The 56466-nt window shown below is 72.5% G+C and carries 54 protein-coding genes; 27 read left to right on the top strand and 27 right to left on the bottom strand.

Annotation, left to right across the window (positions count from 1 at the left end; genetic code table 11):
• Window positions 1-156 precede the first annotated feature (156 nt).
• The 3 genes from AB0M46_RS18815 to AB0M46_RS18805 are packed head-to-tail and all read right to left on the bottom strand — an operon-like array spanning window position 157 to window position 2805.
• Complete coding sequence (locus AB0M46_RS18815) at window positions 157-600, bottom strand: YbhB/YbcL family Raf kinase inhibitor-like protein (protein WP_363337525.1); 444 nt, start codon at window positions 598-600, stop codon at window positions 157-159.
• Window positions 601-641: 41 nt separating this feature from the next.
• Window positions 642-1211 carry a dihydrofolate reductase family protein gene (locus AB0M46_RS18810; protein WP_363337523.1) on the bottom strand — a complete coding sequence of 190 codons (570 nt, stop codon included), beginning with the start codon at window positions 1209-1211 and terminating at the stop codon, window positions 642-644.
• Between the two features lie 43 nt (window positions 1212-1254).
• Window positions 1255-2805: an MFS transporter gene (locus tag AB0M46_RS18805; protein WP_363337522.1), complete on the bottom strand. Its 1551-nt coding sequence runs from the start codon at window positions 2803-2805 to the stop codon at window positions 1255-1257.
• A gap of 162 nt (window positions 2806-2967) precedes the next feature.
• Here AB0M46_RS18805 and AB0M46_RS18800 point away from each other — a divergent pair, with 162 nt between their 5' ends.
• The gene (locus tag AB0M46_RS18800) at window positions 2968-4239 is read left to right on the top strand and encodes a DUF6596 domain-containing protein (protein ID WP_363337520.1); all 1272 of its coding nucleotides are present in this window, start codon (window positions 2968-2970) and stop codon (window positions 4237-4239) included.
• On the opposite strand, the gene AB0M46_RS18795 is transcribed toward AB0M46_RS18800, so the two are convergent.
• Together AB0M46_RS18795 and AB0M46_RS18790 are read right to left on the bottom strand one after the other, a co-directional pair.
• Window positions 4179-5363, bottom strand: coding sequence for a ScyD/ScyE family protein (locus AB0M46_RS18795; protein ID WP_363337518.1), 1185 nt, complete (start codon window positions 5361-5363; stop codon window positions 4179-4181). The genes AB0M46_RS18800 and AB0M46_RS18795 overlap by 61 nt on opposite strands.
• 53 nt (window positions 5364-5416) lie before the next feature.
• Window positions 5417-6304, bottom strand: coding sequence for an SAM-dependent methyltransferase (locus AB0M46_RS18790; RefSeq protein ID WP_363337516.1), 888 nt, complete (start codon window positions 6302-6304; stop codon window positions 5417-5419).
• Between the two features lie 180 nt (window positions 6305-6484).
• Between AB0M46_RS18790 and AB0M46_RS18785 the strand changes: the two genes are divergently transcribed.
• From AB0M46_RS18785 to AB0M46_RS18770, 4 genes are all read left to right on the top strand, one after another.
• Window positions 6485-7033 carry a pyridoxamine 5'-phosphate oxidase gene (locus AB0M46_RS18785; protein WP_363337514.1) on the top strand — a complete coding sequence of 183 codons (549 nt, stop codon included), beginning with the start codon at window positions 6485-6487 and terminating at the stop codon, window positions 7031-7033.
• Window positions 7034-7111: 78 nt separating this feature from the next.
• Window positions 7112-7876, top strand: a complete 765-nt coding sequence (locus AB0M46_RS18780; protein WP_363337512.1) for a DUF2306 domain-containing protein — start codon at window positions 7112-7114, stop codon at window positions 7874-7876.
• Window positions 7876-9120 carry a cytochrome P450 gene (locus AB0M46_RS18775; RefSeq protein ID WP_363337510.1) on the top strand — a complete coding sequence of 415 codons (1245 nt, stop codon included), beginning with the start codon at window positions 7876-7878 and terminating at the stop codon, window positions 9118-9120. Before AB0M46_RS18780 ends, AB0M46_RS18775 begins: the two co-directional genes overlap by 1 nt.
• Entirely contained in the window at window positions 9117-9317 is a 201-nt protein-coding gene (locus AB0M46_RS18770) for a (4Fe-4S)-binding protein (protein WP_363337508.1), read from the top strand. Before AB0M46_RS18775 ends, AB0M46_RS18770 begins: the two co-directional genes overlap by 4 nt.
• Here the strand turns inward: AB0M46_RS18770 and AB0M46_RS18765 are convergent.
• Genes AB0M46_RS18765 through AB0M46_RS18745 form a run of 5 tightly spaced genes read right to left on the bottom strand, consistent with a single transcriptional unit; the run spans window position 9314 to window position 14059 of the window.
• On the bottom strand, window positions 9314-10378 hold the full coding sequence (locus AB0M46_RS18765) for a DNA polymerase IV (RefSeq protein ID WP_363337507.1): 1065 nt from the start codon (window positions 10376-10378) through the stop codon (window positions 9314-9316). The two genes, AB0M46_RS18770 and AB0M46_RS18765, sit on opposite strands and share 4 nt — an antisense overlap.
• A gap of 4 nt (window positions 10379-10382) precedes the next feature.
• Complete coding sequence (locus tag AB0M46_RS18760) at window positions 10383-10943, bottom strand: dTDP-4-dehydrorhamnose 3,5-epimerase family protein (protein WP_363337505.1); 561 nt, start codon at window positions 10941-10943, stop codon at window positions 10383-10385.
• Window positions 10943-11722, bottom strand: coding sequence for a class I SAM-dependent methyltransferase (locus tag AB0M46_RS18755; RefSeq protein WP_363337504.1), 780 nt, complete (start codon window positions 11720-11722; stop codon window positions 10943-10945). Before AB0M46_RS18755 ends, AB0M46_RS18760 begins: the two co-directional genes overlap by 1 nt.
• 31 nt (window positions 11723-11753) lie before the next feature.
• A complete protein-coding gene (locus tag AB0M46_RS18750) occupies window positions 11754-12752 on the bottom strand; it encodes an aldo/keto reductase (protein ID WP_363337502.1) in 999 nt (332 codons plus the stop codon).
• Entirely contained in the window at window positions 12749-14059 is a 1311-nt protein-coding gene (locus AB0M46_RS18745; protein WP_363337501.1) for an activator-dependent family glycosyltransferase, read from the bottom strand. The genes AB0M46_RS18750 and AB0M46_RS18745 overlap by 4 nt, the downstream gene beginning before the upstream one ends.
• Before the next feature lie 136 nt (window positions 14060-14195).
• Here AB0M46_RS18745 and AB0M46_RS18740 point away from each other — a divergent pair, with 136 nt between their 5' ends.
• Window positions 14196-15314, top strand: coding sequence for a nucleotide disphospho-sugar-binding domain-containing protein (locus AB0M46_RS18740; protein WP_363337499.1), 1119 nt, complete (start codon window positions 14196-14198; stop codon window positions 15312-15314).
• Between the two features lie 100 nt (window positions 15315-15414).
• Here AB0M46_RS18740 and AB0M46_RS18735 read toward each other — a convergent pair whose 3' ends face one another.
• The 4 genes from AB0M46_RS18735 to AB0M46_RS18720 are packed head-to-tail and all read right to left on the bottom strand — an operon-like array spanning window position 15415 to window position 18101.
• Entirely contained in the window at window positions 15415-15618 is a 204-nt protein-coding gene (locus AB0M46_RS18735) for an ATP-binding cassette domain-containing protein (protein WP_363337497.1), read from the bottom strand.
• Window positions 15563-16915, bottom strand: a complete 1353-nt coding sequence (locus AB0M46_RS18730) for an NDP-hexose 2,3-dehydratase family protein (protein ID WP_363337495.1) — start codon at window positions 16913-16915, stop codon at window positions 15563-15565. Before AB0M46_RS18730 ends, AB0M46_RS18735 begins: the two co-directional genes overlap by 56 nt.
• Window positions 16912-17037, bottom strand: coding sequence for a hypothetical protein (locus AB0M46_RS18725; protein WP_363337493.1), 126 nt, complete (start codon window positions 17035-17037; stop codon window positions 16912-16914). Before AB0M46_RS18725 ends, AB0M46_RS18730 begins: the two co-directional genes overlap by 4 nt.
• Window positions 17034-18101: a glucose-1-phosphate thymidylyltransferase gene (locus tag AB0M46_RS18720; protein WP_363337491.1), complete on the bottom strand. Its 1068-nt coding sequence runs from the start codon at window positions 18099-18101 to the stop codon at window positions 17034-17036. Before AB0M46_RS18720 ends, AB0M46_RS18725 begins: the two co-directional genes overlap by 4 nt.
• A 137-nt stretch (window positions 18102-18238) precedes the next feature.
• Between AB0M46_RS18720 and AB0M46_RS18715 the strand changes: the two genes are divergently transcribed.
• Window positions 18239-18610 carry a YciI family protein gene (locus AB0M46_RS18715; RefSeq protein ID WP_363337489.1) on the top strand — a complete coding sequence of 124 codons (372 nt, stop codon included), beginning with the start codon at window positions 18239-18241 and terminating at the stop codon, window positions 18608-18610.
• A 109-nt stretch (window positions 18611-18719) separates the two neighbouring features.
• Window positions 18720-20096, top strand: coding sequence for an FAD-binding monooxygenase (locus AB0M46_RS18710; protein ID WP_363337487.1), 1377 nt, complete (start codon window positions 18720-18722; stop codon window positions 20094-20096).
• Between the two features lie 49 nt (window positions 20097-20145).
• Here the strand turns inward: AB0M46_RS18710 and AB0M46_RS18705 are convergent, their stop codons facing one another.
• Window positions 20146-21810 (bottom strand): AMP-binding protein, encoded by a 1665-nt coding sequence (locus tag AB0M46_RS18705; RefSeq protein ID WP_363337485.1) that lies wholly within the window; start codon window positions 21808-21810, stop codon window positions 20146-20148.
• 244 nt (window positions 21811-22054) lie between these two features.
• Here AB0M46_RS18705 and AB0M46_RS18700 point away from each other — a divergent pair, with 244 nt between their 5' ends.
• The 8 genes from AB0M46_RS18700 to AB0M46_RS18665 all read left to right on the top strand — a co-directional run bounded on the left by AB0M46_RS18700 (window position 22055) and on the right by AB0M46_RS18665 (window position 33941).
• A complete protein-coding gene (locus AB0M46_RS18700; protein ID WP_363337483.1) occupies window positions 22055-27292 on the top strand; it encodes a type I polyketide synthase in 5238 nt (1745 codons plus the stop codon).
• Window positions 27293-27345: 53 nt separating this feature from the next.
• Complete coding sequence (locus tag AB0M46_RS18695; protein ID WP_363337481.1) at window positions 27346-27801, top strand: SgcJ/EcaC family oxidoreductase; 456 nt, start codon at window positions 27346-27348, stop codon at window positions 27799-27801.
• Window positions 27802-27956: 155 nt separating this feature from the next.
• A complete protein-coding gene (locus AB0M46_RS18690; RefSeq protein WP_363337479.1) occupies window positions 27957-28424 on the top strand; it encodes an SgcJ/EcaC family oxidoreductase in 468 nt (155 codons plus the stop codon).
• Window positions 28421-28891, top strand: coding sequence for an SgcJ/EcaC family oxidoreductase (locus tag AB0M46_RS18685; protein ID WP_363337477.1), 471 nt, complete (start codon window positions 28421-28423; stop codon window positions 28889-28891). The genes AB0M46_RS18690 and AB0M46_RS18685 overlap by 4 nt, the downstream gene beginning before the upstream one ends.
• 48 nt (window positions 28892-28939) lie before the next feature.
• Complete coding sequence (locus tag AB0M46_RS18680; RefSeq protein ID WP_363337475.1) at window positions 28940-30520, top strand: GMC family oxidoreductase N-terminal domain-containing protein; 1581 nt, start codon at window positions 28940-28942, stop codon at window positions 30518-30520.
• Window positions 30521-30555: 35 nt separating this feature from the next.
• Window positions 30556-31743, top strand: a complete 1188-nt coding sequence (locus tag AB0M46_RS18675; protein ID WP_363337473.1) for an acyl-CoA dehydrogenase family protein — start codon at window positions 30556-30558, stop codon at window positions 31741-31743.
• 76 nt (window positions 31744-31819) lie between these two features.
• Window positions 31820-31999 (top strand): hypothetical protein, encoded by a 180-nt coding sequence (locus tag AB0M46_RS18670; RefSeq protein WP_363337471.1) that lies wholly within the window; start codon window positions 31820-31822, stop codon window positions 31997-31999.
• A gap of 13 nt (window positions 32000-32012) precedes the next feature.
• Window positions 32013-33941, top strand: a complete 1929-nt coding sequence (locus AB0M46_RS18665; RefSeq protein ID WP_363337469.1) for an acyltransferase — start codon at window positions 32013-32015, stop codon at window positions 33939-33941.
• A 56-nt stretch (window positions 33942-33997) separates the two neighbouring features.
• Here the strand turns inward: AB0M46_RS18665 and tpx are convergent, their stop codons facing one another.
• The 3 genes from tpx to AB0M46_RS18650 form a co-directional block, all read right to left on the bottom strand.
• Window positions 33998-34522 (bottom strand): thiol peroxidase, encoded by a 525-nt coding sequence (gene tpx / locus AB0M46_RS18660; protein WP_363337467.1) that lies wholly within the window; start codon window positions 34520-34522, stop codon window positions 33998-34000.
• Between the two features lie 40 nt (window positions 34523-34562).
• The gene (gene rfbD / locus AB0M46_RS18655; RefSeq protein WP_363337465.1) at window positions 34563-35498 is read right to left on the bottom strand and encodes a dTDP-4-dehydrorhamnose reductase; all 936 of its coding nucleotides are present in this window, start codon (window positions 35496-35498) and stop codon (window positions 34563-34565) included.
• A 128-nt stretch (window positions 35499-35626) separates the two neighbouring features.
• Window positions 35627-36124 carry a MarR family transcriptional regulator gene (locus tag AB0M46_RS18650; protein ID WP_363337463.1) on the bottom strand — a complete coding sequence of 166 codons (498 nt, stop codon included), beginning with the start codon at window positions 36122-36124 and terminating at the stop codon, window positions 35627-35629.
• A gap of 168 nt (window positions 36125-36292) precedes the next feature.
• On the opposite strand from AB0M46_RS18650, the gene AB0M46_RS18645 reads away from it, so the two are divergent.
• Both AB0M46_RS18645 and AB0M46_RS18640 read left to right on the top strand, forming a co-directional pair.
• Window positions 36293-37522, top strand: coding sequence for an MFS transporter (locus AB0M46_RS18645; protein WP_363337461.1), 1230 nt, complete (start codon window positions 36293-36295; stop codon window positions 37520-37522).
• 379 nt (window positions 37523-37901) lie between these two features.
• Entirely contained in the window at window positions 37902-38705 is an 804-nt protein-coding gene (locus tag AB0M46_RS18640; RefSeq protein WP_363337460.1) for an SDR family oxidoreductase, read from the top strand.
• 48 nt (window positions 38706-38753) lie between these two features.
• On the opposite strand, the gene AB0M46_RS18635 is transcribed toward AB0M46_RS18640, so the two are convergent.
• Complete coding sequence (locus AB0M46_RS18635) at window positions 38754-39308, bottom strand: MarR family winged helix-turn-helix transcriptional regulator (RefSeq protein ID WP_363337458.1); 555 nt, start codon at window positions 39306-39308, stop codon at window positions 38754-38756.
• On the opposite strand from AB0M46_RS18635, the gene AB0M46_RS18630 reads away from it, so the two are divergent.
• Together AB0M46_RS18630 and AB0M46_RS18625 are read left to right on the top strand one after the other, a co-directional pair.
• Entirely contained in the window at window positions 39301-40089 is a 789-nt protein-coding gene (locus AB0M46_RS18630) for an SDR family oxidoreductase (RefSeq protein ID WP_363337456.1), read from the top strand. The two genes, AB0M46_RS18635 and AB0M46_RS18630, sit on opposite strands and share 8 nt — an antisense overlap.
• Before the next feature lie 85 nt (window positions 40090-40174).
• Window positions 40175-40669 carry a hypothetical protein gene (locus AB0M46_RS18625; RefSeq protein ID WP_363337454.1) on the top strand — a complete coding sequence of 165 codons (495 nt, stop codon included), beginning with the start codon at window positions 40175-40177 and terminating at the stop codon, window positions 40667-40669.
• Between the two features lie 235 nt (window positions 40670-40904).
• On the opposite strand, the gene AB0M46_RS18620 is transcribed toward AB0M46_RS18625, so the two are convergent.
• Window positions 40905-44441 (bottom strand): hypothetical protein, encoded by a 3537-nt coding sequence (locus tag AB0M46_RS18620; protein ID WP_363337452.1) that lies wholly within the window; start codon window positions 44439-44441, stop codon window positions 40905-40907.
• Window positions 44399-45343 (bottom strand): helix-turn-helix domain-containing protein, encoded by a 945-nt coding sequence (locus tag AB0M46_RS18615; protein WP_363337449.1) that lies wholly within the window; start codon window positions 45341-45343, stop codon window positions 44399-44401. The genes AB0M46_RS18620 and AB0M46_RS18615 overlap by 43 nt, the downstream gene beginning before the upstream one ends.
• A gap of 202 nt (window positions 45344-45545) precedes the next feature.
• Here AB0M46_RS18615 and AB0M46_RS18610 point away from each other — a divergent pair, with 202 nt between their 5' ends.
• Entirely contained in the window at window positions 45546-45746 is a 201-nt protein-coding gene (locus AB0M46_RS18610; protein WP_363337447.1) for a hypothetical protein, read from the top strand.
• A 237-nt stretch (window positions 45747-45983) separates the two neighbouring features.
• Entirely contained in the window at window positions 45984-46634 is a 651-nt protein-coding gene (locus AB0M46_RS18605) for a hypothetical protein (protein WP_363337446.1), read from the top strand.
• A gap of 136 nt (window positions 46635-46770) precedes the next feature.
• Here AB0M46_RS18605 and AB0M46_RS18600 read toward each other — a convergent pair whose 3' ends face one another.
• The 4 genes from AB0M46_RS18600 to AB0M46_RS18585 are packed head-to-tail and all read right to left on the bottom strand — an operon-like array spanning window position 46771 to window position 50397.
• Window positions 46771-47961 carry an FtsX-like permease family protein gene (locus AB0M46_RS18600; protein ID WP_363337445.1) on the bottom strand — a complete coding sequence of 397 codons (1191 nt, stop codon included), beginning with the start codon at window positions 47959-47961 and terminating at the stop codon, window positions 46771-46773.
• Complete coding sequence (locus AB0M46_RS18595; RefSeq protein ID WP_363337443.1) at window positions 47958-48638, bottom strand: ABC transporter ATP-binding protein; 681 nt, start codon at window positions 48636-48638, stop codon at window positions 47958-47960. Before AB0M46_RS18595 ends, AB0M46_RS18600 begins: the two co-directional genes overlap by 4 nt.
• A complete protein-coding gene (locus AB0M46_RS18590; protein WP_363337441.1) occupies window positions 48635-49702 on the bottom strand; it encodes a peptidoglycan-binding protein in 1068 nt (355 codons plus the stop codon). Before AB0M46_RS18590 ends, AB0M46_RS18595 begins: the two co-directional genes overlap by 4 nt.
• Window positions 49699-50397: a hypothetical protein gene (locus AB0M46_RS18585; protein ID WP_363337440.1), complete on the bottom strand. Its 699-nt coding sequence runs from the start codon at window positions 50395-50397 to the stop codon at window positions 49699-49701. The genes AB0M46_RS18590 and AB0M46_RS18585 overlap by 4 nt, the downstream gene beginning before the upstream one ends.
• A gap of 88 nt (window positions 50398-50485) precedes the next feature.
• Here AB0M46_RS18585 and AB0M46_RS18580 point away from each other — a divergent pair, with 88 nt between their 5' ends.
• On the top strand, window positions 50486-51133 hold the full coding sequence (locus AB0M46_RS18580) for a response regulator transcription factor (RefSeq protein ID WP_363337439.1): 648 nt from the start codon (window positions 50486-50488) through the stop codon (window positions 51131-51133).
• Complete coding sequence (locus AB0M46_RS18575; RefSeq protein WP_363337581.1) at window positions 51133-52350, top strand: HAMP domain-containing sensor histidine kinase; 1218 nt, start codon at window positions 51133-51135, stop codon at window positions 52348-52350. The genes AB0M46_RS18580 and AB0M46_RS18575 overlap by 1 nt, the downstream gene beginning before the upstream one ends.
• 78 nt (window positions 52351-52428) lie before the next feature.
• Here the strand turns inward: AB0M46_RS18575 and AB0M46_RS18570 are convergent, their stop codons facing one another.
• Together AB0M46_RS18570 and AB0M46_RS18565 are read right to left on the bottom strand one after the other, a co-directional pair.
• Window positions 52429-53331, bottom strand: a complete 903-nt coding sequence (locus AB0M46_RS18570) for an undecaprenyl-diphosphate phosphatase (RefSeq protein WP_363337438.1) — start codon at window positions 53329-53331, stop codon at window positions 52429-52431.
• A gap of 24 nt (window positions 53332-53355) precedes the next feature.
• Window positions 53356-53922, bottom strand: a complete 567-nt coding sequence (locus AB0M46_RS18565) for a VTT domain-containing protein (protein WP_363337580.1) — start codon at window positions 53920-53922, stop codon at window positions 53356-53358.
• Window positions 53923-54094: 172 nt separating this feature from the next.
• Here AB0M46_RS18565 and AB0M46_RS18560 point away from each other — a divergent pair, with 172 nt between their 5' ends.
• From AB0M46_RS18560 to AB0M46_RS18550, 3 genes are all read left to right on the top strand, one after another.
• Window positions 54095-54781 (top strand): response regulator transcription factor, encoded by a 687-nt coding sequence (locus AB0M46_RS18560; protein ID WP_363337436.1) that lies wholly within the window; start codon window positions 54095-54097, stop codon window positions 54779-54781.
• Window positions 54774-55565, top strand: a complete 792-nt coding sequence (locus AB0M46_RS18555; protein WP_363337435.1) for a phosphatase PAP2 family protein — start codon at window positions 54774-54776, stop codon at window positions 55563-55565. Before AB0M46_RS18560 ends, AB0M46_RS18555 begins: the two co-directional genes overlap by 8 nt.
• Window positions 55456-56466: glycosyltransferase (locus AB0M46_RS18550; RefSeq protein ID WP_363337433.1), on the top strand; the 1011-nt coding region annotated here is incomplete at its 3' end. The genes AB0M46_RS18555 and AB0M46_RS18550, both read left to right, overlap by 110 nt.

Below are 56466 nucleotides of genomic sequence, written 5' to 3'. Positions count from 1 at the left end.
CGAACATGCCTGCATTCCGTCTGGGTGGACGGATGCCTCCGTACGTTCGGCCAGAATCTGCGTCGTGCTGACGTGCATGAATGCCGTGCTAGCCCGGGCAAACGGAAACCCCGGCCCGAAACGGGGGATCGGGCCGGGGTCGTTTCCGGGTGGAAGCTACTTCTTGATCTTGGTGTACTTCCCGGTCAGCGTGATCTTGCCGATCGCCTGCGGCTCGACGGTCTCGACGAACTTGTCGAGCGTGGTCTTGCCGGACAGCCCGGCGGTCTCCGAGCCGAGCGCATACAGCGTGACCTCGTAGTCGTGCGTGCCGCCGGGCGGGTTGGGACCCACGTACGGCTTCAGCTCCTTGGTGCCCGCGGGCATCGAGGAGCCGGACGCGGCCTCGTCCAGCGAGGTCGCGTCGGCCGGGATGTCCACGACCATCCAGTGCACGAACTTGCGGGCGACCGGGTGCAGGTCGACCACCGAAAGCGCGAACGACTTGGTGCCGGCCGGCGGGTTTTCCCAGGACAACGGGAAGTTGATGTTCTCGGCCGGCTTGGCGTACTTGGCCGGCATGGTCTCCTGGTCCTCAAACGCCGGCGACGTGAGCTTCATGAACGCCGGACCCCCTTCTCTCTCGTAGCGTGCGTGATAGTTCAGGCCTGCCGGGCAGCGTAATGCAGGAGCACATTGCCGGAGTCGAAGCTGTGCGTTCCGATGAGCTTCATCTTCTGCTCCTTGACGCCCTCGAACATGAGCTTCGGGTCGTCCAGCACCACCGGCGTCACGGCGAGCAGGTATTCGTCGACCAGGTCGGCGTTGGCGAGCTGCCGGACGATCTCACCGCTGCCGAAGATCACGATGTCGCCGCCCGTGCCCTCCTTGAGCTTGCCAACCGTCGCCTCGACGTCACCGTGGTAGAGCTCGGTGTTGACCCACTCGACGTCGGTGAGGGTGCGGGAGAAGACGACCTTGGTCATCTCGTTGAGCTCCTCGCCCATCTTGCGCATGCCGGCCGGCATGTTCGGGTCGGCGGCGACCGCGGGCCAGACGTTCTCGAAGACCTGGTAGGTCAGCCGGCCGAACACCACCGTGTCCGGCGACATCAGCTCGTGGGCCTTACGGTCCACCGACGGGTCCGGGATGGACCAGTTGACGACCGTCTCGTCGCCACGCGCATACGCGCCGTTGAGGGACACGCGGGTGAAGACCACCAGTTTGCGCAATGTCTTTCCTTTCTCGCGGTGATGAACTGTGTTCTCGAGGGGCTTATCGGTCGGTGCCGTCGGCCGGCGCCGGCACCGCGGGGACCTCGTCCACGTCCGCCTCGGCGACGGCGTTGCGCGGCTCGGGTCCGACATTGTTGAGCAGCAGCACGACGGCGATCGCGGCGACCACGACGATGCCCGCGGCGATCCGCAGCGACAGGGCGTAGCCGTCGGCGGCCGCGGCGGCCCGGCCGGCACCCTGGTGCACCTGGTCGGCGGCGTGCCGCAGCGCGAACGTGATCAGCGCGGCGAGGCCGAGCGCCTGACCGGTCTGCTGGAGGGTCTGCTGGACACCGGAGGCGAGACCGGCGTCCTGGCCGGTCACTCCGTGCAGCGAGGCGTTGGTGATCGCCGGTGTGATCATGCCCGAGGCGATGCCGAAGATGATCATGCCAGGCAGGACGCCGCTGGCATACGAGCTGTTCTCGTCGATCATGCTGGTCAGGAACAGGCCGACGGCCGCCAGCAGGTAGCCGGCCACCGCGATGGCCTTGACCCCCACCTTCTGCATCAGCCCGGCACCCAGGCCGATGCCGACCCCCATGGACAGGCCGAACGGCAGGTAGGACAGGCCGCCGTGCAGCGGCGAGAACTCGAGGACCTCCTGCAGATACAGCGTGAGCAGGAAGATGTAGGACATGAAACAGGCGGTGAACAGCAGGCCGGCGATGTTGGCCGTGACCCGGGTGCGGTTCTGGAAGAACGACAGCGGGATCAGCGGGGCCGAGGACCTGCTCTCGATCAGTGCGGCGGCGAGCAGCAACAGCACGCCGGCGCCGAGCGGCAGCAGCACGTTGGTCGACCCCCACGCGTGCTCGGCGGCCTGGAGCAGGCCGTAGACGATCGCCACCAGGCCGGCCGTCGCGGTCACCGCGCCGAACAGGTCGACCCGGCCGCGGGTGCGGGCCATCCGGCTCTCCGACACCAGGCGCGGCACGGCGAGCAGCGCGATCACCGCGATCGGGATGTTGATGTAGAAGATCCAGCGCCAGGAGGCAAGGTCGGTGAGCAGGCCGGAGATCACCACGCCGGAGACGCCGGCCAGGCCGGCGACGCCGCCCCAGATGCCGAGGGCCTTGTTGCGCTCGGTCTTGTCGGTGAACAGCAGCGCGATCAGGCCCAGTGCGGCCGGCGCCGCGAGCGCCTCGCCCAGACCCTGCACGAAGCGGCTGGCGACCAGCATCTCGGCCGAATTCGCGGCGCCGCAGGTGGCCGAGGCAACCGCGAAGATCGCCACGCCGATCATGAACAGCCGGCGCCGGCCGAAGAGGTCGGCGAGCCGGCCGCCGAGCAGCAGGAAGCCGCCCGCGATCAGCACATAGGCGTTGACGACCCAGGCCAGGCCGGTCTGCGAGAAGCTCAGATCGTGCTGGATGCGCGGCAACGCGACGTTGACCACCGTCACGTCCACCACCTGGACGAAGCTGACCAGGGCGAGAACGATCAGTGCCTTCCACCGCCGAGGGTCACCACGGACGGCATCGGCGTCGGCCGCTGCGGACCGCTCCGTGCTCGTGCCGGCGCTCGCGGCCGTGTCTGTCTTCCTGGACATGTAGAGTTCCTTCACAAGGTCGTTCGTTCGCCCGGCGGGCGTCCCTCCGACTGGTTGTCGAAGTTGGCCGGCGTTTCTCGACAGTCCGGCGGGAGAAAGTACGCCGATCGGGTGACCGGAACTCGGTCTGAGTCGTTGCTGGTAGATGTGAGGATCTTTCACGTGGGTGAGGGCACGGTCGAGGACCTGCTCCGTGAGCACGCGCCGCACGTGCTGGCCGCGCTGGCCCGCCGGCACGGGAGCTTCGACATCTGCGAGGACGCGGTCCAGGAGGCGCTCTACGCGGCCGCCGTGCAGTGGCCGGTCGAGGGTGTGCCGGACAACCCGCGGGGCTGGCTCACGACGGTCTCGTCCCGGCGCTGGACCGAGCTGTGGCGCAGCGAGAACGCCCGCCGCCGGCGGGAGCAGGCGGCCGCCGCGCTCGACCCGGTCGACCCGCCCGAGATCTGCGTCGCCGACGACTCGCTGACCCTGCTGCTGCTGTGCTGCCACCCGTCGCTGGCCCGCAACGCGCAGGTCGCGCTCACCCTGCGGGCGGTCGGCGGGCTCACCACGGCCGAGATCGCCCGGGCCTTCCTGGCGCCGGAGGCGACCGTGGCGCAGCGGATCAGCCGGGCGAAGCAGAAGATCAGAGCGAGCGGCGCAGAATTCGCGCTGCCACCGCCGCAGGAGCGCCAGGAGCGGATCACGGCGGTCATGGAGGTCCTCTACCTGATCTTCAACGAGGGCTACACCGCCAGTTCGGGCCCGCACCTGCACCGGGTGGAGCTGACCACCGAGGCGATCCGGCTCACCCGGCAGCTGTACCAGCTGCTGCCCGACGACGGCGAGGTGGCCGGCCTGCTCGCGCTCATGCTGCTCACCGACGCCCGGCGGCCCGCGCGCACCGGCCCGGACGGCGCCCTGATCCCCCTCGCCGAGCAGGACCGCGGCCGGTGGGAGCAGAAGGCGATCTCCGAGGGCGTCGAGCTGATCACCAAGACTCTCGCCAGCGCGCCGCTCGGTCCGTATCAGCTGCAGGCGGCGATCGCCGCGGTGCACGACGAGGCCGCGTGGGCCGGAGACACCGACTGGCAGGAGATCCTCGGCCTCTACGACCTGCTGCGCACGTTCGCGCCGGGCCCGATGGTCACCCTGGGCCGGATCGTGGCGATCGCCATGGTCCGCGGCCCAGAGGAGGCGATGGCCGAGCTGCGGGAGGCCGAGCAGGAGCCCGCGCTGGCCGGGCATCACCGGCTGCACGCGGTCTGGGCGCACCTGCTCGACCTGTCCGGCGACCGCGCGGCGGCCCGTGATCGCTACGAGCTCGCCGCGCGGCACACCCTGAGCCTCCCGGAGCAGCGCTACCTCAACGCCCGGGCGGCCGCTCCCGATTACGCGGTGATCCGCAGGATCTCGCCGCCGCCCGCCGTCACCGAGTTGTTCGCGACGTAGATCGCGCCGTCGGGCCCGACCGCGAGGCCGCCGGGCGCGGTGAGGCGGCCGGCCGCGAGCTCGGTCCGGGTGCCGTCGGCCTCGACCCGGGTAAGCGAGCCGACCGGCAGCGTGCCGGGCGCGGTGCTGGTCAGCCCATCCCTGGCGTAGGACAGCACCAGCAGCCGGCCCCGCTTGTCGAAGGCCACGTCCATCACGTTGGTGAAGCCGCTCGCGTACGTCGTGAGCCGGCCGGACTCGGTGACCCGCAGCACCTTGGCCCCGCCCTTCGGGAAGGGGTAGCCGGTGAACTGGCCGAAGTAGAACGCGCCGTCGGGGCCGCGCACCACGCCGGTCGGCACCGACTGGCTCGGGATCGTCGTGCCGGGCGGCAGGCCCAGCCCCGGCGGCGCCGCGACCTGCTGCACCGGGGCCACCGCCACCAGGCTGACCTGGCCGGAGGCGGAGATGGACAGCACGTCGTTGGCGGCCGCGTCGGTGGCCAGGGTGCGGCCGTCACCGAGGCTGACCAGGCCCCACGGGTTGCTGTCGACGACGCCGCCGGACGGCGCGTCCGGGTTGTTGGCGACCTCGAACGCGAGCAGGTCGGCGTGGACCCGCGAGTGCGTGCCGGGCCGGACCTCCAGCACGTGCGCGAGCCGGGACCCGTCGGCGCCGAGCGCGCCGCGCATGGTGTCGTTGCCGCCCAGCCCGGTGGTGACGAAGAGCCGGCCGCCGGACAGGGCCAGCCGCTCCGGGCCCAGCGCCGACGAGCCGTCCGAGCCGGCCAGCGAGGGCAGGCCGGTGCTCACCCGGTACCGGCGCCACAACGACGACCGGTCGGCCTTCGCGGTGCCGTAGGACAGCACGCCGGGCGGGACCACCGCACTGACCGCGCCCGAGTCACCGAAGCAGACCTGCAGCGTCGGCTGGCTGGGTGCGGGCACGCACGGCCCGGCGCCGCCGCGGCCGGCCTCGGCCACCAGCAGGACCCCGCCGGGTCCGACGAGGATGCCGCGGGCGTTGTCGAAGCCGGAGGCGACGACCGTCACCGAACCGCCGGCGACGGCCGGGCCGGCGACGCCCACCAGGCCCAGCGCGGCGACCAGCGGCACCGTGCCCAGCCGGAAGATTGCTCGTCTCATGGTCTCCACTCTCGATCGGGGTCAGCCTGGAGGAATCTCCACGCCGGGTTCGGTCAGCGGCGGCCGGTGATGAGCATGGTCTTGGCCGCCGGCTCGCTCATCACGCCGAGGATCGGCCGGTCGTAGCGCTTGCCGATCTCGGCGATCGTGGACACCGTGATGTCCCAGCCGCCGGCCTCGAGCACGTCCACCGGCTCCGGCCGCAGCTCGGTCTGCCACAGCCCGGGCGCGACCGCGAACGGGGTCTGGTCGGCGGCGGTGGCGAACCGCGAGGTCAGCACCCGGTCGCGCTCGTTGCCGGGCACGCACTCCAGCCCGATCCGGCTGCCGGCCGGCGACATCGCCCGTATCTCAGCGAACAGCCGGGCCTCGGCGTCGGCCGGAAGATACGAGAGCAGGCCCTCGACCAGCCAGGCGGTGGGCCGGGTCGGGTCCAGGCCGGCCGCGCGCAGCTCGCCCGGCCAGTCGGCGCGCAGGTCGGCGTGCACCAGGCGGCGGTCGCAGCGCGGCTTCGCGCCGTGCTCGGCGAGCACCTCGTCCTTGAAGGCCAGCACGCCCCCCTGGTCCAGCTCCAGCACCAGGGTGCCGGGCTGCCAGTCCAGCCGGAACGCGCGGGTGTCCAGGCCGGCCGCGATCAGCACGACCTGGTCGATGCCGGCCGCGATCACCTCGGCGAAGTAGTCGTCGAAGAACCGGGTGCGGACCCCCATATAGGTCGGCATCGACGCCCACAGCGGGTCGAGTCCGGCCGGGTCGGCGTCGACGGCCGGCAGCAGCTCACCGGCCGGTCCGGCGCGGCGCCCGGCGTCGACGAAGCACTCCGCCCACTGGTCGCGGGCCACCGCGTCGGGGCGGCGCGCCTCCATGGCGCGGCACAGCGCCACGGCGAGGGCGGTGATGCCCGCGCCGGACGCGATGGTCCATTGATCTAGGTCGCTCATCCGTGTTCCTCCCGGGGGCGTTCGAGCTGCCGGACCAGTGTGCGAGCGGGGTGTGCTGGCCGGCATCTTCCTCGCTGCGCAGTCTTGGCCGGCCCCGCAGCACGTTGGGAGGTGATCGGTGGACCGGCACCGCCCTAGCCTGACCACATCCACGGTTGACGATCAGCCCGAGGAGGCGACGTGGCACTGACCGAGGACACGGCACTGAGCGAGATCGACGCGGAGACCGTCGCGAGCCTGCCGCAGGGTGACGTGCGGCTGCTGCTGCACCCGGTCGCCCAGAGGCTGCTGGTGTCCCGCGAGCTCGCCCGGGTCGCGTACGTGGGCCTAGACGGTGCGCCGCGGGTGCTTCCGATCATGTTCCACTGGAACGGCACGGAGGTGATCCTGGCGTCCTTCTGGAACGCCGCGAAGATCCGCGCGCTGCGGGTGCGGCCGGAGGTGGCGCTGACCATCGACAGCTCGGTGCACCCGCCGGAGATCCTGCTGATCCGCGGCCGCGCGGTGGTGACCGACGTGGACGGGGTGGCCCCCGAGTTCATCGAGGCCAACCTGCGCTACGGCGGCCCCGAGTTCGGCGCCTCCCGGATCAGGGAGGTCGATCACCCCGGCGTGCGCATGCACCGCATCGCGATCAAGCCGGAGTGGGTCGGCGTGCTCGACTTCAAGACCCGCTTCTCCGGCCAGCGCACGGCCGCGAAGTTCAGCCAGCGTGGCCGTACCGGCTGAGCATTCTCGAAGAACTACGGGGATGGCACCGCGACTAGTTTCGGGGCATCGTCACGCCCCGAGACTGGAGTCACAGCCATGACCCTTTCCGTCGACGGACAGTCCGGAGTGGGCGACACCCGGTCGCCCGCCCGTCCGAGCCGCCGCCCGACCGAGCCCGAACGGCCCAAGCGCGCCTGGTGGATGGGCGTGCTGTGGTTCCTGGTCGGGTCCTTCCTGCTGGTCTTCGTCCTGCCGGTCTATCTCACCCTCGACCCGTCCAAGGCGCACATCAAGCTCGACCCGACGGTGCCCGTGCACTACCCGCTGCTGTTGCTGCACGTGGCCACCGGCACGATCTCGATGGTCACCGGTGCGCTGCAGATGTGGCCGTGGCTGCGGGTCAAACATCCCGCCTGGCACCGGTGGAGCGGGCGGGTCTACGTCTACGCGGTGTTCCTCGGCGCGCCCTCGCTGGCCGCGCTGGTCGTGATCCGGGCCCGGGTGGCCGGCGTCGAGGACAGCCAGAACATCCTCGGTTTCGGCCTGGCCGGCATCGTCTGGCTGTGGACCACCGCGGCCGGCCTGAAGACCGGCCGCGAGCGCCGCTGGGTGGAACACCGCCGCATGATGATCTACAGCTACGCGATCGCGTTCTCGATCACCGGGAGCCGGTTCTTCTTCGTGATCGCCTGGGGCATCCCCGGGTTCGACAGCCGCTGGATCAACGACAACGCCGGCTGGTTCTTCTGGGTGGTCAACCTGCTGATCGCCCAGTGGTGGCTGAACCGGACGCAGAAGCGGCCGCTGCAGATCGCCCGCTCGTCCCGCCCGGCCGCCAAGGCCCTTGAGGAGGTCCCCTGATGACCCAGGACATCGCCGACACCGCGGCCGGTGAGCTCGCCGATCCGCCCGAGTTCCCGATGCGCCGCGACGGCGGTTGCCCGTTCGACCCGCCGTCGCGGTACAAGCAGCTGCGCGACGAGGGCCGGGTGATCCAGGTCCGGGTGCCGACCGGGCAGACCGCGTGGCTGGTCACCCGCTACGACGACGTCCGCCGGCTGCTCACCGACCCGCTGGTGAGCGCCGACCGGCGGCACCCGAACATGCCGCTCACCGAGGAGGTGACGCCGCAGACCCGGGCCAACATCGCCGAGTTCGGCCGGTCCCTGATCGGCCTGGACCAGCCCGAGCACGGGCCGCGCCGGCGGATGCTGATCCCCGAGTTCACGGTCCGCCGGATCCAGGCGCTGCGGCCGCACATCCAGCACACCGTCGACGGCCTGATCGACGACATGCTGGCCGGCCCGAAACCGGCCGACCTGGCCACCGTCCTGTCCACGCCGGTGCCCGCCCGCACGCTGTGCGAGCTGCTCGGCATGCCGTACGAGGACCGGGAGCTGATCGAGCGGACCGCGGCCGCGCAGCTGCGGCGCAGCATCTCGCCGCAGGAGCGGCAGCAGGTCAGCGCGGAGATGTACCGCTACGTCGACCAGCTGATCACCGCCAAGGAGAAGGAACCCACCGACGACCTGCTCGGCCGGCTGGTGCTGCGCAACCGGGAGACCGGGCTGTACGACCACCGGCTGCTGGTTGGCCTGGCCATGCTGCTGCTGGTGGCCGGCTTCGAGACCACCAACAGCATGATCTCGCTCGGCGTGATCGGCCTGCTGCAGCACCCCGAGCAGGCCGAGCTGATCCGCAAGGACCCGGCCGCGGTCGGTCCCGCCGTGGACGAACTGCTGCGCTACTTCACCGTGGTCGACGCGCTGCCCCGGGTGCTGCTCGGCGACGTGCAGGTCGGCGACGTCACGATGCGGGCCGGCGACGGGCTGCTCATCTCGTTCGCGGGGGCGGACTGGGACGACCGGTTCTTCGCCGAGCCGGAGCAGCTGGACATCACCCGCACCTCGCGGCATCACGTGGCCTTCGGCTACGGCATCCATCAGTGCATCGGGCAGAACCTCGCCCGGGCCGAGCTGGAGATCGTGCTGCGGACGCTGTTCACCCGGGTGCCGACGCTGCGGCTGGCGGAACCGATGGAGGCGCTGCCGTTCCGTGACGACACCAACATCTTCGGTGTCGACCGGGTGCCGGTGACGTGGTGACCGGCGCGCCGCGGCTGGTGGTGAACGAGGACCTATGCGTCGGGGCGGGGCAGTGCGTGCTGTCCCACCCCGAGCTGTTCGACCAGGACGACACCGGGCAGGTCGTGGTATTCCCGGGTGGTCCGGTCGGCCCCGAGGTGGCACCTGTGGTGGCGGACCTGTGCCCGTCCGGCGCCCTGTCGCTCGCCCGGGATTAGTCCTCTGCGGATTCTGCGGACTCTTCGGACTCCAGGTCGGCGCGGACGCCGAGCAGGCGCACCGGGCGGCGCATCTCCACCTTGGCCAGGGCCGTCATCGCGGTGCTGACCATGACGTCGAGGTCGGTCGTCGGGCCCTGCCGGATCTTCGTCTCACGGATCACCGTGTAGAACGAGGACGTCCGCGCCTTCACGGCGACCTTGACGACCCGGCGGCCGGCCGCGACCACCTCGGCGCCGAGCTCCCGGGTCAGCCGCTCCACCTCCCGCTCGATGTCGGCCGGATCGGACAGGTCGGCGGCGAAGGTCTCCTCCTTGCTGCGCGAGCGGGCGATCCACGGCTCGGTGACGATCTCGGTGTCCCCGCCGCCCGCGGCGATGACCAGCAGCCACTGGGCGGCGCGGACCGGGAAGCGTTCCTGGAGCCGGACCAGATCGGTCGCGGCCAGTTCGGCGATCGTGGGGATGCCCAGCTCGTCGAGCTTCGCGACGGTGCGCGGGCCGACGCCCCACAGGTCGCCGACCGGCCGGGCGCCCATGGTGGGCAGCCAGGTCTCGGTGGTGAGCGTGGCGATGCCGCCCGGGTCGCGTTTCGCGAACCGGGCGGCGATCTTCGCCTGGTGCTTGTTGCGGCCGATGCCAATCGCGCAGGTGAGCCCGACCCGCTCCAGGATCGCGGCGCGCAGCCGGCCGGCCAGCTCCTGCGGCTCGTCGATGTCGCCGCCGAGGAACGCCTCGTCCAGGCCCTGCACCTGGACCAGCAGCGGGAACGAGCGCAGTGCGTCCATCACCTCGCCGGAGACCCGGCGGTATTCGGGCATGTCGGTGGGCAGGAACACCGCGTCCGGGCACTTGCGCAGGGCCAGCCGCATCGGCATGCCGGAGTGCACGCCGAACTCGCGGGCCTCTCGCGACGCGGTGGCGACCACCGTCCGCGGCCGGGTCGGATCGCCGTTGCCGCCGACCACGACCGGTCTGCCGCGCAGCTCCGGGCGGCGCAGCACCTCCACCGAGGCGAAGAACTGGTCGAGGTCGACGTGCAGCACCACGGTCTCGGACACCGGGTCAGTATCGCCCTTGGGCCGGCGTTACGGGGGACGGACGCGGGATCGGCGGCGCGCCGGCGTCGGTGGCCGAACGGATCGGCTGCAGGCCGAGGTCCGGCCACGGCAGCCCGAGGTCCGGGTCGAGCGCATCGAACGACAGCATGGTGCCGGGCACGTACTCCTGCGAACACAGGTAGCTCATGCAGGTGTCGTCGGCCAGCGCGAGGAAGCCGTGCGCCAGCCCGTCCGGCAGCAGCACCGCGGTACCGGCGGCGGCATCGAGCATCGTGGCGGTGTGCTGCCCGTAGGTCGCGGAGCCGGACCGGATGTCCACCGCGACGTCCAGCACGGCGCCGCGCACGCAGGTGACGAGCTTGACCTCGCCCGGCGTGGCGTGCAGGCCGCGCAGCACGCCACGGGCGGACACGGAGAAGTTCACCTGGCGGACGGTCAGCTCGATCCCGGCCCGCTCGCGCAGCACGCTGTGCCGGACCGACTCGTAGAAGACGCCACGCGGGTCGCTCAGCGGCTCCGGATCGATCCGGTACGCCCCGGCGAGCTCGAGCGCGGTGAGTAGCATCAGTCGTTCCAGCGCAGGTAGACGACCGGCGGCTCGCGGCCCGGCAGCTGGTGCAGGCGGACCTGGGACAGGTCGAGCACATCACGCAGCGCGGCCGTCTCACCGGGCCACTTCGGGTGGTTGAGCTCGTCGAACGCCAGGATGCTGCCCTTGGACAGGTACGGCAGGACCAGCTTCAGCGTCTCCCTGGTGGAGTCGTAGAGGTCGAGGTCGAAGTACGCCATCGCGATCACGGTCTCCGGGTTGTCGGCCAGATACCGCGGCAGCGTCTCGCGCACGTCGCCCTCCATGACGAGGGTGCGCTGGATGTGGCCCATCGGTTCGCCGAGCTCGTGCGCGGCCAGCACGTCACGCAGGTGCTGCGGAAAGTCCGTCTCGGTGGCGAAGCGGCCCACCACGGCGCTCGCGCTGACCTGGTCGACCGGGCTGATGTCCGGGAAGCCGGTGAACGTGTCGAAGCCGATGATCCGGCGCACCGAGTTGTAGGGCTCGTAGATGCCGCGCAGCGCGGTGAGCGTCGCGAGGTGTCGCCCGTGCAGCACGCCGAACTCCATGAACACCCCCGGCACGGGCATCGCCACCTGGTAGAGCCGGTCCATCGCCAGCAGGTCGCTGAGCTGCTGGCGGCGCAGGTAGACCGGCAGGTTGTCGATCAGGTAGTGGTTCGGCACCGGGGTCTCGGCCAGCAGCTGCGCCAGCCGCTCCCGGGACTCCCGCTCGGTCACCGACTCGTGCGGCACGATCCGTGGATCGGTGAAGCCGTCCTGCCGTGTGGTCATCCCCATGCCTCCGGTGGGTCGTATGGGCTGGTCAGGTCAGCCAGGCGTCGGGTGCGCCGCCGCCCCGGCCGACCGGTGGGAACATCTCGTCCAGCTGCGCGGTCTCGGCCGGCGACAGCGGCGTGTCCAGGGCCCGCAGCGCGGCGTCCACGTGCGCGGGCGTGCGCGGGCCGGTGACCACCGCGGTGACCCCGGGCCGGCCGAGCACCCAGGCCAGCCCGGCCTCGGCCGGGTCGCGGCCGATCTTGTCGCACCAGCGTTCGTATTCCTCGATCCGGTCGCCGGCGGCGGCGAGCGCCTCGGCGGAGCGGCCCTGCGCCGACTTGACCGCGGTGCCGTCCCGGGTCCGGCGCAGGCCGCCGGCGAGCGCGCCGCCGTGCAGCGGCGACCAGACCAGCACGCCCACGCCGTAGGCCCGGGCGGCCGGGATCACCTCGAGCTCGGGCTGGCGGACCAGCAGGTTGTACAGGCACTGCTCGCTGGCCAGGCCGAGGGTCTGCCGCCGCCGGGCCGTCTCCTGCGCCGCGGCGATGTCCCAGCCGGCCGCGTTGGACGACCCGACGTAGCGCACCTTGCCCTGCGCGACCAGTTGCTCCATCGCCTGCCACACCTCGTCCCAGCCGACCCGGCGGTCCATCTGGTGCAGCTGGTACAGGTCGATCCAGTCGGTGCGCAGCCGGCGCAGCGACGCCTCGCAGGCCGCGATCACGTGCCGGGCGGACAGGCCGCGGTCGTTCGGGTCGTCGCTCATCGGGCCGCCGACCTTGGTGGCCAGCACCACCCGGTCGCGCCGGCCGCCGCCGGTGGCGAACCAGTCGCCGAGCACCTGCTCGGTGTGTCCCTTGTGGACCCGCCAGCCGTAGATGTCGGCCGTGTCGAACAGGTTGAGGCCCCGGTCGAGCGCGTGGTCGAGCAGGGCGGTCGCGTCCGCGCCGTCCACCCGGCCGCCCAGGTTCACGGTGCCCAGCGCGAGCCGGCCGACCACCAGGCCGGTGCGGCCCAGCGTGGCCCGCCGGTGCTCGTCGCTCACCGCGGGCCGGTCCCGGACCGGCGCGTCGCGACCAGCCGTTCGAGGGCGTGCACCGTGTCTGCCGGTGCGGGCTGGGCCAGCGCCTCGTCGCGCAGCCGGCGGGCGCCCTCGGCGAATGCCGGGTCGTCCAGCAGCCGCAGCAGGGCGTCGCGCACCCCGGCGCCGGTGACGTCGTCCGGGATGATGGACAGCCCGGCCCGCAGCTCGGTGAGCCGACGGCCCTTGATCGGCGCGTCCAGTGCCTGGCTGAGCATCAGCTGCGGCACCCCGTAGGCGATCGAGGTGCCGAACGAGCCGGTGCCGCCGTGGTGCACGACCGCGGCGCAGGTCGGCAGGATCGCGGCCATCGGCACGTATTCGACCAGGCGGGTGTTCGCCGGTGCGCGCAACCGGTCCTGCAGCGGGCCGGGGATCGTCAGCACCAGCTCGATGTCGAGGTCGGCGACGTGGTCGAGGATGTCCTGCACCCGATCCAGCGGCACCACCCGCAACTCGGGCCAGTCGGTGACGGACAGCCCCGAGGTCATCAGGACCCGCCGGCGCGGCGGCGGCGCGGACAGCCAGTCCGGGATCACGGCCGGCCCGTTGAACGGCACGAACCGGGTGGACAGTGTCGGCAGCGCGCTCGGCAGCCGGAACGACGGCGGCAGCTGGTCGATCGTGACGTGCCCGTCGACCAGGTCCTCGGAGAACGGCACGCCGTGCCGGGCGGCGGCCGCGGTGACCCAGTCCCGGAAGTGATCGACACGCTCCTGCGGCGGTTGTTCCGCCTGTACGCGCAGATAGTCGTCGCGGATCCGGGTGTAGAGGTCGACGGAGTACAGCACCCGGGCGTGCGCGGCGCCGACGGCCTCGGCCGCGATCGGTGCGGCGAAGGTGACCGCGTTCCACACCACCAGGTCGGGCCGCCAGGACCGGCAGTAGGCGACCAGGCCGTCCAGCATCGGCGTGTTGGACAGCTCGGCCCGCGGCACCACGAGGGTGTCGTAGAGCCGGTTCAGTTCCTTCCAGTCCAGCCGCCGCCGGTCGGGGCCGAGCTCGAACAGCTCGACCGGCTCGCCCATCGGCGGCGCCAGGTCGGGGGTGGGCAGCATGCCTTCGCGCCAGGCCCGGCGCATCCGATCGCCCATCGTCTCGGTGCCCGGGCCGACCGGGACCGCGGTGAGCCCGCAGCCGACGATCGCATCGGTCATCTCCGGTTCGGAGGCCACCCGAACCTCGTGGCCGGCGGCGCGCAGCGCCCAGGCCAGCGGGACGAGGGTGAACAGGTGGGTCCGCCAGGGGAAGGACACAATCAGCACACGCATCGGCCCATCGTTGTTCCGCGCGGTCGCGGCGGCATCTCACAACGTGCGGAGATCAGCGCAACGACGGAGATGCCTCGCGCGCGTGTGCGGGTGCACGATCGCTGCGAGATCGTCCGCCCACAGAGGGAGCTCGCCCATGAGAATCGTCTTCCTGCCGATCCCCGGTATCGGTCACGCGTTCCCGCTGGTGCCGACCGCGTGGGCGCTGGCCGCGGCCGGTCACGACGTGATCTTCCTGGCCACGAACGACGCGCTCGAGGTACGCAACGCAGGCATCCACGTCGTCGACCCGATGCCGGGTGGGTCGATGGACGAGGGCATGGCGGCCTTCCTCGAGGACGCGCCGAACATGTTCGCCGACATGGCGAGCTGGAGCGTCGAACAGATCCTCGGGATCAAGCCGATGGTGCTCCAGCCATGGGACCGCTACGTCGACCCGTACGTCGAGGTGGCCCGCCGGCTGGAGCCGGACCTGGTGTTCTTCGACCCGATCTTCGCCGCCGGCCTGATCGTCGCGTCGCTGCTGGACAAGCCGGCCGTCGGGCAGGCCTCCAACCTGGTGCGCTTCACCCCGGAGTTCCTGTTCGAGCACGCCAACGCGCCGTTCGCCCGGCACGGCGCGGAGCTGCCGAAGAAGCGCGCGCTGATCGACGTCGGCCCCTCCACGCTGCTGGAGCCCGGCCCGTCCACCTGGCAGATGCGCTGCGTGCCGTACAACGGCGGCACGGTGCTGCCGGACTGGCTGCTCGAGCCGCCGTCCCGGCCGCGGATCGCGATCACCCTGGGCACCACGCTGCCGCGTACCTCGGGCACCGACCGGCTGCGCGGACTGCTGGCCTCCGCCGCCGAGGTGGACGCCGAGTTCGCGGTCACGATCAGCGAGGCGGCGGCGGCGAAGCTGGGCACGCTGCCGGACAACGTGCGGGCGACCGGCTGGGTGCCGTTGCACCGGCTGGCCACCACCTGCACCGCGATCATCCACCACGGCGGCAGCGGCACCACGCTCGCGTCCTGCGCGGCCGGCATCCCGCAGCTGATCCTGCCGGAGGGCGCGGACACCGACTACAACGCCCGGGTCGTCGAGTCGCTCGGCGCCGGCGTGCTGCACCGCGGCGAGGTGGACGCCGCGGTGATCAACCGGCTGGCGACCGACCCGGTCCTCGCCGCCGGCGCGGCGGCGCTGCGCGCGGAGAACGAGCGGCTGCGCACGCCCTGGGAGCTGGTCAGCGACATCGAGGCATTGGTCCGGGACTGACCGCGCCCGGGTCGTCGAGGGCGCCGCCCTGCGGCGGTGCCCTCGACGGCGGGCGGTCAGTGGTTGCCGCTGGAGCCGAGCAGGCCGCGGATCGCGGTGGCTAGCCGGTCGAAGCGGGGGTCGGCTCGTCCATGAGCAGGGCCGGCGGCCGGTGCAGCAGGGCCCGGCACAGCGCGACGCGTTGCTGACCGGGACCGCCGACCTGCCGCGGGGGCACTGTGGCAGGTCGGCGGTGGTCACCGGAGGAACTACGGTGTGACGGCGCCGACCTGCAGGGCGGCGAGCAGGGTCCGCGCCTCCACATTGATGTACCGGCTGTGCGCGACCAGCGACGTCAGCTGGCCGGGGGTGACCCAGCGGAAGCCGTCCGGCGCGGCCGCCGGCGTGCTGTCCTCGTCGGTCTCCACCACCAGGTAGCGGCTCACCGCGTTGCTGAACCGGCCGCCCTCCTCGGACAGTTCCGCGGCGTAGCGCACCCGGTCCGCGGGCGGGTCGGTGAAGATGTCGTGGAACAGCGGCCGCTGGTCGTGGCCGGCCTGCACGGTCGGGCCCAGCTCGGCGACGTCCAGCAGCCCGCTCTCGACGCGGGCCCGGACCAGCACGTGCGGCACGCCGCCGAAGCGGCGCAGGGCGAAGGCGATCAACCCGCGCCCGATCGGCTCGACCAGCGGCTGGGTCCACGACGGGACCTCGCGCCCGGCGGCGTCGACGGCGACCGCCATCACCCGGAAGTACCGGCCGTCCAGCGGCCGCACCTCGTCCGCCTCGCGCCGCCAGCCGGGCACGTCGATCAGCGGGATCCGGCGGGCCCGGATCTCGTGCCGGGCGCGTTCACCGGTGAACCAGGCGAGCACCTCGGCGTCCGGGGACAGCGCGTCCGGCTCGTCGTGGGCGACCGGCAGGCAGGCCAGCACGCTGCGGCTGTCCATGTGCACGACGTGGTCCTGCCGCAGCAGCACCGCGAGCTGGCCCAGGGTCAGCCAGCAGAAGTCGGGATGGTCGGGGATCGGCTCGCGGACCTCGACGATCATGTTGCGGTTGCGCTTGTGCAGGAAGTAGCCGCCGTGTTCGGACTGCAGCACGTCGGCGAGCACCCGGGCCCGGCCGGGCTCGGTGAAGTACGCGAGGTTGCGCACCGGCAGGCCGCGGTGCACCCGGCCGTAGTTGCTGCGGGTGGCCTGCACGGTGGGGGAGAGCTGGACCAGATTCGGGTTGCCGGGTTCCATCTTGGCCTGCATGAGCAGGTGCAGCACGCCGTCGAACTCGCGGGCCACGATGCCCAGGATGCCGATCTCCGGCTGCACCATGATGGGTTGCTGCCACTGCCGGCCGGGCCGCTGCACGTCCAGGCCCTCGATCGTGAAGAACCGCTTGCTGCGGTGGCCGAGGTTGCCGGTGTGCGGATCGAACGACCAGCCATCCAGCTCGGCGAACGGGATCGGCCGGACCCGGGCGCTTCCGGCGTGGCGGCGTTCGGTGAGCCAGCCCGGCACGTCCGCGGTGCGCGGGCCGATGCCCTCGGTCGCGGCGAGGGACCGGGCCAGCTGCTCGTTGGGGTCGGTCCCGCCGCGCGGCCGCAGCCGGACGGCACCGACGGTCACGGCCGGTCCCCGGGCTGCTCGCCGGGCAGGCATGTCTTCAGCATCCGGGTGCCCTTCACGTCGCGTCGGACGCGGTGCGGGCCGGTGCGGCCCGCCGCGCAGGTGACCAGCTGCCGTCTCATGTCGCGATCTCGATCCGGGCGCGGTCGCCGACTACCAGCCGGTGCCCGTCGATGCCCGATTCGCTGCTCCCGACCGTCGCGCAGCGGCCGATCAGTGAGTCCGCGAGCCCCCGCACGTCCGAGACCGACGCGCCGTCCAGCAGCATGGAGCCGCTGAGCCGGCTGCGGGTCACCCGGCAGTCGGCGCCGATCGACACGTACGGGCCGAGCTCGCTGTCGAGGATCTGGGTGCCGGCGCCGATGACGGCCGGGCCGACGATGCGGGAGCGGCGGATGTCCGCGCCCGGCTCGATCACCACCGGGCCGACCACCTCGCTGGTCCGGTCGAGCCTGCCGGCGGTTCGGGCGGTGAGCTGGTCGAGCATCCGGCGGTTGCACTCCAGCAGGTCGTCGACCTCGCCGACGTCCTGCCAGTAGCCGTCGTAGCGGGTGGCCCGGACCGGGGCGCCGGCGTCGATCAACCACTGGATCGCGTCGGTCAGCTCCAGCTCGCCGCGGCGGCCGGGCCGGATCGCGCGGACCGCCGGGTGGATCGCGGCGGTGAAGAAGTAGACGCCGATCAGCGCGAGGTCGCTGCGCGGCTCGGCCGGCTTCTCGACCAGCCGGCGCACGGTGTCGTCGGGGGACAGCTCGGCCACCCCGAACCTGCGCGGGTCCACGACCTTCTGTACCAGCAGGTGCGCGGCCGGCCGGTCGGCGCCGAACCGGCGGCCCGCGTCGAGGATCCCGTCGGGCAGCACGTTGTCACCCAGATAGAGGACGAAGTCGTCGCCGGCGAGGAAGTCCCGCGCCAGCAGTACCGCGTGGGCGAGGCCGAGCGGCTGGTCCTGGCGGATGTAGGTGAGGCGCAGGCCGTGCGCGGCGCCGTCACCGAGGGCGTCGGCGATCTCCGGGCCGCGGTCGCCGACGACCACCCCCACGTCGGTGACGCCGAGAGCACGGACGTTGTCGAGCACGTGGGCCAGGACCGGGCGGTTGGCGACCGGGAGGAGCTGCTTGGGGATGGCATAGCTCAGCGGGCGCATGCGGGTGCCCGAGCCGCCGGAGAGGATCAGGGCTTTCACGAGGGGTCCTCCGACTCGTCGGGTGTTCTGACCACGAGATCGAAGCTAGCCATCCCGGCCGCGACGGCTCCCCTTCGAGAATGCGCAGCCGCCCGCTGCGCCATACTGGGCATCTGCCGGATTGAGGGGGACAGCGCGTGAAGTACCTGATCCTGATCTACCACAACCCGAAGGTGCGCGAGGCGTGGGAAGGCATGAGCGCCGAGCAGCGGGCCGAGGGCATGCAGGCCTACAGCTCCTTCATGGACGACCTCACCGACTCCGGTGAGCTGGTGGTCGCCGAGGCCCTTGCGGACCCGACCCGGGCCAAGCGGGTCAGCACCGGCGGCGGGCGCACGTCCACAACGGACGGACCGTTCCCCGAGATCAAGGAATACCTGGCCGGGTTCTACCTGGTGGACGTGGCGGACGAGCAGCGGGCGGTCGAGCTCGCGGCCCGGATCCCCGAGTCGCGCTTCGGCGTGATCGAGGTGCGGCCGGTGCTGAGCCTGGCCAGCGCCGACATCTGATCGGCGCCTGCGCACGCAGGAAGAAGCCGGGCCTGGCTGCGCACGCAGGAAGTCGGGCATCGGCACGCAGGGAGAAGGTCGGTCTGCGCGCCGGTGATTGCATCGGCGCATGGCTTCTCGAGGTGAACTGGCCGTCGTCGTGGGCGGCAGCGTGGCCGGGACGCTCGCGGCCCGGGTGCTGTGCGAGTGGTACCGCCAGGTCGTGGTGGTGGACCGGGACAAGATCCTCGGCGTCGACGCCCCGCGGCGCGGTGTGTCGCACGCCGTGCACGCGCACGGCCTGCACGCCCGCGGCTACCTGATTCTGGCCGAGCTGTTCCCGGGGCTGCTGGAGGAGGCCGGGCAACTGCCCGGCCTCACCGTGCGGGACTTCGGCGGCATGCGGTGGTATTTCGACGGCCGCCCGGTCCGGCCCGCCGACACCGGCCTGCGCTCGATCGCGGGCTCCCGCCCGGTGCTGGAGAACTACCTGCGCTCCCGGGTGGCCGCGATCGCCAACGTCACGTATCGGGAGTCCGTGGAGCTCGAGTCGCTGTGCTGGAGCGCGGACGGGGACCGGGTCAGCGGGGTGCGGCTGCGCCGGCGCGCCGACGGCGGGATCGAGGAGCTGGACGCGGACCTGGTGGTGGACGCCACCGGGCGCGGCTCGCGGCTGCCGACCTGGCTGTCCGAGCACGGGTATCCGCGCCCGGACGCGGAGCGGATGCCGGTGGGGCTCGCGTACACCACCAAGTCGTTCCGCCGGCGGCCGGGCACGTTCGGCAAGCCGCAGGCGATCAACCCGGTCGCCTCGCCCCGGCACCCGCGCGGCGCGTTCTTCGGCCAGGCGGTGACCGGGGACTGCCGGGTGTCGCTGACGGGCATCAACGGCGACCACCCGCCGACCGACCCGGAGGCGTTCCTGGAGTACACCCGGACGCTGCCGGCCCCGGAGATCTACGACGCGATCCGGGACGCGGACCCGCTCGGTGAGGCGGTGTCGTTCACGTTCCCGGCGAGCGTCTGGCGGCACTACGAGCGGCTGCCGGTGTTCCCGGCCGGGCTGCTCGTGATCGGCGACGCGATCGCCAGCTTCAACCCGGTCTACGGTCAGGGCATGACGGTCGCCGCGATGGAGGCCGAGGTGCTGCGCCGGGAACTGCGCCGGGGCGCGCCGCAGCCGCTGCGGGTGCTGCGCGGCTTCGCCCGCGCCATCCGCGACCCGTGGCGGATCTCGACCAGCGGCGACCTGGACTTCCCGGCGGTGCCGGGGCAGCGGTCCTGGCGGGTGCGGCTGTTCAACGCCTACGTGCGCCGGGTGCAGTACGCCGCGACCCTGGACCCGGTGGCGACGACCGCGCTGATGCGGGTGAACGGCCTGGTGGACCGGCCGGCCGCGCTGTGGCGCCCGGGTCTGCTGCTGCGGGTGCTGCGGCTGTCCCGCGGCCGCGGTCGCACCGCAACGGCGGCGAGTCCCGCACCAGTGCCGGACCACGTCACCGGTTGAGCGCACGGCGGGAGGCCGGCCGGTGATCCGGCCGGCCTCGAGGTGTTCGCTACCGCTGCTGGTCGAGGCGGCGCGCGATGTCCGCCCGCAGCGCCTTCTTGTCGATCTTGCCGACGCCGGTGGCCGGCAGCTCGCGGACCAGCACGACGCGCTCGGGCAGCTTGAACTTCGCCACGCCGGCGGCGTTCATCACCGCGCACACCTCGTCGACGGTCACGGCCCGGTCGGCGATGACGTACAGGCAGATCCGCTCGCCGACCTCGGCGTCGGGCATCGCCACCGCGGCGCACAACCGGACCCCGGGCACTTGGTAGGCGTAGTTCTCCACCTCCTCGGCGGAGATCTTCTCGCCGGCCCGCACGATCAGGTCCTTGTCCCTGCCCTCGATGACGAGGTTGCCGTCGGGGCGGCGGCGCACGATGTCGCCGGTGCGGTACCAGCCGTCCGCGAAGGACCTGGCGTTGAGCTCCGGGCTCGCGCCGTAGTAGCCGCGGGCGGTGTAGGGGCCTCGGGTGAGCAGGATGCCCGGTTCCCCGTCCGGCACGTCACGGCCGTCCTCGTCGACCACACGCAGCTCGTCGTCCGGGCAGATCGGCCGGCCCTGCGAGTGGAAGACCACTTCGTCCGGGTCGTCCGGTCGGGTGAAGCACAGCAGGCCCTCGCTCATGCCGTACACCTGCTGCAGGGAACAGCCGAGCACCGCGGGGATCCGCTCCGCCACGTGATCGGCCAGCCGGGAGGCGGCGCACTGCAGCAGGCGCAGCGAGCTCAGGTCGGCGGACGCGTCGCGCTCGCGGTGCTCCAGCCAGCGCTGCGCGGCGGCCGGCACCAGCGACGTGACCGTCACCCGTTCCCGCTCGATGAGGGCGAACGCGCGCTCCGGGGCGGGCGACGCGGCGATCACCACCCGGCCGCCGCGCACCAGCGCGCCCAGCCAGCCCGGGCCGGCCATCGGATAGCCGTACCCCAGCGGCAGCACGGCGAGGTAGACCGTGTCGCGGTCGAAGCCGCACAGGTGCGCGGAGCGGGTCACCATGTACGCGTAGTCGTCGTGGGTGCGGGCGATCAGCTTCGGCATCCCGGTGGTGCCGCCGGACAGCAGGAACAGCGCGATCGAGCTGCTGTCCGGCGCGATCGCGTCCAGCTCGGCGCGGGCGGCCGCCGGGTCGTCGGCCGGCGCGCACAGCGCCCGCGCGTCGACGTTGCCGTCCCGGGCCGCGCCGAGCACCAGCACGTGGTCCAGGCCCGCGATGCCGGCGGCGATGTCCGTGGCCATCGCCTGGTGGTCGAAGTCGCGCAGCACGTCCGGCACGATCAGCGCCCGGGCGTCCGCGGCGGCCACCACAGCGGCGATCTCCTGCCGCCGGTGGGCCGGCACCGCGAGCGCCGGCACGACGCCCAGCCGCAGGCAGGCCAGCAGCAGCACGACCTGCTCCCAGCAGTTCGGCAGCTGCAGCACGATCCGGTCGCCGGGCGCCAGGCCGAGGGCGCGCATCCGCTGTGCGGCGCCGTCGACCCGGGCGATCAGCTCCGCGTGGGTCAGACGCACGCCGGTGTCGATGACCGCGGGGGCGCCAGGGTCGGCGTCGGCGCCGGCGGTCAGCCAGTCGCCCAGCGGGCGGCCGGCCCAGTAGCCGAGGTCGCGGTAGCGCGCGGCGGCCTCGGCCGGCCAGGCGACGAACCCGGCCTCGAGGTCGCGAACCGATACGGACACGGCAGTCCCTCCTCGTCTCGAATGGTCGGAACGCTACGGACGGCCCCGTCACGGTGCGTCTCGGAAATTGCGCCGATGAGGGCCGCGGCGCCGGTCCCGGCCGCGAGCGCACAACGAGAGATGCCAGGCCGATCACGCGCTGGACACCATGTGGCTTGGTCGATGCCGTAAGTACACAGGGAGTGACGTGTGGACCTCTGCCTGACCAGCCACCGATCCGATGAGCCCGGAAAGGAGTGGGGCCGTGAGTGAGGACTCGACACGCGTCGAGGCGATCGCCGTCGTCGGTATGAGCTGTCGTTTCGCCCCGGACCTCGATTCGCTCGAAAAGTTTTGGCAGTTCCTGGCAGGCGGGCACAGCACCGTCACCGAGATGCCCGACAAACGCTGGGACCCGTACGCGGCGACCAGCCCGCAGGCCACCTCGGTGCTGCGCGGCACAACGCGCAAGGGGTCGTTCCTGACCGACATCGAGGGATTCGACGCCGACTTCTTCGGCATCACCCCGAAGGAGGCCGGTTTCCTCGACCCGCAGCAGCGCATCGTGCTGGAGCTGGCGTGGGAGGCGCTGGAGCAGGCCGGGATCCCGCCGCTGTCGCTGCGGGGCACCGACACCGGTGTGTTCGTCGCGGCCAACTCCAACGACTACGGCCGCCGGCTGCTGGAGGACATCACCCGCACCGGCGCGTGGGCGGTCAACGGCACCACGTACTACGGGATCGCCAACCGGGTCTCGTACTTCATGGACCTGCGCGGCCCGAGCATGGCCGTCGACACCGCCTGCGCCGGCTCGCTGACCGCGCTGCACCTGGCCGCCCAGAGCCTGCGTTGCGGGGAGAGCCCGGTGGCGATCGTGGCCGGTGTCAACGTGATGGCCACCCCGGCGCTGTTCGTGGCGCTGGACGCGGCCGGTGCCACCGCTCCGGACGGGCGCAGCAAGGCGTTCGACAAGGCCGCCGACGGCTACGGCCGTGGCGAGGGCGCCGGTGTCGTGGTGCTGAAGCGGCTGCGGGACGCGGTGAGCGACGGCGACGAGGTCCTCGCCCTGGTGCTCGGCAGCGGCGTCCACCAGGACGGCCGGTCGGACGGGATGATGGCGCCCAGCGGCGAGGGGCAGGAGCACCTGCTGCGCGAGACGTACCGCCGGGCCGGCATCGATCCGTCCACTGTGGACTACGTCGAGGCGCACGGCACCGGCACCCCGGTCGGCGACCGCGAGGAGGCGCACGCGCTGGCCAAGGTCTTCGGCCCGGGCCGCTCCGCGGAGCGCCCGCTGCTGATCGGCTCGGTCAAGCCGAACATCGGGCACACCGAGGCGGGCTCCGGCATCGCCGGCATGATCAAGACGGTGCTGGCGCTGCGGCACGGCACCATCCCGCCCAGCGTGCACACCGAGCCCAACCCCGAGTTCGACTGGGCCGCGTCCGGGCTGCGCCTCGCCGACGGTCAACTGCCGTGGGCGAGCAACGGCCACCCGCGGCGGGCCGGCGTGTCCAGCTACGGCGTCGGCGGCACCACCGCGCACGTCATCCTGCAGGACGCCCCGGCGACCGGCCCGGACCCGGCGGCGGAACCGACCCCGGCCGCGGCGGCGGCCACGGTCTACCCGCTGTCGGCGATGTCTGAGGCGGGCGCCCGCGCCCTCGCCGGCCGGGTCGCCGACTGGCTCGGCGAGCACCCCGAAGCGTCTGCCGCGTCGGTCGGGCACACCCTCGCCCACCGCCGCTCGCACCTGTCCCAGCGGGTGGCGGTGGCCGCCCGGTCGACCGCGGAACTCGCCACCCGGCTGCGGGCCGTCGCCGACGGGCAGAACCCGCCCGGGACGGCGATCGCGCGGACCGCCTCGGGCGCCGCCACCGGCGTCGTGTGGGTGTTCTCCGGGCACGGCGCCCAGTGGTCCGGCATGGGCCGGGAGCTGCTGGAGACCGAGCCGGCCTTCGCCGAGACCATCGACGCGCTGGAGGAGACCTTCCGCACCGAGATCGGCTTCGGCCCGCGTCAGGCGTTGCAGGACGGCGGCCCGTGGACCGCGTCGCAGTCGCAGGCGCTCACGTTCGCCATGCAGGTCGGTCTCGCCGCGGTGTGGCGCCGGTACGGCGTGACGCCGGCCGCCGTGATCGGCCACTCGGTCGGCGAGATCGCCGCGGCGGTGGCGGCCGGCGTGCTGGACCTGCAGGACGCGGCCCGGTTCGCGTGCCGCCGCGCGGTCGCCCTGCGCCGGTTGGAAGGCCGTGGCGGGATGGCGCTGGCCACCGTCTCGTTCGCCGAGGCCGAGCGGCGGCTGGCCGGTCGTACCGACGTGGTCGCCGCGATCACGGCGAGCCCGACCTCCGCGGTGATCTCCGGTGACCGGGCCGCGGTTGAGGAGCTCACCAAGCAGTGGCGGGCCGAAGGCGTGCCGGTCTGGCGGGTGGACACCGACATCGCGTTCCACAGCCCGCACGTGGACGCCTCGGTCGACGACGTCCGCGCCGCCGCGGACCTGCTGACCCCGCGGCCGGCCGCGATCCCGCTGTACAGCACGGCGCTCGTCGACCCACGCTCCGACGCCTTGCGCGACGGCCGCTACTGGGCCGGCAACGTCCGCGAGCCGGTCCGCTTCACCGGCGCGGTCCAGGCCGCGATCGAGGACGGGCACCGGATCTTCCTGGAGATCGCGGCGCACCCGGTGGTCAAGCACTCGATCGAGGAGACGCTGTCCGGGCAGGGCATCGACGAGGCGGTGGTCGTGCAGAGCAGCCGGCGCGGCACCTCCGAGGTCGACACGCTGCTGGCCTCGCTGGCCGAGCTGTTCTGCAACGGAGCCGCGGTGGACTGGGACGTCGTGCACCCCACCGGCCGGCTGCTGGAGCTGCCGACCATGTCGTGGCAGCACCGGCCGTACTGGATCTTCCCGGAGGACGGCACGGACGCCGCCACCGGCGGCGGTCACGACCCCGAGCAGCACACCCTGCTCGGCGGCCGGATGACGGTGGCCGACACGCCCGCCCGGCAGGTGTGGCAGACCCACCTCGACCTGACCTGCCGGCCGTATCCGCAGAGCCACGAGGTGGTGGGCGCGGAGATCACCCCGGCGGCGGCCATCATCAACACCTTCGTCACGGCGGCGGAGCAGGACGGCCGCCGGCCGGCGCTGGCCGACATCGTGCTGCGCACCCCGCTCGCCGTGGTGCCGCCCCGGGTGGTGCAGATCGTGCTCGCCGAGAACAGCATGCGGCTGGCCACCCGGATCATCGGCGGGGACGCCGGCGACGAGAACGAGTGGATCACCCACTCCACCGCGACCGTCGAGCCCGGCTGGACCGGCCCGCGCGGCCGGATGGACGTCGCCGGCATCCGGGCCCGCTGTACCGACGAGCGGTCCTGGGAGCAGATCGACGGCATGTTCCGCACCATGGGCGTCGGCGGTTACGCGTTCCCGTGGGACCTGGACGAGTTCCGGCGCAACGATGCCGAGCAGTTCGCGGTACAGCGGCTGGTCCCGGAGCCGGCCACGCTGTCCTCCAGCTGGGCGCACGTGATCGACGGCGCGCTGACGATCAGCGCGGTGCTGGTCACCCCGGAGGACGCCCGCAAACTGTGGATGTCCTCGCACATCGACGCGGTGGGCTTCACCGGCGAGCCGCCGGCCCGCATCCACGTGCACTCGCGCCGCAACCCGCAGTCGCCGCACGACACCGTGGACGTCAGCATCGCCACCGACGACGGGACGATCGTCGGCGAGGTGACCGGGCTGCGGTTCGCGCCGCTGCAGGACGAGTTCGGCGCCGCGGCCGCCCCGCGCGACCTGGTGCACGAGATCGTCTGGCGGCCGCTGCCGCTGGACGGCGCCGGCACGGCGGTCCGCACGGCCGTCGTGGTCGGCGACCCGGCCGGCACGATCGCGGCCGCGCTCGACGCCGCCGGGGTGCGCTGCCGGTCGGTCGCCGACGCCGACGAGCTGGCGGAGGCCCCCGTCGACACGGACGTGGTCGTGGTCGCGCCGAAGGCGCTGCTGCCCGGCGAGGCGCCGGAGCGGGCCGCGGAACGCTGCGCGTGGACCCTGGTCCGCACCGCGCAGGTGCTGGCCGCGGCCGGGTCGGCGACCCCGCCCAAGCTCTGGGTGATCACCGACGGGGTACGCGCCGCGACCGCCGAGGACGCGCTCGGGCACGCCCCGCTGTGGGGCACCGCCCGGATCGTCGCTGGCGAGCACTCGGAGCTGTGGGGCGGCACCGTCGACCTGAACGGCTCCGCGGACCGGCTCGCCGAGGTGATGCGGGCCGCCGCCGGCACCGAGGACGTCATCTCGATCTGGCCGGACGGGGTGACCACGGCCCGGCTCAGCCCGATCGAGCGGCCGTCGGACGACACCGCCCTGCAGTGCCGGCCGAACGGCACCTACCTGATCACCGGTGGCCTCGGTGCGCTCGGCCTGCAGGTGGCGCGCTGGCTGGTCGACCGGGGCGCCACCCGGATCATGCTGGCCGGCCGCAACGGCCTGCCGCCCCGCGACACCTGGGCGCAGGAGCGCGACGCCGCGCAGCGGGCGCAGATCGACGGGGTGCTGGCGCTGGAGGCGCTCGGCGTCACCGTCCGGGTGCTCGCCGTGGACATCGCCGACGAGCAGGCGGTCGCCGCCGCGCTCGACCCGGCCACGCACGGCCTGCCGCCGGTGCGCGGCATCGTGCACGCGGCCGGCGTGACCCGCGACGCGATGGTCGCCAACGTCGACCGGCAGGGCCTGCACGAGGTGCTGCGGCCCAAGGCGGACGGCGCGATGGTGCTGCACCGGCTGTTCCCGCCCGGCTCGCTGGACTTCTTCGTGCTGTTCTCCTCCTGCGGACAGTTCGCCCGGCTCACCGGTCAGGCCAGCTACGCGGCCGCCAACTCGTTCCTGGACACCCTCGCGGCGCACCGGCGGGCCGGCGGGCACACCGGTACCACCAGCATGGGCTGGACGTCGTGGCTGGGCAGCGGCATGGCGGCGAGCATCGCGAACACGATGCTGGAGGCCAACGCCCGCGGCCTCGAGGCGGTCACCACGGCGGAGGCCCTGCGGGCCTGGGCGTTCGCCGACCGGTTCGGCACGCCGTACAAGGCCGTGCTGCGGGTGCTGGCGACGCCGTCGACCGCCACCCGGCTGCCGATGTTCCGCGAGCTGACGGCGACCAGCACGGAAACGGCCACCGACCAGGACATGTTCGTCGTGGACTGGGACGGCCTGGCCGAGGCCGACCTGCGCGAGCTGATCCTCGGTGACGTCCGGGACCAGGTCGCGGCCGAGCTCAACCTCGCCGTCGAGGACGTCGAGCTGCGCCGGCCGCTGATCGATTTCGGCGTGGACTCGGTGATGACGGTGTCCCTGCGGGTGCGGCTGCAGCGTCGGTACGGCCTGGAGCTGCCGCCCACGATCCTGTGGAACAAACCCACGGTGGCGGCGCTGGCCGGGCACATCGTGGACAGTTTCCGGCCGGCCGAAGCCGAATCCGACACGCAATGAAACGCACGGCGGACGGACCCGTCCGCCGCCATTGAAACGACGAGGAGGAAACCGTGACCGAAAAGGCCTCATCGCTGGTGGCCGGCGCGAAACAATGGGCATCACTCTACGGCGACTACCCGAACGGTGACGAGGGCGCGGTGCTCACCGCGGCGCTGCGCGCCCGGGCCGCGTGGGACGCCAACGACGCCGACACGTTCGCCGGGATGTTCGTCGACAACGGCAGCATGCTGATCGGCGACACCCAGCTGATGAGCAGCGAGGAGATCCGCACGTACCTGGCGGAGGCCTTCGCGGCCGGCTGGAAGGGCACCACCATGCAGGAGCAGCCGCGCGAGATTCGCCTGCTCACGCCGTCCGTGGCGATCGCGATCATGGAGGGCGGCGTGGTCCAGGCGGGCACCGGGGCGCTGGACCCCGGCAACGCCGAGCGGGCCATGTGGGTGCTGGTCAAGCGGGACGGCGACTGGCGTGTCGTCTCCCGGCAGACCTGCCCGATCAAGAACTGACGACCCACCTCCGCGCCCGGCCGGACCGCCCCCCTGGTCCGGCCGGGCGCGCGTCTGTGCCCGCGTGCGCCGCAGCGCAACCACAGAGATGCGGGGCTACGCAATGAACGCCGACGATGGCTGCAGGTCGTCGGCGAAAGAAGAGGAGAATCATCATGTCGACTTCGACCGTGGCCGATAAGGCGCGGCTGGACGCCTATTACGGCGAATTCAAGAGTGATCGGGAAAAGGAGGTTCTGAGCGTTCCGCTGCGGCTGGTCGCCGCGTGGGCCCGCAACGACGCCGCCGGCGTCGCGGAGGTGTTCACCGAGGACGGCATCCTGATCCTGCCGGGCGATGTGTACAAGCGCGGGCGGGACGAGATCCGCTCGTTCATGGCCGCCGCGTACGCCGGGCCGTTCAAGGGCACCGGCGTCACCGGTCGCCCGGTGGACCTGCGGTTCGTGTCCGACGACGTCGCGCTGATCCGCACCCACGGCGGCATCCTGGCGGCCGGGGAGACCGAGATCGACCCGGAGCTCGCGGTCCGCTCCACCTGGGTGTCGGTGAAGCGGGACGGCACCTGGTACCTGGCCGGGTACCAGAACAGCCCGCGTGGCGCCGGCGCCACGCTGCGCTGGTGACCGGCTGGGGCGACGCGTCCGCGTTGCTCGCCGACGCCGGCGTCACCGAGGACCCCGGCTACTACAAGCGGTTCACCGAGCCGGACGAGAAGGCGGCGCTCACCGTCGCGATGCGCATCCAGGCGGCGTGGGCGGCGAACGACCCCGACGCGTTCGCCGACGTGTTCACCGCCGACGGCAGCCTGCTGATGCGGGACGACCAGCTGGTCAGCAGCGACGAGATCCGCTCCTACATGGGCCGGTTGTTCACTACCACGCACAAGGGCGCCCGGGTGAAGGGCTGGCCGATCTCGGTCCAGTTCCTCAGCGACGGCGTCGCCATGGTGATCACCGAGGGCGGGGTGATCATGCCGGGCGCCGATGAGATCGCTCCGGAGAACCTGATCCGCGCCACCTGGGTGATCGCCCGGCAGCCCGACGGCCGGCCCCGGCTGGTCTCGCACCAGAGCAGCCCGATCAAGGGCTGATCCCGGCACCGTCAGCGGCCGGACCGCCCCCGATTGAGGAGGAAGAAGTTGCACGACTACGTGATCGTCGGCGCCGGGTCTGCGGGTTGCGTGCTCGCCGCGCGGCTCAGCGAGGACCCCGACGTGAAGGTGTGCCTCATCGAGGCCGGTCCGGCCGATCGGGCCGACAACATTCACGTGCCGATCGCGTTCGGCAAGCTGTTCCGCACCGAGCTCGATTGGGACTACTCGACCCACGAGGAGCCCCGGCTCGACCGGCGGCGGGTGTACCTGCCGCGCGGCCGGGTGCTGGGCGGCACCAGCTCGATCAACACGATGATCTACATCCGGGGCAACCGGATCGACTTCGACGGCTGGGGCCAGCCCGGCTGGTCCTACGCCGACCTGCTGCCGTACTTCAAGCGGTCGGAGGACAACGAGCGCGGCGCGTCGGACTTCCACGCCACCGGCGGCCCGCTGCGGGTCAGCGACGGGCGGGCCAACAACCCGATGTCCAGCGCCTTCGTCGAGGCCGCCGAGCAGGCCGGGCACGCCCGCAACGACGACTTCAACGGCGCCGCGCAGGACGGGTTCGGCTTCTTCCAGCTCACCCAGCGCGACGGCCGGCGCGACAGCGCCGCCACCGCGTTCCTGCACCCGGTGCTGGACCGGCCGAACCTGACCGTCGAGACGAACCTGCAGGTGCACCGGGTCCTGATCGAGAACGGCCGGGCGGTCGGCGTGACCGGCCGCCGGCTCGAGGAGACCGTCGAGGTGCGCGCCGCCCGTGAGGTGATCCTGGCCGCCGGTGCGTACAACTCGCCGCAGCTGCTCCAGCTGTCCGGCGTCGGCCCGGCCCAGCTGCTCGGGGCACTCAACATCCCGGTGGTGCTGGACCAGCCGGCGGTCGGTCAGAACCTGCAGGACCACGCGCTGATCCCGCTGGTGTACCTGCACTCGCAGCCGGTCAGCCTGATCGCCGCGGGGACGCCGGAGCACCTGGAGCAGTTTGTCACCCAGGGCCGCGGGCCACTGACCGCGAACGGTCCCGAGTCCGGCGGCTTCGTGCGCACCGATCCGAGCCTGCCGGCCCCCGATGTCGAGTACCTGGCCGCGCCGGTGATGTTCGCCGACAGCGGTCTCGCCCCGCCGATCGCGCACGCGCTGTCCTACGGCCCGTCGATGCTCACCCCGCGCAGCCGCGGCAGCGTCCTGCTGGCCTCCGACGACCCGACGGCGAAGCCGCGGATCGTGCACAACTACTTCGCCGAGCCGGCCGACCTGGACGACGCGGTGATCGCCACCCGGCTGGGCATGGAGCTGGCCGAGCAGAAGGCGGTCGCGCTCTACAACGAGTCCCAGTACGAGCCGCCCGCCTCCAGCTCGGACTCGGACCTGCGCGACTACATCCGCCGGTACGCGCACTCGATCTTCCACCCGGCCGGCACCTGCGCGATGGGCGCGGTGGTCGACGCCGAGCTGCGGGTGCTGGGTGTCGAGGCGCTGCGGGTGGTCGACGCCTCCGTCATGCCGACCCTGGTCCGCGGCAACCCGAACGCGCCCGTCATCGCGATCGCGGAGCGGGCCGCCGACCTGATCCGGGGCGCGGCCCGGCCGGCCGGCCAGGTCGCCGCCGCCGTCGCCGCCTGAGCCCGTCGTCCATTCTGCGAAACGGAGGCACTACTGTGACCAGTACGACCGAGACGCCGACCCGCGAGGAGCTGGTGCGGCGCGCGGCCGATCTCGTGCCGCTGCTGCGCAAGCACGCGGCGTGGACCGAGGAGCACCGGCGCCTGCACGAGGAGACCGTGGAGGCACTGGCCGGCGCCGGCCTGCTGCGCATGCGGGTGCCGGTCCGCTACGGCGGCTACGAGTCCGACACGGCCACGCTCAACGACGTGATGACCGAGCTGGGCCGCGGCGACGGCGCGGTCGCCTGGACCGCGTCGGTCTGGGCGATCCCCGGCTGGATGGTCGGCATGTTCCCCGACGAGGTGCAGGACGAGGTGTACGCGACCCCCGACGTGCGGGTGTGCGGCACGCTCAGCCCGTCCGCGGAGGCGAAGCCGGCCCAGGGCGGGATGGTCCTCAACGGCCGGTGGGGCTTCATCAGCGGTGCCCTGCACAGCCACTGGCAGGAGGTCATCGCGATGGCGCCGACGCCGGACGGCGCCGGGATGTGGCCGGTCGTGGCCCTCGTGCCGATCGGCGACCTGGAGATCGTCGACGACTGGCAGACCGCCGGCCTGCGCGGCTCCGGCAGCGTCAGCACGGTGGCCCGGGACCTGTTCGTGCCGCAGCGGCGGATCCTGCCGCTGCCGGCGGTGCTGCAGGGCCAGACCGCTTCGGCGGCGAACGCCCAGCTGCCGATGTACCGTTCGTCGCTGCTCGGCGTCGCGAACGCGTCGTCCTGCGGCACGGTCCTCGGGCTCGCCCGGGCGGCCCGCGAGAACTTCTTCGAGCGGCTCGCCACCCGCAAGATCACCTACAGTGACTACGCCCACCAGGGCGACGCGCCGGTCACCCACCTGCAGGTCGCCGACGCCACCATGAAGATCGACGAGGCCGAGTTCCACGCGGCCCGGGTCACCGGGCTGGTCGACTCGAAGAGCGCCAGCGGCGAGCCGCTGACCCTGGAGGAGCGCGCCCGCACCCGGGCCGACGTCGGCGCGGTCTGCCAGCTCGGCAAGGCGGCGGTGGACGTGCTCAGCATGGCCAGCGGCGGCTCGTCGATCTACTCCGACGTGCCGATGCAGCGCATCGTCCGCGACATGTACGCGGTCAACCTGCACGCGCTCATGGTGCCGTCGACCAACTTCGAGCTGTACGGCCGCGTGCTGTGCGGGCTCGAACCCAACTCGGCCTACATCTGATCCGGCGCACGCAGCGGCCGCCCCTCGTGGGCGGCCGCCCGTCTGTAACCACCCGACCGAGCAGGAGGACCCGGCGATGCCCCAAGTGACCGACAACCCGGACGGCACCAAGACGCTGTCCATCAACTCCGAGGAGCTGCGCGCGCTGCGGTCCCTGCTGCTCGACCGCGTGCCCGACGTCAAGAAGGTGGTGCGCGCGATCGAATCGCCGCAGTTCAAGGCGTCCGTGGAGTTCCTCAAGGCCGTCATCGTCTGAGCGGCGGAGAGCGATGACTGTGGACACGATGCCCGGCCGGGCAGTGGCGCGAGCCGGGAGCCGTTCGCCGGCGATCGACGGGATCCGGGGCGTGGCCGCGCTCGCGCTGCTGACCGTACACGTGGCGATGTTCTCCGGGCTCATGGGCACCCGCGCGTTCGGGGAGCCCCGGCCGCCGAGCAACTGGCTCGGCTCCTTCTTCGTCAGCGGGATGCCCTCGTTCATCGGGGTGTTCTTCGTCCTGCCGGCGATGTTCCTCTACCTGCCGCTGGCCCGCGCCACGATCGCCGGCACGCCGCGCCCGCGGCAGGCCGGCGGCCTGGCCCGGCGCCTGCTGCGGCTGCTGCCCGGCTACTACGCGATGGTGCTCATCGCGCTGGTGGCGCTCAATCGCGATCAGATCACCGGCATCTGGTACGTGCTGCGCCCGTTGCTGCTGCTGCAGATCTACTCCCCGACGCCGCTGAAGCCGAACTTCATCAACGGTCTGGAGATCAGCTGGACCGTGCCGAGCATGGTGCAGTGGTACCTGTTGCTGCCGCTGATCTGGTGGGCCGGGCACCGGTTCGCGGCCCGCGGCACCACCCCGGCGGCGCGGGCCCGGCGGCTGCTGCTGCCGGTGCCGCTGCTGGTCGCCGCCGGCGTGGCCTGGCTGCTGCTGGTCAAGGCGAACGGCTGGGACAACCGGATGGTGTTCTGGTGGCCGCAGGGCTTCGCGCCGACGATCGGCATCGGCCTGGCGCTCGCGGTCCTGATCGCGTTGAGTCAGGTCTCGCCCGCCGACACCCCGCGGCTGCTGCGCGCCGCCGCCAGCCGGCCGATGCTGTTCTGGGGCCTTGCCTTCGTGGTCTACCTGGTCAACTGCGTGCGGCCGTTCAGCGTGATCGGCATGGACGCCATCTACTCCACCAGCGGGCTGCTCGTCACGTACGTGATGGTGGCGCTCTTCGGGTTGTTCGCCTCGCTGCCGCTGGTTGCCCCCGGCGCCCGGCACACCGTCGTGAGCGCGGTCCTCGGCGCGCCTCCGCTCGCGTTCGTCGGCAAGGTGTCCTACGGCATCTACCTGTGGCACTTCGCCGTCATGCACTTCTGGTTGCAGGCCGGCAACGTCGTGACCGGGCACACCCGCCCGCTGCGCGAGCTGTACGGCGTGGCTGGCTTCGTAGAGCTGGAAACCGTCACCGTGATCGGTGCCGTGCTGTTCGCCACGATCAGCTACTACGTCATCGAGCGGCCGGCCGCGGCTCTGGGCGAGCGGTTCCTGCTGGCCCGCGGAACTGTGTCACGGGAGGCGGCGCGCCGCCCGGTAGCGGCGGTGGCCGCACCGGCGCGGGCAAAACCGGCGGTGACCGGCCCGCTCGCCGGCGAGGTGGCCGCGATGCTCGCCCAGCGCGACGCGATCCAGACCAACCTGCTCGACCTGGAGCGGGCTACCGGCCGCTACCTGACCGGACGGCCGCTCACCGGGGAGACCCGGCGGCGCTGGGCGACCGGCTCCACCGACCTGGCCGCGCTGTGGGAGCTCTACACCGCGTACAGCGCGGTGGCGGAGGCGGCGCACGGTCTCGCCGACGCAGCCGAGGTGGAGCGCCTGCTACACACCGATTCCGTGGTGGTCACCGAGGTCAGGCCGCCGCTGTACGAGCGGCACGTCACCGACGCGGGGCTGAGCACCTGCACGGTGCCGGCCGCGGTGGACCGGATGGACGAGCTGTTCCTGTCGGTGGCCGGGCTGGTCGGCACGGTCGAGCGGATCGCCGAGGAGGCCGGCGCCGAGTTCGGGCGGCTCACCGCGGAAATCGCCGGGATCGCGGCGGGCGCCGGGGCCGCGGCCGAGGAGCAGCTGCACCTCGTCCGCCGGCTACTGGAGACCGATCCGCTCGCGCTGGCCGACGGCACGGTACTGGAGGAACTGCGCCGGCGGGTGGCCGCCGCGCACTGATCCCGACAACCACGAAACGGCCGCGGCGGTGCACCGCAGCGGCCGTTTTCGGATGCCTACAACGCGGCGCGCACGGCGGCGACCGCGGCCGCGTAGTCCGGGTGCTCGCCGACCTCCGGCACGTACTGCGCGTACGTGACCTGGTTGTCCCGGCCGATCACGAAGACCGCCCGGGCCAGCATCCGCAGCTCCTCGACGACCACGCCGTAGGCCAGCCCGAACGACAGGTCCCGGTGGTCGGAGAACGTCTGCGCGCCGGTCAGGCCGGACGTCGCGCACCAGCGCCGCTGGGCCATCGGCAGGTCCACCGAGACGGTCCACACCGACACCCCGTCCAGGCCGGCCAGTTCCTCGTGGAAGCGGCGGGTCTGGCTGTCGCAGACGTCGGTGTCCAGCGACGGCACGGATGAGATGAGCCGCACCCGGCCGGCGTTCTCGTCCGGGCCGTGCGGGGCCATGTCGGCGCCGATCACGGTGAACCCGGGGGCGGGCGTGCCGGGCTGCACCTCCTCGCCGAGGAGGGTGACCGGATTGCCGCGGAAGGTGACGACGCCGCCGCGTCGCACCGTGGTGATGGTCATGGGAGGCTTCCCCTCTGTCGGTTGCCAGACGGGGCAATCCTCAGATCCGCGGGGCGCTGCGGGCACCTCCCGTATTGCGGGGCCGGGGCGGCCGGCCACCGGCCGCGGCGATCACCTCGGCGAAGCCCGGGCGGGCCAGCTCCTCGTGCAGCTGCTCCCGCCACGACGGCGGCGGGGCGAGCCCGGCGAGGTGCCACCGGTCGTGGCCGAGCACCGAATACGCCGGGCGCACCGCCGGCCGCGGGAAGTCCGCCGCCCGCGCCGGACGAACCCGGTCCGGGTCGAGCCCGATCGCGGCGTACGCCTCGGCGGCCAGGTCGTTCCAGCTGGCCGAGCCGGCCGCGGTCGCGTGGTAGACGCCGGGCGGTGCGGTGCCGTCCAGCGCCGCCATGCCGAGCAGCACCAGCTGCCGGGCCAGCGCGGTCGTCGACGTCGGCTGGCCGAGCTGGTCGGTCACCACCGACACGTGCGGGCGGTCCGCGGCCAGCGTCAGCATCGTGCGGACGAAGTTGCGGCCGTGGTCGGCGTACAGCCAGGCCGTGCGCACCGCGTAGCCGTGCGCCGGCACCAGTCGCTCGCCGGCCAGCTTCCCCCGGCCGTAGGCGTTGACCGGCGCGGTCGCGGCGTCCTCGGGATAGGGCTCGCGGGCGCGGCCGTCGAACACGTAGTCGGTGGACACCTGCAGCAGCACCGCGTCACCGGCCGCCGCCGCGAGGACGCCGACGGCGTGCCCGTTCACCGCGGTCGCCTGCTCCTCGTGCGCTTCGGCGCCGTCGACGTCGGTGTACGCGGCGGCGTTCACCACCACGTCGTGACCGCGCAGCGCCTCCCGTGCGGCGGCCGGGTCGGTGATGTCCAGGGCGGCCCGGTCCAGGGCGGTCAGCAGCACGTCGGTGCGCCCGCTGAGGGCCTCCACGAGGGATTGGCCGAGCATGCCAGCGGCACCGGTTACGGCCCAGCGTCTGCGGTGCGTCACGGCGTACCTCCGGGGCGGTGTGAGTGCGGCATGGCCGGACGCTAGCAACGGGCCGCGCGGCGGCGGAAGACCGTCGCGGACGCACCGCACGCTCGGAGAAGCGATGTGTTCATGCCCTTGAGCAGTCATCACCTCAGAGCGTCGATCGCGGTGTCCGACATCGATGAAGGTGTGGCCCCGGACTTGGCGGGTAGCCGGTGCAGGGCGCCGACCAGCGGCCCGAGTTCGGGCAGTTGTTCGGCCTCGGCCAGGGTCGTGGCGAGGACTTCGTCGTGGGTCGGGCGGGCGGTTTCGAACAGGGCTCGGCCGCTGGCGGTGAGCTCGGTGTAGATGCCGCGGCGGTCGTCCTGGCACAGCACGCGGGTGAGCAGTCTGCGCTCTTCCAGCCGGTTGACCAGGCGGGTGGTGGCGCTGCTGGACAGCGCGGCCGCCCGGGCCAGCTGCTGCATGCGCATGTGCCAGCCGTCCTGGCGGGAGAGGGCGTCGAGCACCGTGTATTCCACGACGGACAGGTGGTGCTCGGTTTGCAACGCCTTCTCCAGCGCTGCGTCGATGAGGCCGTGCAGCGCGGCGAGGGTCCGCCAGCCCTGGGCGCGGATCTCGACCGCGTCGTCGCCGATGCCCATGTCACCCTCCTGAGTCCACCGCAATGATAGGCGCGCACGCCGATAGTTGCAGACGCTTGGCTTGTGGGCCGCAGCACGCTTGCGCCGATATAAGGCGCGTGCAAGTATCAAGTTGCACGCGCAGATAGTTGCAAGCGCGCCACATGTACTCCTACCTGGAGAACCATCATGTCTGCTACGACGCAGCGCCTGCCCCTGGGCCTTCTCGCCCTGGCCATCGGAGGCTTCGGCATCGGCCTCACCGAGTTTGTGATCATGGGTCTTCTCCCCGAAGTCGCGACCGACTTCGGGGTCACCGAGTCCGCCGCCGGCTGGCTGATCTCCGGCTACGCCCTGGCGGTCTCCGCCGGCGCGATCGGCCTGACCGCCGCGGTCACGCGGTTCGACCGCAAACACGTGCTCACCGGCCTGATGGTGCTGTTCATCGCCGGGAACCTGACCTCCGCGCTGGCCGGCACCTACTCGGTGATGTTGGCCGGACGCGTCGTCGCCGCCCTCTCCCACGGGGCGTTCTTCGGCATCGGCGCCGTCGTCGCCGCCGGTCTCGTTGCCCCGGCTCGACGAGCCGCCGCCATCGCCATGATGTTCACCGGTCTGACCGCCGCCAACGTGCTCGGTGTCCCGTTCGGCACATTCCTGGGCCAGCAACTCGGCTGGCGCTCCACCTTCTGGGCCATCACCGGCATCGGCGTCGTCGCCCTGATCGGCATGGCTACCCTCGTCCCGGGCCGCACGAGCACCGCCACCGCACCGGTGAGCCTGCGCCACGAGATCCGGGCCTTCGCGCACCCGCAGGTCTGGTGCTCATTGCTGATCACCATCCTCGGCTTCGGCGGCATGTTCGGCGCGTTCACCTACATCGCCTACACGCTCACCAAGGTCAGCGGATTCGCCGCCGGCACCGTGCCGTGGCTGCTGATCCTCTTCGGTGGCGGCCTGTTCATCGGCAACAGCGTGGGCGGCAAGGCCGCTGACCGGTCAGTGACCAAGACGCTCATGGTTGTGCTCGCCGCGCTCACCGCCGTCCTGGTCCTCTTCGCGCTCACCGCGTCCAACCAGGCACTGACCATCGTCTCGCTCGCGCTCATGGGCGCATTCGGCTTCGCCACCGTACCCGGCCTGCAAATGCGGATCATGCACTACGCGGGGCAGGCACCGACCCTGGCCTCGGGAGCCAACATCGCCGCCTTCAACGTCGGCAACGCGCTCGGCGCCTGGGTCGGCGGCGCCACCATCGCCGCCGGACTCGGGTACACCTCGACGCTGTGGGCCGGAGCGGCGCTCAGCTTCCTCGGGCTGCTCGTCCTGCTCGCCGCCACCGGGCACGCCACACGGGGCCGTTCGCCCGAACAGACCCAACCGGCGACCGCCGCCGTCCACGCCGGCACCACCGCCTGAACCGCACAAGACCCTGAGGAGGAACCCGCCGCCGACTTCCGCGACTAGCTCGCCCACCCGCTGGTCCTCGCAGACGTCGACGCCACCGCGTACGACGCGATCTTCCTCTCGGGCGGCCACGGCCCGATGGCGGAACAGGAAGCCTGCGGGCGCTGCCCGTAAGTGTCTGTTGTGGACGCTTCTGTGCCCGGCCAGGGGCGGGATCTTGAGGATGTCGCCGGGCGCGGCGCCCACAGCCGGGCGGCCCGCTGAGCCGACGCCGTCTACCAGGAGCGTGAGCTGCGCTGGCTGTCACCCCGGGGGAGGCGACCCGCGACCGGCCGGGCCTTCATCCCGCGAAGGCCGGTCGCCCACGACAGCGCGGTGGAACCATGGGAGCGTGAAGATTGACCTCTCGGGCCGAACCGCGCTCGTGACCGGCTCGACCCAGGGCATCGGCGAGGCGATCGCGCGGCACCTCGCGGCGGCCGGCGCCCGGGTCGGCGTCAACGGCCGCTCTGCGAAGTCCGTCTCGTCCGCCGTCGCCAACCTGGCCGCGGCGCTCGGGGACGATCCGGCCGGCGATCTGGTGGCGGTGGACGCGGACGTCACGACCGACAACGGCGTGCGCCGGGTGCTCGAACTGCTGCCCGACGTGGACATCCTGGTGAACAACCTGGGGATCTTCGGCCCGCGTCCGGCGCTGGAGATCAGCGATGAGGAGTGGCGGCGGTACTTCGACACCAATGTCCTCACTGGAATCCGGCTCACCCGCGCGTACCTCCCGGGGATGATGCGGCGCGGCTGGGGCCGGGTGCAGTACATCGCGAGCGACTCCGCGGTCGTCATCCCCACTGAGATGATCCACTACGGCATGTCCAAGACGGCGCTGCTGGCTGTGTCGCGCGGCTTCGCCAAGGGGGCCGCGGGCTCCGGCGTGACAGTCAACTCGGTGCTCGCCGGCCCGACCCACACTGCCGGCGTGGAGGACTTCGTCTACCAGCTGGTCGACCGCGATCTACCCTGGGACGAGGCGCAGCGCGAGTTCATGAAGCGGCACCGGCCGCAGTCGCTGCTGCAGCGGCTGATCGAGCCGGCGGAGATCGCCAACCTCGTGGTGTACCTCAGCTCCCCACTGGCGTCGGCGACGACCGGCGGCGCGGTACGCGTGGACGGCGGCTACATCGACGCCATCCTGCCGTAGGCGTAGCCGTTACGCACATACGCTCTGCGTGGGACCAGCCACTGCCGCTCATTCCTGCGGCTGATCGGGCGGCGTGACGAGGGTCCGTTCGAGTTTGGCGAGCAGTCCGACGAGGGTGGTGCGCTGGGCTGGGGTGAGCGAGTCGACAAGGTCGGCCTCATGTTCCAGAAGCTGGCGCACGGTACTTTCGATGAGGCGATGACCGGCCTCAGTCAGTACGACCGAAACCGCTCGACGCGATCGGGACGACGGTGATCGTTGGACCAGTCCGGCCTGCTCGGCGCGGGCAACGCGCTGCGAGACCGCGCCGGGTGTGATGAGTGTCCGGCGAGTGATCTCGCGGGTGGTGAGCTCGTAGGGCGGACCGGATCGCCGGATGACGCTGAGCAGATCGAGGGTGGACGGGTCGACGCCGAGCCTGGCCAGGGTGCGTCGCCGGTCGTCGGCGAGGATTTTCGCGAGCCGCCAGACGGGCGTGATGATCTCGATGGAGTCGGTTCGTACGCCGGGCAGTTCTCGTTGCCAGGACTCGGCGATGTCGGCGGCGGGCCATGCCGAGGGCGGCCCCAGCGGGTAGTCGTCGGCATCGAGGTTGTTGGTCATCGCGAGCATCTCCCTGCTACGTTTAGAGCTAAACGTAGCAGGGGAAGGGGTAGCAGTGAGTCGTATCGTGCTTGTTACCGGCGGCGGGTACGGGCTCGGCAAGGCCGTGGCCGCACGGTTCCGATCGGGCGGCGACGCGGTGATCATCGTGGGACGCAACGTCGACCGGCTCGCCGGCACGGCGACCGAGATCGGCGCACGGGCGATCCCGTGCGACGCCACGGATGCGCGGCAAGTAGCCCGGATGGCCGACGAACTGGGCGCAGACCTCGACGTCGTGGTCAACGTGGCGGGCGGCAACACGGACTTCGACCAGCCTGACCCGCACGGCACGGACCTGGACCAAGTGGCGGCCGCGTGGCGGGCGAACCTCGACGCCAACCTACTCAGTGCGGTGCTCACCACGACGGCCGTACTCGACAAACTCCGGCCAGGCGGCTCGATCATCAACATCGGTTCCATCGGCGCCGAGTACGCCTCCACCTCCTACGGTGCAGCGAAGGCCGCCCTGGCCGCATGGACCGCGGGGCTGTCGTCGACAGCCGGCACCAGGGGACTCACCGCCAACCTGATCGCTCCCGGCTACATCGGCGAAACGGACTTCTTCCGGGGAAAGCTCAGCGAGCAGCGGCGGACCGCGCTGATCAACGCGACCCACAACAAACGAGCGGGCCAGCCCACGGACATCGCCGAAACTGCCTACTTCCTGGCGTCCGACGGCGCTCGCCACATCACGGGACAGACGGTGCACGTCAATGGAGGCGCCCACACCACAAGATGAGGATGGCCGTCGATGAGGTGCGTTTCACGTTGCCGGGCCAGCGCCTACAGTACCGACCATGGGTGCGTCTTGGTGGACCTACTTCGTGGAGTATCAGCCCGACCTTGAGGCGGCCTTCTCGGCGCTGCAGGCGAAGGTCCTCACCGAGGGCGACTACTGGTGGGCTGTTCCGGGCGAATGGGGTAAGGCCGCACGTGACTATCCGGATCGCCCCGAGAGCATCGACGAACTTTTCGCCGACGAGCGCGTCCAGGAGTCGGGCACTCACTCGATCCTCGACATGCAGCGAGTGCTGCCCGAAGGTGAGCCGCAAAAGTTCGGCTGGCTCGATGTGGCCGTGACCTTCCCGTTCGACTTCGACCGGCTTTCCGCCGAGCACGGCGAGCCCGAGTACGCAACGGTCGCCCCGGTGACCGCCGCGGAGGCGCTCGACCGGGCCGGCGTCGACAAGCTCACTCGCGACCACCTGGAGGCGATCGACGATCTGGCCAAGCACCGCTGGTTCGGACGTTGCGCAGTCCTGCACGATGACACCGGTACGCCGACCGAGATCTACTTCTGGGGATGGTCCGGGGACTGACCGTCCGCGACCGCTGATCGAGTGTTGCAGCTCGCTGGTGAGCGCGCGTCGAAGGCCAGACAGGTGTGTACCTGACACTGGATGGGCAGTGACTGAGCGAGTTCACGGAGGCATGCCCGCGGTTGTGCACGATGCGCCGCAGAACAGCGGCTGGCACATCGTGCACACCGGCGGGAGCGTGCACTCCACCAGCAAAAACAGGAATCTGGGTTGGGAAGCAACAGGTAGACGTTGGTCACCAGGACGGTGAGCCGGGCTGATCAAGCTCGCTCTCAAGACGACGGCGACGGCGTTCCGCAGCGTATATCGTGCCGGTCGCCACCTTGTCCCCAAGTTCATCGATGCGGCCCAGCTCCGCCAGTATGTCGGCTAGCCGAAGGGCGGCATACCCGTCGCCGGTGGCGGCGAGGTCGCGCAGTACGTTCAGCGCTTCCTCGATGCGGCCCTGCTCGACCAGCATGTCGGCCAGCCGGCCGGTGGCATGCCCGTCACCCGCGGCGGCGCGGTTACGCACTACTTGCAGCGCTTCCTCGATGCGGCCCTGCTCGACCAGCATGTCGGCCAGCCGGCCGGCGGCGTATCCGTCGCCGGTGGCGGCGAGGTCGTGCAGTACGTTCAGGGCTTCCTCGATGCGGCCCTGCTCGACCAGCATGTCGGCCAGCCGGCCGGCGGCGTATCCGTCGCCGGTAGCGGCGAGGTCGTGCAATTCGTCAATGCGGCCCTGCTGGGCCAGCATGTCGGCCAGCCGGTCCGCGGCGAACCTGTCGCCGGTGGCGGCGCGGTCGCGCAGTACGTTCTGCGCCTCCTCGATGCGGCCCTGCTCAGCCAGTACGTCGGCCAGCCGAAGGGCAGCGTATTTGTCGCCGGTGGCGGCGAGGTCGCGCAGTACGTTCAGCGCTTCCTCGATGCGGCCCTGCTCGACCAGCATGTCGGCCAGCCGGTCGGCGGCATATCCGTCGCCGTTGACTCCACGGTCATGCAATTGGTCATCGCGGCGTCGTTCCCTGCCCACAGCAACTGCGTTATCCTCCGGCCTGTCTCGGCCGTCATCGAGGCCCTGGCCGAGTCGATCACGCTCTGGCAGAGCCGCCACGGTGGGAAACCCCAGATCAACCGCTAGATGTTCGGCGAGGATGTCGAGCACGACGTCCGGCCGAATTTGAGCCAGGCGTGGGAGGGGTGTCCACCACGGTCCCACCGCAAGCGCCGCGGCCAAGTACGGTACGGCCTGCGCCGGGTTGGCTACTTCGGCGATGCCCACGAAATCTTCAGCGTCGCGGGCCGGGTTGACGACGGATCGGACCAGCCGGGCCGCGTCGGTCGGCTGCACGTCGAGGCGGGCGATCCGGAGGTTGCGGATCGGGGTGCGTGCCCTGAACCGCACCTTATCCACCTCGTTGAGCGCCCACCGCATGACCTTCTGGTCGAGGATTTCGCGGGCGGCCTGCGTGGCCAGTTCGAAGTCGCCGCGAGCGGCGGTGCGGACGGCGACCGACGCCCAGGTCCGCATGCGGGTGCCGCGGTCGTTGATCCTGCGGGCGACCAGCATGGCGCGGCCGGGGTGGCCGGCAGCAGCGAGCGCCTCCGACACTGTGGCCATAATTTTGTGTTGCGTGTCCGCCTCAGACCGGTGGGCGAGGCGTACTGCATCCTCGACTGCGCCCGCTCGGGCCATCTCGTCGGCCACCATCGTCAGGCCGAGGTCGCGCAGCTTCGGTGACTCGGCGCGGCGGGCGATGCGCTCGGCCCACAGGAAGTTTCTGGCCACGGCAACCGCCTTGGCCGCGGTCGCGAGCATTCGCGCCTGCCGGTCGGGGTCGACGGTGGAGCGGGCCGTCTCCTCGACCGACTGCAGGATGGCGCCGGCACGTTCGTGGTGGCCAAGCCTGGCTACTGCGCGGGCGACGACGATCAATGCGTGGGTTCGGGCGCGAGCATCGGTCACGGTCCGCGCCATCCGCTCGGCGCCGATGGCGTCGCCTGCCGATGCCAGTGCCTCAGCCACCATGGCGGTCAGGTTTTGGGTCCGTTGGGCATCGACGGCGAGCATGACGAGATTGGCGCCAGCGAGGTCGCCGGTGACAGCCAGTCGTACAGCCGCCGCGACAATCGTCTGATCCTGCAAGCTGCTGCGGCCGGCCGTCTGCGCGACCTGTACGGCGCCATACGGGTCGCCGGCCTCGATCATCTCAGCGGCCACCGCGAGCAGGGTACGGTCCTGGCGGGCGGGCCAGGCCACGGTCCGCGCGAACTCACGGGCCCGCTCGGAATTGTCGGCCGCGAGTGCACTCCACACACGGTCTCGCACTCCGTCGCCCCCGAACGTGTCCGCGACCCGGTTGGCCGCTGTGACGTCGATGGTGGCGAGGACCTCGGCGATAGCGCTCAGCGCCTGATTGTGCCAGTTCGGATGCGTGATCGTGCCGGCGATGATTCGGGCGCGATCGACCTGCCCGGCGGCAACGGCCGACCGGATCACCGCGGTCAGCGCGGCTGCCCGTAGGCTCGGCACGGTGATCGCGTGCGCCAGGTGTTCGGCGTGATCGACCTCTTGGACCGCGGCCAGGCCGGTCACCACCGCGGCCAGGATCTCGCCCCGGACGCCTGCGTCGGCGATCGGAGCAGCGATCGCCTCGGCCGCCATCGCAACGGCCTTGGCCCGGCTGAGGGCGCCGGCGCAGGCGAGCCTCAGGGCTGCCTCGGCCAGCACACGGGCCCGCAGATCAGCATTCGGACTGGAGTCGGCGGCCTCGTCGGCGCGATCCAGTTCGGCGGCAGACACGGCCACCCGGGCCACCGCGACCAGCGCGTCCCAGCGCCGGCCATCGTGGGCGATCAAGCGGGCCAGCCGCTCGGCGCGGACCAGGTCGCCGGCCGCTGCGGCGGCCTCGGCCAAGGCGGCCAGAGCCGGCTCACGTAGGGCGGCGGCGCCGATCAGCCCGACGGTCTGCTCGGCGATGTCGAAGTGGCCGGCTGCGCCGAGCTCCACGACGACAGCGCCCAGGGCGGCCCCGCGGCGGCCGATGTCGGTGATGCTGCGGGCGAGCGACACGGCGCGAACCGGCTGGTCGGCGGACACCCACACCGCCGGCAGCTCCGCCGGCAGGTTGCTGTTGCGCTGGGTCAGCTCATCACGGCAGATCGACAGCCGCAGCAGGGCCCGTAGGTCGGGCTCGGGCTCGTTGAGTACGAGCGTCTGGGCAGCCCCGATCTCGGCCAGGGCCGCCGAGTCGCTGCCAGTAAAGTCCAACAGTCGGCGGTGCCGCGCCGGGTCGACAGCCAGGGCCGTAAGTTGCTGACCGTTGCACTGGGCCTGCAGGAGTTCGACGTAGCCACGCAGGAGGTACTGCGGCGTCGCCGGTGGCCAGCCCTGCACGCGGTACATGTCGGCCCAGGCGTGTAGGCGGTCGTGGTAGCCGCGCAGAGTCGCGCCGAGCCGCTCGACCGCGATGGCGGCGAGGCTCTCGTGGGTGAACAGCCACAAACGGTGTGTCTGTGGGCTGCCGTGGTCGAGCCGGTCGGCGATGGTGCGTCCGAATCCGCTGGCCAGCATGTGCTCGAGCGCATAGCGGGGTATGCCGGTGTGTTCCTCTAGCTCGTCGAGGGTGAGGCCGCCGCCGGAGGCGGTCACGAAGCCGAGCACCTCCCGTTGGTTGTCGTCGCCGTGCAGCAACTCGTCGAGCTCGCGCGTCGCCCGGTCGCGGATCTCGCGTGCGTGTGGCGACCGGCTTAGCGGCCGGGTGGTGCCTCGCAGCGGATGGTCGCGGGGCACGTCATCGGGCAGGCGGGGTTCGGCCGGCCGGTGACCACGATGCGCAGGCTCTTGTCGGGAACCTTCGGCAGCAGCGAGGCAATGCTGGGCAGCCCGGAGCCGGCCCGGCCGCCCCGATCCTCGTCGAGCCCGTCCACGACCAGCAGGAGCCGCCGCCCGGCTGCGTTCACCTGCTCGGCGGCGGCGCGCAGGAGCGCCCGGCGGTGGACGTCGCGGGATACCGGCGTGGTCAGCGTGCCCGGCAGGGTCTCGCCGATGACGGCCGACAGCTGGTCGAGGAGCGCGTCCGTGAACGCCGTACTGTCGGCTTGCGCCACGAGTCGGGCGGTGACGAAGAAGGCGACGACCTCCACGCCCGCTGGTGGGTTGAGCACGAACGTCGACATCAGCGCGGTCTTACCCGCCCATGGCCCCGCCAGCCACCACAGATACGGCTCGTCGCCCGCACAAAAGTCGGCCAGCGCTGCGAGCTCGCGGTCACGGTCCTTCAACGCGCCGGGCCGCCCGCCTCCGGGCGCGATGTCCCGCACCTGCTCGACGTATCCGGACCGCACCCACCAGGCCGGCTCGTCGCTGCGCACGACTGCTGGGCTGCCCTCGCTGCCGCGTTCGTGGTCGGTGCGGTCTCGAAGCGTGCGGGCGCGGTCCGCCGCGGCGGCCTCGGCGTGCTCACGGGCTCGGCGCTGCTCAGCCGCGGTCCCGCCCAGCGTTCCGGCGATCGCGGCGGCCACGGCCACGCTGGGGATGTTCTTGCCGTTGAGCACCTCGCTGAGGTAGCTCGCCGATATGCTCGCGGCCGCTGCGACCGAGCGCAGCGACGGGCGTCCGGCGCGCTCCCGAAGTTCGGTGAACAGGTCCAGCAGATCGCGATGGCGGCCGACTGCCCCGTGACCGCCACTCATCGTTCCGCCGCGATGTCCACTCCCGCAGGGTATCGACTCGCCTCCTGCCGTTCGCCACGTTCGATCACTAGACGCCTGTCGGGCCGGATCATCGCAGGTCAGCGGCGGTCCGGTGCGTTCGGTGTTCGCCGTTCGGTCGCCGAACGCCCGGCTGCCGGTCTCCTGGAGGCACACCGCTCAACGAGCAACTCAGGAGGAAGTCATGAACCGCAAGCCCCTCACCACCCGGACGGTCGTGATCACTACCGCATCGATGATCACCGGGTCGGCGGTCGGCACGGCCACGGAGACTGTCGCCGCCTACCCCGGCCACACCGGGTCCGGCGTCGGACCCGCCATCACCGCGATTGCCGCGCTGTGGGTCCTCGACAAGCTCAACACCCTCGTCGACGACCAAGAGTGACGCGAGCCCGCGCTCAGATCGGTGCCGGCTCTCTTCCGCGCAGTCCGAGTCACCACCGCCAAGACACTTGAACACCTGATATGGAAGTGAATGAGGCCCGCGGCCATGGGCGCACGGGTTCAACTCGCACGGCACGACGACGCGTACCGTCACCTGGACCGTGGGAAGTATGCCCACCACGACCAAGGCCTCGGCACCGACGTACATCCGTACGACGTCGGAATAGGGTGAGTCGCTGTGAACAGCTTGATGCGCTCGGCGGCGGGGCTCGTCCTCGCTGCCGGGCTCCTTCTCGGCGCGTGCGACGCCGGCGGCGGCTCGGCCGCTCCGTCCGAGCCGCCGCTGGACCGCAGCAGCCAGGAGGTGTACGAGGCGCCCCTGGACCGGGCGGTGCTCTCCGATGTCTCGGCGCACGACTGGGCGGCCGAGCCGCTCGGCAGCCGCGGTGTGGACGTCGTCGGTTACCGGCTGCTGCAGGCGTGCCGCGCCGAACTGGCCACCGATCGGCGGATCCTGGACGAACGGGCGGCTGGCTGGCAGGGCCGAGGCGGGCTGCCGGTGCTCGACCAGGTCGTGCTCGCCTACGATCGGCCGGTCGCCGCGGACGCGGTGCGGCAGGCCCGGGCCGCGTTGACGTGCAAGACCTATGACCCGCCGCTCGTCCGCCTCCCGCCCGTCAGGCTCGGCGACCCCCTCGACCTGGGTGGCGGAGCCGACGAGTTCGGCTTCTGCGAGGGTCCCGCCAAGGGCGCCGGCAACCACCGCTGCGTGGCGATCCTCGGCTCCGGCCACATCGCCTGTGCCGTCCGGGTGCTCGCCACCGACCAGGTGACGGCGGCCGACCGGCTGCGCTCGCTCATGCCGGCGCTACGCAACGTCTGCCGCTGACGGCACTCACGATCGGCGGCGGCCCTACCGTTGCGCGGCGCGGCGGAGGGCTGCCAGGTCCGCGTTCGGTGAGACCGACCATCGTCACCGTGTCCCGAGCCGACCGGCATCGCCGTGGAAGCGCCGACCGGTATCGTCACAGCGTGCGCAGCGCGTCGGCGGGGGGTAGGCGGGCCGCTCGGGTGGCCGGGTACAGGCCGGCGAGGGCGCCGACCAGCAGGGCCGCGGCCAGGCCGGCGAGCGGGGCCTCGGCCGGGATCGCGAGCGGGTTGCCGGCCAGCCTCGCCGCGACCGCCGTGGCCAGGCAGCCCAGGCCGATCCCGGCGGCGCCGCCGATGACGGCCAGGGCCGCGGACTCGAGCAGGAACTGGGCGGCCACGTCGCGGCGGCGGGCGCCCAGGGCCCGGCGCAGGCCGATCTCGGCCCGGCGTTCCAGGACCGAGATCACCATGATGTTGGCGATGCCGACGCCGGCGACGAGCAGGGCGATGGCGCCCAGGCCCAGGAACAGGCCGACGAAGGCGCCCTTGGCCTGCAGGCGGGCCAGGATGACGTCGGAGGGGCGCTGGACCATCAGGTCGCGCGGGTTGCCGGGGGAGGCGGTCGGGCCGAGGACCGCGGCCACGGCGGCCACCTGGTCGGGGTCGACCCGCAGGTAGATGCGGGTCGGCACGCCGCCGAGGCCGAAGAGCCGGTCGGCGACGCCGAAGCTGACCAGCGCGGCGGTGTCGATCTCCGGGGCGACGCTCACCCGGTCGAGGACGCCGATCACGGTGAAGTACCGGCCCGCGATGAACACCTGCGTCTGCGCGTCGAGCCGGTCGATGCCGAGGCTCTGCGCGGCGGAGTAGCCGAGCACGGTCTCGGGGTACTGCTCGGCCGGCGGCCCGAGATAGCTCCCGCGCAGGACGCGGGCCGACAGGGTGGCCGGCAGCGACGGCTGGGCGGCCAGCACGTTGATGCCGTTGGTGTTCTGCGGCGGGATGCGGTCGGTGCGCCGGACGGTGGCGTCCTCGACGTTGCCGACCGCCGTGGTGGCCAGGACCGGCGGGATGCGCGCGATCATCGCCTGGGCGGTGGTCGGCAGCGGGGTGGGGCGGCCGTCGAACGTCTGGCCCGTGGCGACAGTGAGCAGGTTGCCCTGCCGGCCGAGCTCGTCGAGCAGCTGGCGCTTGGAGGACTCGGCGACGCCGAGGACGGCGACCAGCGCGGCGATGGCGATAGCGATACCCAGCGCCGACAGGGTGGCACGGACGCGGCGGGCGCGCAGGCCCACCGTACCGATGGACATGGCATCTGCCGGTCGCAGGCGGCTGCGCAGGGTCATGTGGCGGCTCCCGAGTCGTGCACGATGCGCCCGTCCCGCAGCTGGATCTGGCGCTGCATGGCCGCGGCGACCTCGGCGTTGTGGGTGACGAGGACGAGCGAGGTGTCCTCCAGCGTGGCGAGCAGCCGCACGATCTGGTGGCCGTTGGCGGTGTCGAGGTTGCCGGTGGGCTCGTCGGCGAGCAGCACGGCGGGGCGGCCGGCGACCGCGCGGGCGATCGCCGCCCGCTGCCGCTCGCCGCCGGAGAGCTGAGCGGGCCGGTGCCGCAGGCGGTCGGCGAGGCCGACCCGCTCCAGGGCGCGGGCCGCGTGCTCGCGCCGGGTGGCGGCCGGCATCCCCCGATACATGAGGCCGGTCGCCACGTTGTCCAGGACCGTGAGGTGGTCGAGGAGGAAGAACTGCTGGAAGACGAAGCCGATGTGCCAGGCCCGCACGGCCGACAGCTGCGGGTCGGACATGGTGGAGGTGTCGGTGCCGGCGATGCGGACCGTGCCGGCGGTGGGCCGCTCCAGGGTGCCGAGGATGCTCAGCAGGGTGGACTTGCCGGCGCCGGACGCGCCGGTGATGGCCACGGTCTCTCCACGGTGGACGGTGAGGTCCACATCGGACAGCGCGGTGACCGCGGTGGGCGGCCGATAGGTCTTGGCGACGCCGTGCAGTTCCAGGGCGGCGGTCACGGCGACGGTACCTCCACGTCGTCGCCCTCCGCGAGCCCCTCGCCGCGGACCTCGACCAGCGTGTCGGAGAACAGCCCCGCCGTGACCCCGAGCAGGGTGCGGGCGGCGCCGGAGCGCTTGTAGACGCCGTACCCGCCGCCGGCCAGGGCGACCAGCGCGGTGATCGGCACCGCGAGCACGCCGGCGACGGTCGCGTCGGTGATGCTGACCTGCACCGGTGCCCGGTCGAGGTTCCCTCCGACGTCGGGGTTGTCCAGCGTGACGATGCCGGGGACCAGCACCTGCGCGCCGCGCCCGTTGTCCTGCTGCTGCGGCTGCTCGGCGACGGGGGACAGGTACGCCACCCGGCCCGGCACCCGGCGCCGGTCGGGCAGCGTGACCGTCACGGCATCGCCCGGGTGGACCAGGTAGGTCTGTCCGGTCGGCACGCTGATCGTCACGACGGCCGTGGTCGAGGTGGCGGTGAGCAGCGGCTCCCCGCCGTGCGCCGCGGCGCCCAGCTTCGCGGTGACGGTGTTGATCCGGATCGGGCCGGGCTGGAAGGTCACCGCGCCCAGCTCGACGCGGCCGGTGACGGCCTGGCCGGTGGCCCGCTGCCAGCGGCGGACGGCGGTCGCGGTGGCGCTCGTGAACGTGGTGCCCGGCGCGGCGGTGAAGTGGCCGAGGGCCTTGAGATTGTCCTGCAGCGCCCGCACGTCGAGGCCGGCCGTCATCCCGGCGGCGAAGGGGCGGAAGGCGGGCCGGTCGGCGTAGAAGAGCCGGACCGGCCGGTTGTCGATCTCGTACACGGTCTCGTTGCGGTTCACCACCAGCCCGGGCTGCGGCAGCGCGGTGAGCGTGCCGCCGGGGCCCTGCGGGATGATGTCGTAGGCGCCGCGGTACCCCAGCGCGCCCGACACCATGGTGCTGGTGGACAGGTCGGTGCGGGTCACCTTGGCCGTCGTGGTGGGCACCTCCGCGATCGCGGGTGCGGCCCCGCCGGGGTACCGCCACACGAACCACCCTCCGGCGGCGGTGGCGGCGACCGCGGCGGCCGCCGTCGTGACGAACGCCCGGCGCCTCATGCCGCCAGGCTTCCCAGGCTGGAGACGCGCGCCTCTTCGTCGAGCACCTGCCGGCAGGCTTCCAGCGCGTGCTTGACGGTCGGGTCGGTCTTGTCGCCGGGCAGGTCCTCGGGGTTCAGGCCGAAGCCGTGGCCCGGGGTGAAGAGCTGGTTGGCGTTCGGGTCGCGGTAGCTGGGCAGGCCGTTGGACCGCATGCACTGCGCCGACTTCACCCCGGCCTGGACCAGCTTCGGCGGGGCCGGGGCCTGCCCGTCCGGCACCAGGTCGGCCGCCCGGATCTGCGCGGTGCATGCCTGCGCCGCCGCCTTGACGGTGTTCTCCTCGGCGTCGTGCAGGCTGCGCGCGTCGGTGTAGACGTGCCCGTCGCCGGTGAGGACCGGGTCCTTGTACGTCGGGATGCCGTGCTGGCGGATGCACTCCGCCGCGGCGTGCAGCGCGTTGCGGCGGGCGTCGCCGGTCGCCCCGGCGCACGTCGGCTGGTACCCGGGCCCCTCATTGGTGCCCTGGCGGGCGCCGTCCTTGCCGTCGGTCATCAGGCTGAGCCCGTCGGCGGCGCTCATGCAGCCGCCGGCGCTGGGGTGCGCCGACGGGCCGGTCCCGCCGAGGCTCGGCACGCCCGGCGACTGGCCCCCGGAGGAGCACGCGGTCAGCGCCGCCACGGTGCACGCGGCGGCGGCGAGCAGTCGGATACGCATGGCCATCAGGTGTACGCCGGCAGCCGTGACACGGGCGCTACCGCGCATGTAGGACGGATGTCATCCGCGGCGGCGCACAATGGTCGGCATGCGGGTGCTGGTGGTCGAGGATCACGTGACGCTCGCCGAGCGCATCGGTGAGGGGCTGCGCGACGCCGGCATGGCCGTCGACGTGGTGCACGACGGCGCGGCCGCCCTCGCCCGGGCCGCGCAGGCCGGCTACGACGTCGTGGTGCTCGACCGCGACCTGCCGGTGGTCCACGGCGACCAGGTGTGCCGCTCGCTCGCCGCCACCGACGGCGCCCGCATCCTCATGCTCACCGCGGCCGCCGGCGTCGACGAGCGGGTCGACGGCCTCGAACTGGGCGCCGACGACTACCTGGGCAAGCCGTTCGCGTTCACCGAGCTGATCGCGCGGGTACGGGCACTGGCCCGCCGGGCCCCGTCGGCCCCGCCGGTGGTGCGCCGCGGCGACCTGACCGTCGACCGGGCCCGGCACCGGGCCAGCCGGGCCGGGCGGCCGCTGTCGCTGACCCGCAAGGAGTTCGGCGTCCTGGAGATGCTCGCCGCCGCCGACGGGGCGGTGGTGAGCGCCGAGGAGCTGCTCGAGCACGTCTGGGACGCCCACGCCGACCCGTTCAGCAACATCGTCTCGGTCACCCTGACCCGGCTGCGGCGCAAGCTCGGCGCGCCGCCGCTCATCGAGACCGTCGTGGGCAAGGGGTACCGCCTGTGATGCGCCCGCGGCTCACCGTCCGGGTCCGGCTGACGCTGCTGTACACGCTGCTGTTCCTGCTCTGTGGCGCCGCCCTCATCGTGATCACCTACGGGCTGCTCGCGGCCAACCTGCCGCGCGTGTCCGACCTGAAGGCGGCCAAGCACGAACAGCTCGTCGCCCCGGCCAAGGACGGTAAGGACGGCGTGCCGCCGCCGGAGTTCCTGGAGGCGTGCAAGTCGGTGCTCAACGGCAGCCAGGACGTCGACCCGGCGCTGCGGACCAAGTGCCTGAAGGCGTACAACGAGGGGATCATCGTCGGCGCCCAGACCCAGCGCGACGCCACGCTCGCGTCGCTGCTGTGGCAGTCCGGGCTGAGCCTCGCCGCCGCCACGCTGCTGGCCGCCGTCGCGGGCTGGTTCGTCGCCGGCCGCGTCCTGCGCCCGGTGCAGCGGCTCACCGTCGCCGCCCGGGCGGCGTCGGAACACAACCTGTCGGCCCGGGTCGCGCTCGGCGGTCCCCGCGACGAGCTGCGCGAGCTGGCCGACACCTTCGACACCATGCTGGAGCGGCTGCGGCGCTCGTTCGAGGGCCAGCGCCGGTTCATCGCCAACGCCAGCCACGAGCTGCGCACCCCGCTCACCGTCATGCGCACGAGCGTGGACGTCGTGCTGGCCAAGCCGCGCGCGACCGAGGCCGAGCTGGTCGGCATGGCCCGCGACGTGCGGGCCGCGGTCGAGCGCGCCGAGGCCCTCATCGAGGCCCTGCTCACCCTCGCCCGCAACGACGGCGGGCTCACCACCGCCGAGCCGGCCGACCTCGCCACGGTGGCCGAGGACGTCCTGGACGGCACCGACCTGCGCGACCGCCGGGCCCACCTGTCCCTCGAACCGGCGCCGACCGTGGGCGACCCGATCCTGCTCGAGCGGCTCGCCGCCAACCTGGTCGACAACGCGGTGCGGTACAACGAGCCCGGCGGCGAGCTGTGGCTCACCACGTCCACTGTGGACGGCCACGCGTGGCTCGAGGTCGCCAACCGCGGCCCGGCGGTGCCCCCGGAGGCGATCGGCGCGCTGTTCCAGCCGTTCCGGCGGCTGCACGAGCGCACCGGTGGCGACGGCTTCGGCCTGGGCCTGGCCATCGTCGCCTCGATCGCCCAGCTGCACGGCGGCACGGTCCACGCCGAGCCCCGCGACGGCGGCGGCCTGCGGGTGAGGGTCACCCTGCCGCGGGGCTGATGCGGGGTCAGGCCAGCGTCGCCTCGGTCGACGGCGGCGACTTGCGGGTGACCGTCACCCTGCCGTGGGGCTGATGCGTCAGGCCACGCCGAGCCAGACGAGGGCGGCGATGCCGGCCGCGACGCAGTAGACGGCGAACGGGGTCAGCGTGCGGGTCTCGAAGTACCGCGTGAGGAACCGCACGGAGCAGTAGGCCGCAACGCCGGATGCCAGGCTGCCGGCCAGCACCTGGCCCCGGATGCCGTCGCCGAGCGGGCCGAACAGGTCCGGGACCTTCAGCACCCCCGCGGCGAGGATGACGGGCGTGGCGAGCAGGAACGAGAACCGGGCCCCGTCCTCGTGGGACAGGCCCTTGAGCAGGCCGGCGCCGAGGGTGACGCCGGAGCGGCTGATGCCGGGCAGCAGGGCGAGCACCTGCGCCGAGCCGACGAGTGTCGCCCCGCCGAGGGTGCCGGCGGCGATGCGCCGGTCCGACCCGGTGGCTTCTGCCCATGAGGTCTGCGCCGCGGCCGCCGCCCGCCGGCGGAGTCGTTCGGCCCCGTACAACAGCAGGCCGTTGACGGTGAGGAAGATCGCGGCGGGCACGGGGCGGCCGAGCACGGTGCGGAACGTGTGTTCCAGCAGCAGGCCGGTGATCCCGACGGGGATCGTTGCCAGGATGATCATCCAGGCCAGGCGCTCGTCCGGGGTCCTGATCCGGCGGTACCACACCGAGGTGCCGAATCCGGTGATGATCCGCAGCCAGTCGCGCCAGAAGAACAGCAGCAGGGCCAGCGCGGTGGCCACGTGCAGCCCGACGACGAAGGCCAGGTACGGCGACTCCGGCGCGGACACGTCCAGGTCACGGGCCCAGCGGCCGCCGATCAGCGCGGGCAGCAGCACGCTGTGGCCCAGGCTGGACACCGGGAACAGTTCGGTGACGCCCTGCAGGAGGCCGACGACGATCGCCTCCGGGTAGGTCGGGTGGTTCACGGCGGGCATCCTGGCGGGTGGTTGCTGAGAAATTCATGAACGGGCGCGGGCCCGCGCGCGCAGCAGCTCCACCGCGATCGGTACCACCGACAGCGCGACGATGCCGACGAGGATGAGCTCGATGTTGGACTTCACGAAGTCGATCTGCCCGAGGTAGTACCCGAGCAGCGTGACCCCGGTGCCCCACAGCGCGCCGCCGATGACGTTGTAGAGCGTGAAGGCGCGGTAGTGCATGCGGGAGGCGCCGGCCACGATCGGGGTGAAGGTGCGCACGATCGGCACGAAGCGGGCCAGCACGATGGAGCGTGCGCCGTAGCGTGCGAAGAACTCCTGGGCGCGGACCAGGTTCTCCTGCTTGAACAGCCGCGAGTCGGGGCGGCGGAACAGTGCCGGGCCGACCCGCCGTCCGAACACGTAGCCGACCTGGTCACCGGCGAGCGCCGCGGCCACGATGAGCGCGATCACCAGCCAGAGCGGCAGGTGCAGGTACCGGCCGCCGGCGACGAGCAGCCCGGTGGTGAACAGCAGCGAGTCGCCGGGCAGGAAGAAGCCGATGAGCAGGCCGGACTCGGCGAAGACGATCGCGAGGATGCCGATCATGCCGAACGTCGAGATGAGCCATTCGGGGTCCAGGAACTTCACGGGCCGCTCCTCGCTGCCAGGGTCGAGAGGCCGGTGAAGGTACTTCGCCGAACCTGAGAATCCGGCGAATAGCTCCTACATGTTGTAGGGGTATGCTGATGGCGCTGCGGCGACCGATGGGAAGGGCTCGATGCGACTGCTGCTGGTCGAGGACGAGGTGGGGCTCGCGGAGACGATCCGCGACGGCCTGAGCGCCGAAGGGTTCACCACCGACGTCATGTCCACCGGCGTGGACGGGCTGTGGGCGGCCACCGAGCAGCCGCACGGCGCCTACGACGCGGTGGTGCTCGACATCATGCTGCCCGGCCTGAGCGGCTACGAGGTCTGCCGCCGGATGCGCCGGCAGGAGGTGTGGACGCCGGTGCTCATGCTGACCGCGAAAGACGGCGACTACGACCAGGCCGACGCGCTCGACCTCGGCGCCGACGACTACTTGACCAAGCCGTTCTCGTTCGTGGTGCTCGTCGCCCGGCTCCGGGCGCTGATCCGCAGAGGCGCGCCGCAACGCCCCGTCGTGCTCGTCGCCGGTGACCTGCACCTCGACCCGGCGCGGCGGCGGGTGAGCCGCGGCGAGGACGAGATCACCGTCACCCCGCGCGAGTTCGCGCTGCTGGAGTTCCTGATGCGCCGGCCCGGCGACGTGGTGGCCAAGACGGCCGTCCTCGAGAACGTGTGGGACGCCAACTTCGACGGCGACCCGAACATCGTCGAGGTGTACGTCGGCTACCTGCGCAAGAAGATCGACCACCCGTACGGCCGCTCGGCGATCCGGACCGTCCGCGGCGTCGGCTACCGCCTGGACCCGGACGGTGGCTGACCGCCGCCTCGCTCCCGCCGTCCCCGCGGCGCTCTTCGCCGGCCTGACCGCCCTCGTCGCCCTGCGGTTCGCGCCGCTGCTGCGCCTCGACGCGGCGGTGAGCGACGCGGCCCGCCGGCTCGCGCTCGCCCACCCCGCCTGGCGGGCGGTCATGTCGGCCATCACCCACACGGGTGACACCGCGGTCCTGTTGACGCTCGCCCTCGTGGCGCTGCTCGCCCTGCTGGCCCGGCGGCACTGGGCGGGCGCCGCCTTCCTGGCCGGCACCGCGGCGGCCGCGACCGCCATCCGCCTCGCGGTGCTGTACGCCGTGCACCGGCCCCGGCCCCTCGACCGGCTCACCACCGTCGGCGGCTTCTCCTACCCGTCCGGCCACACCACGTCGTCGGCCGTCGCGGCCGGCATCATCATTGTGCTCGGCTGGGCGCTGCTGCCCGGTCGCCGGTCCCGCATCGCGCTGGCCGCCGTCGTCGGCGGGTGGGCCGCCCTCGTCGGCGTGAGCCGGGTCGCGCTGCTCGCGCACTGGCCGAGCGACGTCGTCGGCGGCTGGCTCCTCGCGGCCGCCGTGCTCGGCGCGGCCCGGCTGAGCTGCGGCCCGTTCAGCGTTTCTTCAGGTTGGGCCGCCCAGTATCCCCGGCAACCCGGCGACCGCCGGCCCGGCAGGGGAGGTGCGCGTGCAGCCACGATCATCGGTGGCCGTCGTCTCCGGCAGTTTCGGCGCCGGTCACGACGGCGCGGCGGCGGAGCTGGCCCGGCGGCTGCGGGCGCAGGGCCACGCCGTTGAGCGCCACGACCTCGTCGACCTGCTGCCCCGCCGCGCCGGGGCGCTGTTGCGCGGACTGTACCGGCGGCAGCTCCTCGTCGCCCCGCGGACCTGGGGCTGGCTGCTCGCGGCCGCCGGCTCCGACCGCCTGAGCCGCCGGGCCGCGGCGCTCACCGCGGGCGCCGATGAGGCCACCCTCGCCGCGGTCGGCGACGCGGCGCTGGTCGTCTCGACGTACCCCCTCGCGAGCCAGGTGCTGGGCCGGCTGCGGCGGCAAGGGCGGCTGGCGGCGCCCGCCGTCACATACCTCACCGACCTGTCCGTGCACCCGGCCTGGGTCGCCGGCGGGGTGGACGTCCACCTGGCCCTGCACGACGACACGGCCCGGCAGGCCAAGGCGCTGGGCGCGCCCGACGTGCGGGTGGTCGCGCCCGCCGTCCGGCCCGAGTTCACCGAGCCGGCACCGCCGCCGGCCGGCGACCCGACGGCGCTCGTCGTCGCCGGCGCCTGGGGGATCGGCCAGGTCGAGCGGGCCGCGCTGGACATCGCCGCGACCGGCCTGGCCGTGCCGGTGGTGGCCTGCGGCCGCAACGACGCGCTGCGGCGGCGGCTGGACCGCTCCGGCCGGGTCGTCGCCCTCGGCTGGGTCGACGACATGCCGGCCCTCATGCGGTCCTGCCGGGTGGTGGTGCAGAACGCGGGCGGGCTGTCGTCGCTGGAGGCGCTCGCCGCGGGAGTGCCGGTGGTGACGTACCGCTGCCTGCCCGGCCACGGCGCCGCCAACGCGGAGGTGCTGGACCGCATCGGCTGGGTGCCCTGGCTGCGGCGCCGCGCGGACCTCGCCGCCGGGCTGCGGGCGGCCCTGGCCGGCCGGCCCGCGTTCACGCCGTCGCCGGTGCCGCCCGAGTCGGTCCTGGCCGAC

This window comes from Dactylosporangium sp. NPDC051485 (assembly GCF_040682015.1).
In the GTDB taxonomy this organism is placed as follows: Bacteria; Actinomycetota; Actinomycetes; order Mycobacteriales; family Micromonosporaceae; genus Dactylosporangium.
This window is presented reverse-complemented; position numbering and strand designations above follow the sequence as displayed.

Coding starts and splice junctions, on each gene's coding strand:
- AB0M46_RS18560 (WP_363337436.1), top strand. CDS start 54,095: ATGCGACTGCTGCTGGTCGAGGACGAGGTGGGGCTCGCGGAGACGATC.
- AB0M46_RS18645 (WP_363337461.1), top strand. CDS start 36,293: ATGTCTGCTACGACGCAGCGCCTGCCCCTGGGCCTTCTCGCCCTGGCC.
- AB0M46_RS18565 (WP_363337580.1), bottom strand. CDS start 53,922: ATGATCGGCATCCTCGCGATCGTCTTCGCCGAGTCCGGCCTGCTCATC.
- AB0M46_RS18665 (WP_363337469.1), top strand. CDS start 32,013: ATGACTGTGGACACGATGCCCGGCCGGGCAGTGGCGCGAGCCGGGAGC.
- AB0M46_RS18590 (WP_363337441.1), bottom strand. CDS start 49,702: ATGAGGCGCCGGGCGTTCGTCACGACGGCGGCCGCCGCGGTCGCCGCC.
- AB0M46_RS18760 (WP_363337505.1), bottom strand. CDS start 10,943: ATGCTACTCACCGCGCTCGAGCTCGCCGGGGCGTACCGGATCGATCCG.
- AB0M46_RS18650 (WP_363337463.1), bottom strand. CDS start 36,124: ATGGGCATCGGCGACGACGCGGTCGAGATCCGCGCCCAGGGCTGGCGG.
- AB0M46_RS18580 (WP_363337439.1), top strand. CDS start 50,486: ATGCGGGTGCTGGTGGTCGAGGATCACGTGACGCTCGCCGAGCGCATC.
- AB0M46_RS18755 (WP_363337504.1), bottom strand. CDS start 11,722: ATGACCACACGGCAGGACGGCTTCACCGATCCACGGATCGTGCCGCAC.
- AB0M46_RS18740 (WP_363337499.1), top strand. CDS start 14,196: ATGAGAATCGTCTTCCTGCCGATCCCCGGTATCGGTCACGCGTTCCCG.
- AB0M46_RS18780 (WP_363337512.1), top strand. CDS start 7,112: ATGACCCTTTCCGTCGACGGACAGTCCGGAGTGGGCGACACCCGGTCG.
- AB0M46_RS18710 (WP_363337487.1), top strand. CDS start 18,720: ATGGCTTCTCGAGGTGAACTGGCCGTCGTCGTGGGCGGCAGCGTGGCC.
- AB0M46_RS18805 (WP_363337522.1), bottom strand. CDS start 2,805: ATGTCCAGGAAGACAGACACGGCCGCGAGCGCCGGCACGAGCACGGAG.
- AB0M46_RS18570 (WP_363337438.1), bottom strand. CDS start 53,331: ATGCCCGCCGTGAACCACCCGACCTACCCGGAGGCGATCGTCGTCGGC.
- AB0M46_RS18735 (WP_363337497.1), bottom strand. CDS start 15,618: ATGTGGAGGCGCGGACCCTGCTCGCCGCCCTGCAGGTCGGCGCCGTCA.
- AB0M46_RS18575 (WP_363337581.1), top strand. CDS start 51,133: ATGCGCCCGCGGCTCACCGTCCGGGTCCGGCTGACGCTGCTGTACACG.
- AB0M46_RS18775 (WP_363337510.1), top strand. CDS start 7,876: ATGACCCAGGACATCGCCGACACCGCGGCCGGTGAGCTCGCCGATCCG.
- AB0M46_RS18795 (WP_363337518.1), bottom strand. CDS start 5,363: ATGAGACGAGCAATCTTCCGGCTGGGCACGGTGCCGCTGGTCGCCGCG.
- AB0M46_RS18610 (WP_363337447.1), top strand. CDS start 45,546: ATGAACCGCAAGCCCCTCACCACCCGGACGGTCGTGATCACTACCGCA.
- AB0M46_RS18600 (WP_363337445.1), bottom strand. CDS start 47,961: ATGACCCTGCGCAGCCGCCTGCGACCGGCAGATGCCATGTCCATCGGT.
- AB0M46_RS18815 (WP_363337525.1), bottom strand. CDS start 600: ATGAAGCTCACGTCGCCGGCGTTTGAGGACCAGGAGACCATGCCGGCC.
- AB0M46_RS18725 (WP_363337493.1), bottom strand. CDS start 17,037: ATGAGACGGCAGCTGGTCACCTGCGCGGCGGGCCGCACCGGCCCGCAC.
- AB0M46_RS18635 (WP_363337458.1), bottom strand. CDS start 39,308: ATGACCAACAACCTCGATGCCGACGACTACCCGCTGGGGCCGCCCTCG.
- tpx (WP_363337467.1), bottom strand. CDS start 34,522: ATGACCATCACCACGGTGCGACGCGGCGGCGTCGTCACCTTCCGCGGC.
- AB0M46_RS18670 (WP_363337471.1), top strand. CDS start 31,820: ATGCCCCAAGTGACCGACAACCCGGACGGCACCAAGACGCTGTCCATC.
- AB0M46_RS18790 (WP_363337516.1), bottom strand. CDS start 6,304: ATGAGCGACCTAGATCAATGGACCATCGCGTCCGGCGCGGGCATCACC.
- AB0M46_RS18745 (WP_363337501.1), bottom strand. CDS start 14,059: ATGCGTGTGCTGATTGTGTCCTTCCCCTGGCGGACCCACCTGTTCACC.
- AB0M46_RS18690 (WP_363337479.1), top strand. CDS start 27,957: ATGTCGACTTCGACCGTGGCCGATAAGGCGCGGCTGGACGCCTATTAC.
- AB0M46_RS18615 (WP_363337449.1), bottom strand. CDS start 45,343: ATGAGTGGCGGTCACGGGGCAGTCGGCCGCCATCGCGATCTGCTGGAC.
- AB0M46_RS18585 (WP_363337440.1), bottom strand. CDS start 50,397: ATGCGTATCCGACTGCTCGCCGCCGCCGCGTGCACCGTGGCGGCGCTG.